Genomic DNA, 57161 nt, shown 5'->3' with positions numbered 1-57161 from the left:
AGGACGAATATCGACGGCTGCTTTATGTAGCCATGACGCGTGCTGCAGATCACCTTGTCGTGTGCGGCTACCGTGGTCAGAAAGACAATCCGGAATGCTGGCATGCTATTGTCAAGGCGGCACTTGCCAACAATGATGACCATTGCAAGCCGGAGCTTTTCAGAGCCGACGGCGAGGAGTGGCAGGGGCTTGTCTGGCGGAAGTCTGAAGCACGCTCCGCGCCTGCGCCGCGCAAAGTGGTGGAAGCCGCGCAGCAGGAAGGTGATGCGCTTCCTGCCGGCCTTCTTGAACCGCTGCCTGCGCTGCCTTCCCTGCCAAGGCCGCTCAGCCCTTCCGGTGCCGGCACCATCATCGATGACGGTGCGGATGATCTTGCGGTGCGCTCGCCCCTGTTCGGCGAAAAGGCCGATGTCTCGTCACTTGCCCTGCAACGTGGACGGCTGGTCCATCGCATGTTGCAGGCGCTCCCGGATTTGCCGGAAGCCGAGCGGGAAGAGGCAGCGCGGCGTTACGCAGAAAGGGCGGCGCGGTTTTGGCCAACGAAGGAGCGCGAACGATTGGTGGCAGCCGTTCTGCGCGTCATAGCCGAACCGGCGGTGCAGCAGGCCTTCTCGGCCAATAGCCGCGCAGAAGTTTCGATCATGGGAACGATGATCCTCGGTCGCCAGCAATTTGCCGTTTCCGGTCGCATCGATCGTCTGGCCGTAGACGGTGAGAAGGTCATTCTGGTCGATTACAAGACAAACCGTGTCCCGCCGCGCAGCGCGAACGAAATACCCTTTGCCCATATCGCGCAGCTCGCAATCTACCGCGAAATCCTTGCGCCGCTTTACCCAGGCAAGGAATTTGTCTGTGCGCTGATTTATACGGAAAATGCTGCCTTTATAGAGGTTGGCAACGATGCGATGATAGATGCCCTTGCCGCAATAAAGACAAAGTGAGATACCGGGGCATTGAAATTTCGACGCTCCCGCATCACATCGATAGCGGAAAAGTTTATCTGAAAGGAGAGCCAGATATGGCTACCGTAAAAGTCGACGCCGCAAACTTCCAGTCCGAAGTGCTTGAATCCGCCGAACCCGTTGTGGTGGATTTCTGGGCAGAATGGTGCGGCCCGTGCAAAATGATCGCGCCGAGCCTTGAGGAAATCTCCTCTGAACTGGCCGGCAAGGTCAAGGTTGCAAAGCTTAACATCGACGAAAACCCAGAGCTCGCCGCCCAGTTCGGCGTCCGCTCCATTCCTACGCTTGCCATTTTCAAAAGTGGTGAAGTGGCTGACATCAAGGTCGGCGCCGCTCCCAAGACGGCGCTTTCTGCCTGGATTTCCAGCGCTGCATAAGCTGAAACGACCAAAATGAATAAAGCCCGGCATCGCTACCGGGCTTTTTCTTTATGGCGCCAAGCCGCCTAAGTGTTAGTCGGCCTTGCCAGTGAAGCGACCTTCGAAGGCGACGTCCGCCAGGGGCACGCGATTGCTCGGCACCTCCCGTTCCGCCAGATCCTCGGGGAGAACGGATTTATCCGTCAGCGTCCCGATCGCAACTCCGGCCTCAACCCTGAACCCGTCGGGGATGTTGAGCTTCTCGACGATCCGGTCTTTAAAGATGCCACCCATGCCATGCGCATGATACCCAAGCAGATGGGCCTGCATTGCCAGCGAGAACCAGGCGGCGCCGGCATCGAAGGAGTGGGTAGCGGATGGCTTCTTCTCGCCGTCTCGCGAGATGGTGTGATCGCGGGAGATAACGAAGAGAAGAACGGACGCGTTCTTAGCCCATTTCTGGTTCCCCTCCATCAACAACTCCACGAAGAGTGACCAGTCCTCGCTGCCCTTGTGGGCGTAGACGAAACGCCAGGGTTGCTGGTTCGACGCGGATGGCGCCCAGTGGGCGGCGTCCAGGATGGTCAAGAGATGCTCTTTCGGCATGGCGCTGCCATCGAAGGCACGTGGAGACCATCGATCCAGAAAGATGGGATCGACGGGATATTCGGATTGCCTGCTGTTGCTGTTCGTCACTGGACATGTCCTTTGTTTGACGGGGATGAAGGTATTTTTTGAGACTCGGTATCGTCAAGGGGTGACAAGTATGAATGCATCGTTCATATATGCATCATATTGTCTGACAAGCGGGAGAGAGTTCCATGAAATTGATGCGTGTTGGCCAACCCGGCCAGGAAAAACCGGCAATCCTCGATTCGGAAGGAAAAGTCCGCGACCTGTCCGCCCATGTAAAGGATATCGGTGGGGATGCCATTTCTCCCGAGGGACTGGCGAAGATCGCGGCGCTCGATCTCAATACGCTTCCTGTTCTAAGCGAAGATCGCATCGGTGCATGCGTTGCCGGAACCGGAAAGTTCATCTGCATCGGTCTCAATTTCTCCGATCATGCCGCCGAAACCGGCGCGACTGTGCCGCCGGAGCCGGTCATTTTCATGAAGGCCACCTCCGCCATCGTGGGTCCGAACGATAACGTGGTCATTCCGCGCGGCTCCGAAAAGACCGACTGGGAAGTCGAACTCGGCGTTGTCATCGGCAAAACCGCAAAATATGTCTCGGAAGCGGATGCTCTGGACTATGTTGCCGGCTATTGCGTTTCCCACGATGTCTCCGAGCGTGCTTTCCAGACCGAGCGGGCGGGACAGTGGACCAAAGGCAAGTCCTGCGATACCTTCGGCCCGATCGGCCCGTGGCTCGTGACGAAGGACGAGATCACCGATCCGCAAAACCTTGGCATGTGGCTGAAAGTCAACGGCCAGACCATGCAGGACGGCTCCAGCAAGACAATGGTTTACGGCGTCGCGCACGTCGTCTCCTACCTCAGCCAGTTCATGTCGTTGCACCCCGGCGATGTCATTTCCACCGGCACCCCGCCCGGCGTCGGCATGGGCCTTAAGCCGCCGCGTTACCTGAAGGCCGGCGATGTCGTGGAACTCGGGATCGAAGGCCTGGGTTCCCAGAAGCAGACTTTCGTCGCCGACATCTGATCGACGACGGCATTCAACCAAATGTGAGGCGCTGGCGGGAAACCGCTGGCGCCTTAAATTTTGTGCACCTGCGAAAAGCTGCTATGGTTGAAAAAAAGAGCGTGATCGCGAGGGAGGCGTCATCAGTGTTCTACCATCTCTATGAAATGAATCACGCGGCCATGGCGCCCCTGCGCGCGGGTGCCGACATGATGCGGCAGGCGTGCAATAACCCGCTCAACCCGCTTTCCAGCACGGCTTTTGGACGAAGCCTCGATGCCAGCTTCGAGGTGTTCGAACGCCTGACACGCCGTTACGTCAAACCGGAATTCGGGCTTGCAACGACGATCATCGATGGCGAGGCGGTGCCCGTTTTAGAAGAGATCATCTGGTCGCGGCCCTTCTGCAACCTCGTTCATTTCAAAAAGGAAGCCAATCCCGAGGGGACCCCGGAGCCGAAGGTGCTGCTGGTTGCGCCGATGTCCGGCCACTATGCCACATTGCTGCGCGGCACCGTCGAGGCCCTGCTGCCCTCGGCTGATATCTATATCACCGATTGGGTCGATGCCCGCATGGTGCCGGTGAGCGATGGGACCTTCGATCTCGACGATTACATCGGCTACGTCATCGAGATGCTGCGCGAAATCGGCCCAGGCACCCATATCGTCGCGGTTTGCCAACCCTCTGTGCCCGTGCTGGCGGCTGTCTCTCTCATGGAGGCCGACGGCGACCAATCCAAACCGGCGTCCATGACCTTGATGGGTGGTCCGATTGACACGCGCATCAATCCCACGGCCGTCAATGGTTTGGCCAAGGCGAAGCCAATCGAGTGGTTCCGGGACAATGTCGTCATGCAGGTGCCATGGCCGCAGCCGGCTTTTGGCCGCAATGTCTATCCGGGTTTCCTGCAACTGTCGGGCTTCATGTCCATGAACCTCGACAAACACATGACGGCCCACAAGGATTTTTACCTGAACCTGGTGAAGAATGACGGTGACTCGGCCGAAAAACACCGTGAATTTTACGATGAATATCTGGCCGTCATGGATCTGACGGCGGAATTCTATCTCCAGACCGTAGAAACCGTCTTCATCGATCATGCGCTTCCCAAAGGAAACATGACGCACCGTGGCAGGGCGGTCGATCCCGCCGCCATCCGCACTGTCGCGCTTTTCACGGTCGAAGGGGAGAATGACGATATTTCCGGCGTGGGCCAGACCAGGGCCGCTCATGCCCTCTGCCGCAACCTTCCTGACGATAAGCGGGCGCATTACATGCAGCCCGATGTCGGACACTACGGCGTCTTCAACGGCTCGCGTTTCCGCACCGAAATCGTGCCGCGCATGCGGGATTTCATCGGCAAACACCGGATAGTCTAGGGTTGGACGTTGGGCCACCTTAAGCATTTGCGTGGCCAAGGGACGGACGAATCGGTTATGAACGCTTCATGTTTTCGCTCCTCAGAAAATCGCTGAAGTCCCCGCCAGCGAAGAAGGCCGCGCCGAGCCAGCGCACCGTTGCGGTGGCGGGGCGGCAGGTGCCGATAACGGTGAGGGAAAATCCGCGCGCGACACGCATCACGTTACGCATCGAACCCGGTGGTCGCGCCTTGAAGCTGACGATCCCGATCGGCTTGCACCATCGGCATGTGGACGATTTTCTGGAACGGCATCAGGGCTGGCTGGAGGCCAAGCTTGCGAAAACAACTGAAACCGGTGTGCTTCTCCCGGGCGCGACCATCGACATCAGGGGAATTTCCCATCGGATTGAACACAGCGGCAGCCTGCGTGGCGTGACCCATGTTGCGAGAGACGGTGACGGCGCTGCCATCTTGAAAGTCAGCGGTGCGCCGGAACATCTGAAACGGCGGATAGCCACTTTTCTGAAAAAGGAAGCCAAGGCCGATCTGGAACGGCTCGTCGCCTTTCATGCCGATATCGCCGGCCGGCCGGTCAGGTCCATCACTCTCAAGGATACACGCAGCCGCTGGGGCTCCTGTTCCCATGACGGCAATCTCAGTTTTTCGTGGCGCATCGTCATGGCCCCTGAGGCTGTCATCGATTATCTGGCCGCCCATGAGGTTGCGCATCTGCGCGAAATGAACCACGGGCCGAAATTCTGGGCGTTGTGCGAAAAACTATGCCCACACACGAATGAGGCCAAGGACTGGTTAAAACGCCACGGTTCCAGACTTCACGCCATCGATTTCGATTGAAAACAGTCTTCGGCATCGCCATCTGGATTGACGTGAAACATTCCATCAAATGTGGGTGCGATTTGGCTCGACTCTTGTCGCATTTCATGTCAGGTCGCGGATATGAAACCGGATATCAAGATTTGCGGATTGAAGACACCGGAAGCGCTTGAACGCGCCGTCAGGCGTGGAGCGTCGCATGTTGGTTTTATTTTCTTCGAGAAAAGCCCGCGACATATCGAACCTGACCTCGCCGGTGAGTTGGCGAAGGGGGCCAGAGGTGCTGCAAAAGTTGTCGCCGTGACCGTCAACGCCGATAACGATTATCTCGATGAGATCGTCGATCTCGTCAGGCCGGATATCCTGCAACTTCACGGTGATGAAAGCCCTGAGCGCCTTCTGAACGTCAAGGTGCTTTATGGCCTGCCGGTCATGAAAGCGATTTCTATTCGCGATGCCGCTGATCTTGCCAAAATCGACCCTTATATTGGTATTGCGGATCGAATTTTGCTGGACGCCAAAGCGCCCGCGGGTTCCGATCTGCCGGGCGGCAATGGCGTGTCCTTCGACTGGACGATCCTGCGATCCCTCGACGGAAGTGTTGATTACATGCTTTCCGGCGGCTTAAATAAGGACAACGTCGTCGAGGCTCTGTCCGAAACCAGCGCAGGCGGATTAGACTTGTCGTCCGGGGTGGAAAGTGCGCCCGGCGTCAAGGATTTGTCAAAGATAGATGCATTTTTCGATGTGGTGAATGATTGGTCGAAAGGCCCAAAGGGAGCTTGAAGTGAACGACGCGCCAACACCCAATTCTTTTCGCGCCGGTCCCGATGAGGACGGCCGTTTTGGCATTTTCGGAGGACGCTTTGTCGCCGAAACGCTGATGCCGCTTATTCTCGATTTGCAGGCGGAATGGGACAAGGCCAAGACCGATCCCGAGTTTCAGGCCGAACTAAAGCATCTCGGCGCCCATTATACCGGCCGCCCGAGCCCTCTCTATTTCGCAGAGCGTCTGACGGCGGAACTCGGCGGTGCGAAGATTTACTTCAAACGTGAAGAACTGAACCACACGGGTTCGCACAAGATCAACAATTGCCTTGGCCAGATCCTGCTTGCCAAGCGCATGGGCAAGACCCGCATCATCGCAGAAACCGGTGCCGGACAGCACGGCGTTGCGTCGGCGACGGTCGCAGCGCGCTTCGGCCTGCCTTGTGTCGTCTACATGGGCGCTACCGACGTCGCGCGCCAGGCCCCGAACGTTTTCCGCATGAAGTTGCTTGGCGCCGAGGTAAAGCCGGTCACGGCCGGCCACGGCACGCTCAAGGATGCCATGAACGAGGCGCTGCGTGACTGGGTTACCAATGTCGAGGATACCTACTACCTGATCGGCACCGCTGCCGGTCCGCATCCCTACCCGGAGATGGTTCGTGACTTCCAGGCGGTCATCGGCGAGGAAGCCAAGGCGCAGATGCTCGAGGCGGAAGGCCGCCTGCCGGATATGGTCATCGCAGCCGTCGGTGGCGGATCGAATGCCATCGGCATCTTCCATCCCTTCCTTGACGACAAGAGCGTCCGTATCGTCGGCGTTGAAGCCGGCGGTAAAGGCCTTTCCGGAGAAGAACACTGTGCCTCCATTACGGCCGGCTCCCCCGGCGTTCTGCATGGCAACCGCACCTACCTGCTGCAGGATCAGGACGGCCAGATCAAGGAAGGTCACTCCATTTCCGCCGGTCTCGATTATCCCGGCATCGGCCCGGAGCATTCATGGTTGAGTGATATTGGACGCGTGGAATATGTGCCGGTCATGGACCATGAGGCACTGGACGCCTTCCAGATGCTGACCCGGCTTGAGGGCATTATTCCTGCGCTGGAGCCAAGCCATGCTCTGGCCGAGGTCATCAAGCGCGCGCCGAAGATGGGCAAGGATGAGATCATCCTGATGAACCTTTCCGGCCGTGGCGACAAGGATGTCCACACCGTCAGCAAGTTCCTTGGAATGGATATATAAGACCATGACTGCACGTATGGACAAGCGCTTTGCCGATTTGCGCGCTGAAAATCGCCCGGCCCTGATCACCTATTTCATGGGCGGCGACCCGGATTTTGAAACATCGCTGGGCATCATGAAAGCCCTGCCGGAAGCCGGTGCCGACGTCATCGAACTCGGCATGCCATTTTCCGACCCTATGGCGGATGGCCCCGCGATCCAGCTGGCCGGCCAGCGCGCGCTGAAAGGCGGCCAGACGCTGAAGACCACGCTCGATCTCGCGCGCGAGTTCCGCAAGCAGGACGATGCGACGCCGATCGTGATGATGGGCTATTACAACCCGATCTATATCTATGGCGTCGAAACGTTTCTCGACGATGCGCTTGCTGCCGGCATCGATGGCCTGATCGTCGTCGATCTTCCGCCGGAAATGGACGATGAACTCTGCATCCCCGCGCTCGCGCGCGGCATCAACTTCATCCGGCTTGCCACGCCGACCACCGATGGCAAGCGTCTGCCAGCCGTCCTTAAAAATACCTCCGGTTTCGTTTATTACGTGTCGATGAACGGTATTACCGGTTCGGCGCTTCCCGATCCATCGTTGATCTCGGGCGCTGTCGGTCGTATCAAGGCGCATACGGAACTGCCCGTCTGTGTCGGTTTCGGTGTCAAGACGGCCGATCATGCCAAGGCGATCGGCGCCGTCGCAGATGGTGTGGTGGTGGGTTCCGCCATCGTCAACCAGATTGCCGGTAGCCTGACCAAGGACGGACAGGCGACCGCAGACACCGTGCCGGCCGTTACGACGCTGGTAAAAGGACTTTCAACGGGCGTGCGTGCATCGCGCCTCGCCGCTGCGGAATAAGCGCGCGGCCCAGTCAGGAGTAGACAGTTGAACTGGATCACCAATTACGTTCGGCCGCGGATCAATTCCATGCTCGGCCGCCGCCCCGAGGTTCCGGAGAACCTTTGGATCAAGTGCCCCGAAACGGGCGAGATGGTCTTTCATAAGGACCTTGAGGACAACAAGTGGGTTATCCCGGCGTCCGGCTATCATATGAAGATGCCGGCAAAGGCGCGCCTTGCCGATCTTTTCGATGGTGGCGTCTATGAGGCTCTGCCGCAGCCGAAGGTGGCGCAGGACCCGCTGAAATTCCGCGATTCCAAGAAATATACCGATCGCCTGCGCGACAGCCGTGCAAAGACCGAGCAGGACGATACGATCCTTGCCGGTGTTGGGCTGCTGAAGGGGCTGAAGATCGTCGCCGTCGTGCATGAATTCCAGTTCATGGGCGGCTCGCTCGGCATCGCCGCGGGGGAAGCCATCGTGAAGGCATTCGAGCGCGCTATTTCCGAGCGCTGCCCGCTTGTGATGTTCCCGGCCTCCGGTGGCGCGCGCATGCAGGAAGGCATTCTGTCGCTGATGCAGCTGCCCCGCACCACGGTTGCAGTGAATATGCTGAAAGAAGCTGGCATGCCCTATATCGTGGTTTTGACCAACCCGACGACGGGCGGCGTCACCGCCTCCTACGCGATGCTGGGCGATGTGCACATCGCCGAGCCAGGTGCAGAAATCTGCTTCGCCGGCAAGCGCGTCATCGAGCAGACCATTCGCGAAAAGCTTCCGGAAGGTTTCCAGACCTCGGAATACCTGCTGGAGCACGGCATGGTGGACATGGTGGTCGATCGCCGGGAAATCCCGGACACGCTGGCCAACATGCTAAAGATCATGACCAAGGCGCCAGCCGACAACGCAAACGCCGTCGTGCCGCTGGCTGCTTCGGCCTGAGGCAAAAAAATATGTCGCCCGGAGGCATAACTTGCCTCCGGGATGATGCTATATGTTGCCTGATTTCATTTCTTGAGGCGGCAGCAAATGGCAAGCGAAACGCCTGAAAGGCGAACAGAAGACATGACCAAGCCCGCGATTGGTGAGGCCGAAAAGATCATTGAAGAGCTGATGCAGCTCCACCCCAAGGGATTTGATCTTTCACTCGACAGAATTTCCCGTCTTCTCGAAAAACTCGGCAATCCGCAAAACAGAATGCCGCCGGTGATCCATGTCGCCGGCACCAACGGCAAAGGCTCAGTGACGGCTTTCTGCCGCGCCTTGCTTGAAGCAGCGGGCCTCGCTGTTCATGTCCATACGTCGCCGCATCTGGTGAATTGGCACGAGAGATATCGCCTCGGCGTTGCTGGAGAAAAGGGCCGCTATGTCAGGGACGAGGTGTTCGCGGATGCCTTGCGTCGTATCCGTGCTGCCAATGCCGGGCAGACAATAACTGTCTTCGAAATCCTGACGGCTGCGATGTTCGTGCTGTTTGCCGAGCATCCCGCCGATGCGGCCGTCGTCGAGGTTGGACTTGGCGGTCGCTTCGATGCAACCAATGTTATCAACCATCCAGCGGTGTCGGTCATCATGCCGATATCCCTCGATCATCAGGCTTATCTCGGTGACCGTGTCGAATTGATCGCCGCGGAAAAGGCGGGCATCATGAAGAAGGGGTCGCCCGTCGTCATCGGCCATCAGGAATATGATGCGGCACTCGAGACGCTGGTAACCACGGCCGAGCGGCTGGGATGCCCATTCACAGTCTACGGGCAAGATTTCTCCGCTCACGAAGAATTTGGACGGATGGTCTACCAGGATGAGTTCGGTCTGGTCGATGCGCCTCTGCCACGGCTTCCCGGCCGCCATCAGCTTGCCAATGCCGCAGCAGCGATCCGCGCGGTGAAGGCAGCGGGCTTCGAGGTGACTGAACGGATGATCGAGAAGGCCATGACATCGGTAGAGTGGCCCGGCCGGTTGCAGCGTATTCTGACCGGAAAAATCCACGATATCGCGCCGAGAGGCTCGGAAATCTGGATCGACGGCGGTCACAATCCCGGTGCGGGCGAAGTTATCGCTGAAGCGATGGCAGGGTTTGAAGAAAAGACGCCCCGTCCGCTGTTTATCATCGCAGGCATGATCAACACCAAGGATCCGGTCGGCTATTTCAAGGCCTTCGCAGATATTGCCGAATATGTGTTTACCGTTCCGATCAGCGGCACTGAAGCAGCCATCGATCCCGTCGTTCTCGCCCACGCAGCCTTTGATGCCGGTCTTGTGGCGGCACCCACATCCTCGCTAACGCATGCGCTGGAGGAACTGGCAGGACGCGTCGACCCGGAAGGCCCGCCGCCCCGCATCCTGATCGGCGGATCGCTTTATCTTGCCGGAAACGCGCTCTCCTTCAACGGAACGGTTCCTGAATAAAAAGACAAAAAAGGCCGGAACATTATAATGATGTTCCGGCCTTTAATGTATAAACCCGGCGGAAATTCACCGCTGGGCTTTTTTGCTAAGATTTCGTTTCACGTGAATCGCCCAGGCGGGCTTTCCACTGGGGATCAAATATCCAGGTTGGCAACGCTCAACGCGTTTTCCTGAATAAAGTCACGGCGTGGCTCAACTTCATCGCCCATCAAACGCGCAAACAGGCCATCGGCATCCGTCGCATCGCTGACACGGACCTGCAAGAGCGATCTGACATTCGCGTCCAGCGTGGTTTCCCAGAGCTGCTCGGCATTCATTTCGCCAAGGCCCTTATAACGCTGCATGGAAAGACCCTTGCGGCCTGCGGCGAATATCGCATCCAGAAGCGCGCGCGGGCCGGCCAGTTCCATGGTGCCGTCTTTGCGCTGCAGGACGGGCGGTGTCGCGTAAATCTCACGCGTGCGCGCGGCAAGCTGGTCGATATGACGGGCATCAGCAGAGCCGAGCAGACCCATATCGAGGGTAGAGACTTCCTTGACGCCGCGGACCATGCGCTCAAATCGCAAGCCGCCATCCTCAAGGACAGTACCAGCCCAGCCGCGCTCGGTTTCTTCCGCGATCATATCGAGCCGGCGTGCAACTTCGGCAACGGTCTCTTCCGCACGGGTCGGATCGGCCGAAAGCTCGGGGTTGAGCGCGCCGGCGATGGCGGCCTGTTCAACGATCGAGCGGCTGTAACGGGAATGCAGCCCGTCGATCAGCGAGCGCATCCGCACCGCGTCCAGAATGACTTCTCGAAGGTCGGCACCCACCCGCACCTCTCCGGTGCCAAGCGTCAACGATGCTTCCTCGATACCCATGGAAATCAGGTACTCTTCCAGAGCTTTTTCGTCCTTCAGGTACTGAACGGATTTACCGCGCGTCACCTTATAGAGCGGCGGCTGGGCGATATAGAGATGGCCGCGTTCGATCAGTTCCGGCATCTGGCGGAAGAAGAAGGTCAACAGCAGTGTACGAATGTGGGCGCCATCGACGTCAGCATCCGTCATGATGATGATCTTGTGATAGCGAAGCTTGTCGGCGTTGAACTCGTCCTTGCCGATGGAGGTGCCAAGCGCCGTAATCAGCGTGCCGATTTCCTGGCTGGAGAGCATCTTGTCGAAGCGGGCGCGTTCGACATTCAGGATCTTTCCGCGCAGCGGCAGGATGGCCTGCGTTTCACGCGAACGGCCCTGCTTGGCCGAGCCACCGGCAGAATCACCCTCAACGAGGAACAGTTCGGATTTCGCCGGGTCGCGCTCCGAGCAATCAGCAAGCTTGCCGGGCAAAGAGGCAATATCGAGCGCGCCCTTGCGCCTGGTCAGTTCGCGCGCCTTGCGGGCAGCTTCGCGGGCAACGGCCGCTTCAACCACCTTGCCGACAAGGATCCTTGCATCGGTAGGATGTTCTTCCAGCCAGGTGGAAAGCGCCTCGTTGACAAGGCTTTCGACGACAGGACGCACTTCAGAAGACACAAGCTTGTCTTTTGTCTGCGAGGAAAACTTGGGGTCCGGGACCTTAACGGAAAGAATGGCCGTCAGGCCTTCACGGCAGTCTTCGCCCTGCAGGCTGACCTTTTCCTTCTTCAGGATTCCCGAGGTTTCGGCATAGGACGTCACCTGGCGCGTCAGGGCGGCGCGGAAACCCGCCATATGGGTGCCACCATCGCGCTGCGGAATGTTGTTGGTGAAGCAAAGCACGTTCTCGTGGTAGCTGTCGTTCCACCAGAGGGCGACCTCAACCGTAATGCCATCCTTTTCACCTTTGATGGCGACTGGCTTATCAACCAGAGGCTTCTTGGCGCGGTCGAGATAACGGACGAAGGCTTCGAGACCGCCATCGTAAAGCAGTTCTTCCTGCTTGACATCCGAATGGCGTTTGTCGGTGAGCAGAATGCGGACGCCGGAATTCAGGAACGCGAGTTCGCGCAGACGATGCTCCAGCGTGCCATAATCATAATCGGTCATGGTGAAGGTTTCAGGGCTGGCAAGGAAGGTCACTTCCGTGCCGGAGCGGCCCTCATATTCGCCAATAACCGAAAGAGGCGCGTCGGCAACACCGTGCGTAAAGCCGATCTCGTGGACTTTGCCGTTTCGGCGGATGCGGAGTTTCAGCCAGACCGAAAGCGCGTTGACCACCGATACGCCCACGCCATGCAGGCCGCCAGACACCTTATAGGAGTTCTGATCGAACTTACCGCCCGCGTGCAGCTGCGTCATGATGACTTCGGCAGCCGAGACGCCTTCTGACGAGTGAATATCTGTCGGAATGCCGCGACCATTATCCGTGACGGTGACCGAACCATCGGCATTCAGCGTCACTGTCACCAGGTCCGCATGGCCCGCCAGCGCTTCATCGATCGCGTTGTCGACGACTTCGTAAACCATGTGATGCAGGCCGGAACCGTCATCGGTATCGCCGATATACATGCCGGGCCGCTTGCGCACGGCATCAAGGCCTTTCAGGACCTTGATCGAATCGGCTCCATATTCCGCGTTCGCGCCGACTTCGCTTGACGATGTTTCGGTCATAAGTACTCTTTCCAAAGTTTCCTGGCCAGGTTTCCAGTGAGTGGGCCTGAAGCCAGCGAATCACTCAAATCCGACATGCGAGTATAGAAATTCTACTCCCAAACCCAAAGGCCGCATGCTTCAGGATGCTCATAAAGCAGGGGATAGAGGGGGGTTTCAATCGCAAGAACGGCTTTTTTGCAGCACGGCTGATAGTTCCTCTACCACACTCGGCGGCAGCTTGCGAATATCCCGCGCCAGACGGTTCGCAAAAGCCGTATATTGTGGTGGCAATCCGATGGTGTCGATCGTTACTTTCGGGTCCGATGATCCGGCGAGGAAGAACAGTTCCTCCGCCTCGTCCCAGATAATGTTGAAATAGCCTGCGATGCGCTGAAGCAGATCGAAACTGGGCCGTCCGCGCTTGCCATGTTCCAGCGCCGAGAGATAGGCGGGGGATACACCGATGGCGGCGGCCATCTGCTTCTGCGTTACGCCTTTTCGCTCCCGCAATTGTCGCACGGCTTCCGCGAAAGGCGTCATGATTTTTCGCTCCTCCGGCGCGATAACCGAACGTAAAGCGCGCCATCACCGCCATGATTGGCGGACGCGTCTTCATAAGACGAAATAAGATGGCGGTATTCCGGCTTGGAGAACCACATCGGGACCGCCCGCTTCAAGGCCCCGTCGCTGCCGATGGAACGACCCTTGCCGGTGATGACGAGCACATGTCTTAAGCCCCGTTCGTGCGCCCGCAGCAGAAAATCCAGGAGAACCGCATGCGCCTCACTCTGGAACATCCCGTGCAGATCGATGCGTCCTTCCAGAGGCAGCCGGCCGCGCGTCAGTTTCCGTTTGACCGGCTTTTCCATCGGATGATGGATTTTGCCCTTTTTATCTTTTGTCAATGGCGGTGGTTCGGCCGGTTCAACCAGCATGCGCGGAAAGCTGTCTTTCGCCGCCTGCAGCGGGGAAGGTTCAACAGCCGCTTCTTCTAAGTCATCGAAAGCCAGCAGATCTTCCAGTCTGCCGGAGATGGGCCGCGTGGTTTTGGCGACCTTTCCCCACAGTACTCTTTCTTCCCTGCCGAGCTTGCGACTGCCTTTCATGACCGGTATCTCCCCGCAACGGCGCGTGGAAGCAATATATAAAAATCCGCCTCGTTGCGCACCGTGCCGGCAAGCTCGCCCGCCTCGAAACCGGAGCCCGTGAAAATGTCGCCGCGCGCGGGGCCAACGATTGCAGAACCCGTATCCAGCGCCAGCATCAGCCGCGCGAAAGGCTTGCCCCCATCCAGATGGGTCAGCGTTGGTGCATGGATGAAGAATGGCAGCCCAAACGTATGGATCAGCCTGTCCACCGCCAACGCCCGCCCCGCAACGAGCGGCACTTTCGCCGCCGCGATTGGCCCCATATCCAGGCCCGTGACATCCGCTTCCCTGAAGAAAATGTAGGATCGGTTGTGCCACAGCACGCTGTCGACCTGATCTGGGTGATCGGCAAGCCATTTGCGGATTGTCTGCATTGAGATCGTTTTCGGGTCCAGTTCACCCCGATCAAGCAGCAGGCGGCCTATCGGTGAGAACGGGTGGCCAGCCTTTGCCGCGTAGGTGACGCGCTTGACCGTACCATCTGGAAAAACGAGCCGCGCCGCCCCCTGTACATGCACGAAAAACAAATCGACCTTGGATTTCGCCCAGGCAACCTCAAGCCCCCTACCCGCGAGATAGCCTTCATCAATCGCGCGACGATCGGGAAAATAGGAGATGCCAGTGTCATCCCGCTTTCCGAAGGCATAATAGGGGTTGAAATCTGCGGGACGATTGGTGTCATCGACATCCACCAATTCCGGTGGCCTGCGATAGATCGGATAGCGCCAAAGGTCATCCGCTTCAGCCGAGACCTCAAGTTCGGGTTCGTAAAAGGCGGTTACAAATCCGCGTTTTCCCTCTGCCGGCGAAATTCTGAAAGGGACGCAATTGGTCTCGAAGAAGGCCCGCGCCTGTTCGGGTGTCTGGATTTCCACGGACGCTGCGGCTTCCAGCAGCGTTACCAGCTCGGCGGCAGTTATGCCGAGTTCGCCTGTCTTGTATGGCTTGCCCTTACGAAGATGCGACAGTATGGCGGCCATGGGCGGAAAAAGTCTGGCGGGGTCGTCTTCCCGCCATCCTGGCAGATCGCCGAACGACACTTCCTCGATGGAAAAGGGCGTGCTCATTGCTCGGATTCAGTGGCGATCAGCTTCCAGTTCGGATCGCGTGAACGTATGTCGCGCGAGAAGGTCCAGATGTCGTCGACCTCCGCCACCGCATCCGGATCACCATCCACCAGCTTGCCATCCTTATCGTAGGTCGCCGAAATGAGCTGGCTGACGATCCTGAGCGTAATCTGCACTTCGGAATCGCGGACGCTCGCCTGTGTGATATCCGCCTTCTCGATGCCGACGAAGGTGGACTTCACCACCTCGCCACGGCTCTCGCGCTCTGCGATCGCTGCCTCGAAACCGTCGAACACTTCCTTGGACAGGAGGTTTTTGAGCGTCTTTCGGTCCCCGTCTGCAAAACCCATGACGATCATCTCGTAGGCCATGCGGGCACCGTTGAGGAACTCCTTCGGGCGGAAGGTCGGGTCCTTGGTCATCACGTCCCGCAGCGCGGCATTCAAAGGTGTATCGACAGGTGCGAGCGCATCGGCCTCGGCATACCGGTTCTCTTCCTCGCTTTCGCCGCGCTTCGGTAGCGTCACGACCTTGTTATCGTCCGCAACGGGTCCCTTAGCCACGTCTCGCGGACTGTAGGGGTCGAATGGCGGCTTTTCATTGCCCGTGCGGCGGCCGAGGACACTGCGCAGCTGAAAGAAGATCAGCACCGCTGCAACTAGAAAAAACAATGTGATAAAGTCGCTAAAGCCCATGTTTTACCATTACCGCCATTTAAATTCGAATGTCACACCATCATATAGTCTGCATCTGATCATCATTCAAATATGCAGATTCAATCATCGGTGTCCCCGGGAACCGGCAATCTGCCAGAGATGCACACGCAAGGCTAGAAGATGCGTTTTTCCTTTCTCCCCATCGTCATCCTGATGATGCCAATCCTCGAAATTGCCGGCTTCATTGTCGTCGGCAAGGCTATCGGACTGTGGCTGACACTCGCGCTCGTTCTGTTCACATCCTTCCTCGGCCTGCTGATCCTTCGACTTGGCGGCATCGGGATGGTGAGAAATCTCCAGGATGCCGGTCGCACGGGCGCGCAGCCGGCGGATGAGCTGGTGAACGGCGCCATGCGTGTCGTTGCAGGCATCCTGCTATTTATTCCTGGCTTCATCACCGATATTCTTGGCCTGCTGCTTCTCTCGCCGGCCATTCGCCGTTTCATGTGGAAGGCTTTCGGGCCGCGCGTCGTTGTTGGGGGCTCATTCCGCCAGTCGGGAAATTATTCAGGATATCAAACCAGCCCCGGCGCCCGCAGCGGTTCGAAAGTCGTTGATCTCGACGAAGAGGAATTTCACCGCGACGGCCCGAAGGACTCGCCTTGGTCAAGCCGACCCGATGATCGGGACCTCCCCAAACCCTGACCCAGCTGGACCGCGCGCGATCACGAAGGGTTGTAAGCCCGGGGTCGAAATGATAGACCGCCTTCCACGAAATCACGCCGCGAGGAACCGTAATGACCGCTGAAAATGGCGCACAGGGCGCAGCTAGCCCATCTCTGAATATTCTTGCCCAGTACATCAAGGATCTGTCCTTCGAAAATCCGGGCGCTCCCCGTTCGCTGCAGGCACGAGAAAATGCGCCGTCGATCAATATCAATGTGAACGTCAACGCCAATCCGATCTCCGGTTCGGACTTCGACGTCGTGCTGACGCTGAACGCTGAAGCAAAGGATGGCGACAAGGTTCTCTTCGCTGCCGAGCTGGTTTATGGCGGCGTGTTCCGCATTTCCGGTTTCCCGCAGGAGCACATGCTGCCGGTTCTCTTCATCGAGTGCCCGCGCCTGCTCTTCCCCTTTGCCCGCCAGATCATTGCCGACGTCACCCGCAATGGCGGCTTCCCGCCGCTGATGATCGACCCGATCGATTTCGCGCAGATGTTTGCCCAGCGCGTTGCCGAAGAACAGGCCAAGGCTCAGATTCAGGCTGTTCCAAACTGATCTGCAGCCAACGGCAAATTGCATGAAAAACAAAACCCGGGTTCTTCGCCCGGGTTTTTGTTTGGTCTTTGTTGGCGCTTCAGCCGAGCGATGATCAATTCTGATATCGGTTCCAGATCGCCTTGTCGCCCATGCCAAGGACGAGTTTACCGTGGGCCGCAATGGTTTCCGCATCCAGCCTTGGCGGCAGAGGCCGTGGCCTCTGCATCGGCTCAAACGCGACGTCCTCTTCGATGACGATCGTTTGCTCTTTGGCAGATGAGCCAAAACCGAGTGCGGTCTGACGACCGCCGATCATCTCAATATAAACTTCGGCGAGCAGTTCGGAGTCGAGGAGCGCGCCGTGCTTTGTGCGGTGTGAATTGTCGATGCCATACCGCCGGCAAAGTGCATCCAGCGAATTCGGTCCCATCGGGTGCTTGCGGCGGGCAAGCGACAGGGTGTCGGTCACCAACTCAGGTGAAACGGGCTCAATGCCCAGCCGCGCGAATTCCGCATTGATGAAACCCATATCGAAGGTCGCGTTATGGGCGACCCAGCGCGCGCCCTCAAAGAAGTCACGTATCTGGTCAACAACCTCGGCGAATTTCGGTTTGTCTTTCAGGAACTCGTCAGTGATGCCATGAACCGCAAGCGCATCTGGATGAACCTTGCGTTCTTCCGGATTGATATAGAGGTGCAGCGTACGCCCGGTCGGGAAGTGGTTGATCAGTTCAATCCCGCCGATTTCAATGACACGGTCCAGCTTGGATTCTAGGCCCGTGGTTTCCGTATCGAAAATGATCTCACGCATTCGTCTCTCCGCGGCGCGACTGAGCGGCCAATGTCTGCAATATCTCTCTTACCTGATCCCGCGCATTTTCGACACCACTTCCCGATTCCACGATGAAATCGGCGCGTCGCCGCTTTTCCTCATCGGGCATCTGGCGGGCGAGGATCATTGCGAATTTCTCTTCCGTCATGCCCGGGCGGGATAACACCCGCTCCCGCTGTACTTCAGGCGAACAGCTTACCACAACGACTTTATCGACCCTATTTTCCGCACCGGTCTCGAAGAGCAGTGGAATGTCGAGCAGCGCGAATTCTCGCCCTTCATTTTGTGCCGCAGCCAGAAAAGCTTGCTGCCTTTTTCGCACCAGCGGATGCACGATCTCCTCCAACCTCGTAAAATTAGCCGGATTCTCTCGTAAGACTTCCCCGAGTTTCCCTCTGTCAACGACACCGGAAACAGTGGTTCCCGGAAAGGCCTCTTCGATCAGCGGGGCCGCTTCTTTACGGTAGAGCTCATGAACGACCGCATCGGAGTCAAGAACAGCCACACCCTCGGCAGCAAACAGGCGGGCGGTGGTGGTTTTTCCCATACCGATCGAGCCGGTGAGACCGATGACGATCATCAATGTCTCTCCATATCCGCAATGATCAGCGATCGCAGTGTCTCATCAACCTCAGGCATTTGGCCGAACCACGTCTTGAAACCGGGCTTTGCCTGGTGCAGCAACATGCCCAGACCGTCGACCGTTGCGATCCCCTGCTCCTGCGCCATTTTCAGGATCGGCGTGACGAGCGGAACATAGACGATATCGGTGACCACCGCGCCAGCGGCGAGCGGCGAAAAATCAAGACCTGGGACCTCCGTTCCGTCCATCCCCAGGGATGTCGTGTTTACAAACAGCCCTGCTCCTTGCATGACCTCGTGAAGCGCGGCCTGCGGGTGGGAGTGAACCCTCGGGCCGAAACGGTCGGCAAGTTCATGGGCTCTTTCGACAGTTCGGTTGAGGACGTGAATTTCAACGATTCCCCGGTCACGCAGTGACTGGATAACCGCTCGGCTCGCACCACCGGCACCAAGAACGACCGCGCGCTCCGTCTTGTCCCAGCCGGGATGACGTTCATCGAGATTGGCGACAAAACCGTAACCATCCGTATTGGTGGCACACAGCCTGCCCTCCTCCATCCAGACCGTGTTGGCCGCGCCGAGTTCCCGCGCCAGTTCATCTGGCCTGTCGGCGAGCTGGCACACTGCTTCCTTATGCGGAATGGTGACGTTTCCACCGACCGGTGCGCCGGGTCCGCCGTGCTTCAGGGACATGATGAAGTTTCCGAGGTCGGCTGGCGCGACTTCGACGGCCTTATAGGAGCCAGCAATACCGAATGTTTTCAACCAGTGGGAATGGATGATAGGCGATCGGGAATGCTTAATCGGGTATCCGACGACGAAGGCATTTACGGTTAATGTTTCACGTGAATCAACCATCGATGACACCCAGATCGCGCAATTTTGTTAACAGTGGTAAAAGCGGAAGGCCGAGGATCGTAAAGTAATCACCATCGATTGAGGTGAATAGCTGGATTCCTTCTCCCTCCAGCTGGTATGCGCCCACGCTGCTCAAAGCGCGTTCACCCACCCGTTTCAGGTGTCGGGAGACAAATTCAGCGCTCAACTCGCGCACCTTCAACTCTGCGCTCGACACGGTCTCCCAGATCACTTCGCCATGCTGAACAAGAACGGCCGCGCTGTTAAGACGGTGAACCTGACCGGAGAGGGATAGTAGGTGCGCTTCAGCTTCCTTCATGGTTGCTGGCTTGTGATAAACGCGAGCGCCAAGGGACATGGTCTGATCGCACCCAAGCACCAGAGCCTGCGGATGAAGCGTACTTACGGACAGCGCCTTGGCCCTAGCAAGTTCAAGGGCTACCGTCTCAGGTCTCGCGCCCTCTCGCTCCAGCTTCTCATCCAAGGCGCGTTCATCAATATTCGCGGGGATCGCTGAAAATATCAGTCCGGCATTTCGCATCAACATCTGGCGCGATGCGCTGGATGAGGCGAGGATCAACTCTTGTGGCATGACTTCCGCTCCCGATAATGGGATTCGGATTATCGCGTCCTTGGGCGAAGGGCAAGGATTGCGGCCGCCGTTTCCTCTATCGAACGGCGCGTGACATCGATGAGCGGCCAATTGTTGCGTGCGCACAGCGCGCGTGCGTATTTGAGTTCTTCCATGATCGTGGCGCGATCGGTATAGCGACCGCTGTCGAACCCGCCAGTTGTGCCCAGCTCCCGATTTCCACGCACCTGAGAAATACGGTCCGACGTCGCTACTAGTCCCACGATCAGCGGTCGGGTGGCGGCATAAAGACTTTCTGGCAATGGCACATCGGGCACGACGGGAATGTTGGCTGTCTTAATACCCCTGTTGGCGAGATAGATACTCGTTGGCGTCTTCGACGTGCGGCTGATGCCGATAATGATGACATCGGCTTCATCGTAATTTTCCGGCATCTGTCCGTCATCATGGTCCATCGCGAAATTGAGCGCTTCGATACGGGCAAAATAATCGGCGTTCAGCGCGTGCTGTGCGCCCACCCGGCGCCTAGATGGTGCCCCAAGATAACTCTGGAAGATGCCGATAATGGGTTCCAGTACGTTGACGCAGGGCACGCCGATCGCGTGGCACCGCAAATCCAGAAACTCCGCCAGTTGCTGATCAACAATGGTGTAGAGAACGATGCCGGGTTCCTTGTCGATCAGATCAACCACCTGCGCGAGCTGTTTCTGATTGCGGATCATCGGGTAGACATGTTCCACCGGCATGGAAGCATGGAACTGGGCGGATACGGCGCGACCCGCCGACATCAGAGTCTCTCCTGTTGAGTCCGAAATCAAGTGCAGATGGAAGAAGCTTTTTTTGTTCTCCACGCTGTTTTTCTCCCGCTGTTGATAAACCGGGACAAATCCCTGAATCGTCCTGCGGGCCGAACCGCGACGTGAATAAGGTGGTGTTTTTCCACAATCCGCAAGTGGCTGCAATCGTTCTTGCCAAGCCTGTGAATTGTTGGAAGAACCGAAAACTGTCGGAAACTTTCCACAGGTCATTCACAGGCAGCGTCGGCAAAAGGATTTGATCAACTGACTGAAAATATTATGTTAAATCGCTTTTCACCATTAAGCCTTGAAAGCGTGGCCGGATGTTCCTTGCACTTCTCTCATCAAATGGCGTCCTGCGGCATTTCAGCTGGAACGATTTTAATCCTTGCTACTCACAGACTCTAAGAAATAGAAAATCTTTTAAATCTCTTTGATTTTATTTTTTGGAAGCTTGGTGCCATGAGTGAACGTAAGGTAATGACGGTGTTGAACGGTGAGACGGTCACGCCGCCACCCATATGGCTGATGCGCCAGGCCGGGCGGTATCTCCCAGAGTATCGTGAAACGCGCAAGACAGCGGGAAGTTTCCTCGACCTCTGTTATAACCCCGAACTGGCGACGGAAGTCACTCTTCAGCCGATACGCCGGTTCGGGTTGGATGCAGCCATTCTCTTCTCCGATATTCTTGTCATCCCCGACGCGCTGCATCGCAACGTTTCCTTCACTGAAGGGAAAGGGCCAGCGATGGACCCGATCGATGTCACCGGGATAGCCAGTCTCGATGCATCTGGCGTCATGACGCATCTGTCACCTGTCTTCGAAACGGTTTCGCGATTACGCAAAAGCTTGCCGGATGAAACCACTCTTCTCGGCTTCTGTGGCGCTCCCTGGACGGTCGCGACCTATATGATCGCTGGCCATGGCACGCCGGATCAGGCACCGGCGCGGCTCTTCGGTTATCAGGAACGTGCCGCCATGGAAAAGCTGCTGGCGTTTCTGGCTGAGGTGTCTGCCGACTATCTCGTGGCGCAGATCGATGCGGGCGCTGATGCCGTGCAGATTTTCGATTCCTGGGCGGGCGTTCTCGGCGAAAAGGAATTTGAGGACTACGCGGTAAAGCCGGTTGCCCGGATTATCGGGTCCGTGCGTGCCCGCCGGCCCAATGCGCGGATCATCGCTTTCGCCAAGGGCGCCGGTTACCTGCTGAAGGACTATCGCTCCAAGACAGGCGCTGATGCAATTGGGCTCGACTGGTCAGTTCCATTAAGCTTTGCAGCCGAGTTGCAGAAGGAAGGTCCTGTCCAGGGCAATCTGGACCCGATGCTGATGGTGGCGGGCGGAAAGGCTTTGCAGGATGGTATTGACGCCGTGCTGCAGGCGCTGGGACAGGGCCCGCTGATTTTCAATCTCGGCCATGGCATTACGCCGCAGGCGGACCCGGAAAACGTGACGCGGCTGGTGCAGCGGGTGCGTGGCAATGGAGCTTCGGCATGAGCGCCGAAAAACAGACATCCACCCGTTCCGGCAACAGGGCGGCCTTGCGTGCCGGCATCGCGCTTGGCGTCTTCCTGGCGTTCATAGTGTTGTTATTATACGCAGATCCGGCCGATCTTTATCTCTGGATCAAGGCGCTTCACATCATCGCCGTGATTTCCTGGATGGCAGCGATTTTTTATCTGCCGCGGCTTTTCATTTATCACACGGATGCGCCCGCCGGTTCGCAACAGTCCGAAACCTTCAAGGTGATGGAGCAGCGGCTGATCAGGGTCATCATGAACCCTGCGATGATGATATCCTGGGTTCTCGGCCTCTACCTCGCGTGGTCGGTCTACGGATTTTCCGGTGGCTGGCTGCATGCCAAGATTGGATTGGTCGTTCTATTGACCGGGGCGCATGTGTATTTCACGCGGAGTGCGAAACGGTTTGCGCGGGATGAAAACACGAGACCTGCCCGTCACTGGCGGTTGATGAATGAAGTTCCAACCCTGCTGATGATCCTGATTGTCATACTTGTGGTTGTGAAACCTTTTGGTTAGGCCGGTCAGACGATAAATTTCGCGGAATTCGTGCTTTCCTCTTGCGGGGAACGTGTTCAATCGCTATTTTCAGCCCACTCATCTTCGTGGCATGTGAATTATTCAGTCATCTGCGGTCTTTCCCACAGCATCTGATTCGCGAACACGCCCTCCCCCGACATTACATTATCAAACGGTCTTCTCTTCATGGCTGAAATGAAGCTTCAGGAACTTAAGAGCAAATCGCCTACCGACTTGCTGACTTTTGCTGAATCCCTGGAAGTTGAAAATGCGAGCACTATGCGTAAGCAGGAGCTCATGTTCGCAATCCTTAAGGTTCTCGCGAGCCAGGACATCGAAATCATCGGCGAAGGCGTCGTTGAAGTTCTGCAGGACGGATTTGGCTTCCTGCGTTCCGCGAATGCAAACTATCTTCCTGGCCCGGACGATATTTATATCTCGCCCTCGCAGATTCGCCGCTTTTCGCTGAAAACCGGTGATACAGTCGAAGGGCCGATCCGTGGCCCGAAGGAAGGCGAGCGCTATTTCGCGCTTCTGAAGGTCAACACGATCAATTTCGATGACCCGGAAAAGATTCGCCACAAGGTTCACTTCGATAATCTGACACCGCTTTACCCTAATGAGCGCTTCAAGATGGAACTCGATGTTCCGACCTCGAAGGACCTGTCATCGCGTGTCATCGATCTCGTTGCACCGCTCGGCAAGGGTCAGCGCGGACTGATCGTGGCGCCGCCGCGCACCGGTAAGACGGTCCTGTTGCAGAACATCGCCCATTCGATCACTGCAAATCATCCTGAATGTTATCTGATCGTTCTCCTGATCGATGAGCGCCCGGAAGAAGTGACCGACATGCAGCGCTCGGTGAAGGGTGAGGTTGTGTCCTCCACCTTTGACGAACCGGCAGTTCGGCACGTGCAGGTCGCTGAAATGGTCATCGAAAAGGCAAAGCGCCTCGTTGAACATGGCCGTGACGTCGTCATTCTGCTCGATTCCATCACGCGCCTTGGTCGCGCCTATAACACCGTCGTTCCCTCCTCTGGTAAGGTTCTGACCGGCGGTGTCGACGCCAACGCGCTGCAACGTCCCAAGCGCTTCTTCGGTGCTGCGCGTAATATCGAAGAAGGTGGCTCGCTGACGATTATTGCGACGGCGTTGATCGATACCGGCAGCCGCATGGACGAAGTCATCTTCGAAGAATTCAAGGGAACGGGTAACTCCGAAATCGTGCTCGACCGCAAGGTCGCCGACAAACGTATCTTCCCGGCGCTGGATATCCTGAAGTCCGGTACGCGTAAGGAAGACCTTCTTGTGCCGCGACAGGATCTTCAAAAGATTTTCGTTCTGCGTCGTATTCTCGCGCCGATGGGCACGATGGATGCCATCGAGTTCCTGATCGACAAGCTGAAGCAAACCAAGAACAATTCCGATTTCTTCGAGTCAATGAACACCTGATCCGGAGTTTAGCCGGATTCTCCATGTCAGTTCTGAAAGCCGCATTCGTTCATTCGGATGCGGCTTGACTGTTTTAGACCGAGGTGATGATGCCCGCTTCTGCCGATACGATCTATGCTCTTTCAAGCGGCGCATTGCCGTCGGGTGTTGCTGTCCTTCGCCTCAGCGGGCCAAGGGCATTTGATGCGTTGGTAATTCTGATTGACGGAGAGCTGCCACCGCCGCGGAAGGCGGCGCTCCGTTCGATTCGGGATCGAAATGGTGGGGTCATCGATCAGGCTCTGGTAATCACGTTCCCCGCACCCAACTCGTTTACGGGCGAAGACTGCGTCGAGATCCATAGTCACGGCAGCCGTGCCGTCATCGCGGCCATTTCGAACGAGCTAGGACGCCTTGACGCGCTGCGCCCGGCCGACGCTGGCGAGTTTTCACTTCGCGCGTTTGAAAATGGGAAGATGGATCTACTGGAAGTCGAAGGTCTGGCTGACCTCCTCCAGGCCGAAACGGAAATGCAGCGGCGGCTGGCCGTGGAGCAAAGCACCGGTCGATTGTCGGCGCTCTATGACGGTTGGGCCGAGCGCCTGACCCGCGCTCGCGCTTTTATTGAAGCAGAACTCGATTTTGCCGATGAAGAAGATGTTCCCGATTCTGTAGCGTCGCAGGTGTGGGACTCGGTGGCTGCACTAAAGGACGAGATGCAGAGGCATTTGACGGCCGGTAACACAGGCGAGATCATACGAGACGGTTTTAAGGTTGCCCTTGTCGGTGCGCCGAATGCCGGAAAATCGACGCTTCTGAACGCGCTCAGTGGGCGCGACATTGCCATTGTCACGGATATTGCTGGCACAACTCGCGACGTGTTGACTGTCGATATCAATCTCGATGGCTACCTCGTCCGCCTGTTCGATACGGCCGGAATTCGCGAAACCCAGGATGTTGTCGAGCAGGAAGGGGTGCGGCGCGCTATTTTCACGGCGGAAACCGCCGATCTTATCCTGATCCTTTCGGACAACGATTCGCCTCCGAAACAACTCTTCAACGTCCCTCATGAGCAAACCTTGCTTTTAAGAACGAAGACCGCCCTCCGCTCTGGGACTCATTGTGGAACGTTCGATCTTTTTGTGTCTGCAATGGAAGGGATAGGACTGGATGAATTGCGTGGGAGGCTGCGCGCGGAGATCGAAAACAGTCTTGGCGCTGGCCAGACGCTGGTTCCTACCCGAGCACGCCACAAAAAACGACTTGAAGAGACGCTCATTTATGTTAGTGATGCGCTCGATTCCGAAGGTTCCGATCTTGCAATAAGGTCTGAATATTTAAGGCTTGCCGCCACCTCCCTGGGCCGGATTACAGGCCGTGTCGACGTTGAAGATTTGCTTGGCGTTATTTTCTCGGAATTCTGCATAGGAAAATGATTCACGTGAAACATTGTACCTCATGGTTGGTGAACACGGCAGACCAGGACGTAAGAACATGCACCAGTCATTCGATGTTGTGGTAATTGGCGGCGGCCACGCCGGTAGCGAAGCGGCTGCAGCGGCAGCAAGACATGGCGCAAAGACTGCGCTGATCACTCATAAACGCGATACAATTGGCGTCATGTCCTGCAATCCCGCCATCGGCGGTCTAGGCAAAGGACATCTCGTGCGCGAGATAGATGCGCTCGACGGGCTGATGGGCCGGGTCGCTGACGCTGCTGGAATTCAGTTTCGTATGCTCAACCGCAAGAAGGGACCAGCTGTCCGCGGACCGCGCACGCAAGCTGACCGCCGCCTCTACCGCGAGGCAATGCAGCATGAGATCGTCCTGACCGAAAACCTGACGATTATTGAAGGTGATGCCTTCGATATCGAAATGGTCGAAGGCCGCGCGTCCGCCGTTATGATGAAGAATGGTAGCCGGATTCGATGTGGCGCGGTTGTTCTGACGAGCGGAACTTTCTTGCGGGGCCTCATCCATATCGGCGCCGAAAAGATCCCTGCGGGTCGCGCTGGCGAGCTACCGTCTCTCGGTCTATCTGATACCTTGGCGCGCCTGGGACTGACCATGGGCCGTCTGAAGACCGGCACTCCCGCACGCCTCGATGGGCTGACAATCGACTGGGAAGCCGTGGACCGGCAGGGTGCCGATGAACACCCCGTGCCCTTTTCGTTCATGACAGACCGTATTCTCAATCCGCAGATCGAGTGTGGTGTGACGCGGACGACACCGGCGGGCCACAAGGTCATACAGGACAATATTCATTTGTCCGCGATGTATTCGGGCCAGATCGAAGGTGTCGGTCCCCGCTATTGTCCCTCCATCGAGGATAAGATTACCCGTTTCGGCGAACGCGATGGCCACCAGATTTTTCTGGAGCCCGAAGGATTGGACGATCATACAATTTATCCGAACGGCATATCGACGTCCCTCCCCGCGTCTGTCCAGGAAGAGTTTATCCGAACGATACCCGGCCTTGAGCGTGTTTCCATTCTTCAGCCGGGTTATGCGATTGAATATGATTATGTCGATCCTCGGGAATTAAAGCCGTCCCTGGAATGCAGGAAGATCCCGGGGCTGTTCCTGGCCGGGCAGATTAACGGCACGACCGGCTACGAAGAGGCAGGGGCGCAGGGGCTTGTTGCCGGCCTCAATGCCTCACTTTGTGCCGGCGGCGGTGATCCGATCTACTTTAGCCGCACCGAATCTTACATCGGTGTCATGATCGACGACCTGACATCCAAGGGCGTTAGTGAGCCCTACCGAATGTTCACGTCAAGAGCCGAGTATCGTCTCTCGCTGCGTGTGGATAATGCAGACATGAGACTGACTCCGCTCGGCCTGCGTGCTGGAATTGTCGGCGAAGCAAGGAGAAGGCGATTTGCTGATTTCATCGCCGACCTCGACCATGGCCGCGAGGTAATGAAGGGATTGACGATCAGCCCTTCGCAGGCGGCTAAACAGGGATTGAAGCTCAACCAGGATGGTCAACGTCGTTCGGCTTACGAGCTGCTCGCCTATCCTGACATGACGGTCGATACGCTTTCCGCTCTCTGGCCTGAATTGGCGGCGCTGGACAAGAAGCTGGCAGAGGTCCTTGAAATCGAAGCTAGCTACGCAGTTTATATGCAACGACAGAACGCGGATATTATCGATATCAGGCGCGATGAAGACCGTAAGATTCCGTCTGATTTCGACTTCAAGAACCTTTCGGGTCTTTCCAACGAATTGAAACAAAAGCTGGAAAAAGCGCGTCCAGAGAATATCGCCCAGGCTGCTCGTGTTGACGGCATGACTCCCGCTGCTATATCGCTTCTGCTCGCACTGCTTCGGAAGAACTCAGAAGCAGCCGATATGAAGTTGCGCATGCACCCATAACGAGTCAAATTATGAATATAAACGGCCAGAGTGTTTCACGTGAAACACAAGAGAGACTCGAGCATTTTGTCGAACTTTTCAAGAAGTGGAACAAAACCACAAATCTGGTTGCGCCCTCAACGCTCACAGAGCTCTGGAGTCGTCATGTGGCGGACAGCGCGCAAATATTTCAGCTCTGTTCTGTACCTCAAAGATGGATTGATCTCGGCAGTGGCGGTGGATTCCCCGGTGTGATAACGGCAATTTTCTTTGCGGAACTGGGCGATGGCTGGGTTGATCTGGTTGAGAGCAACAATAAAAAAGCCGCGTTCTTGCGTATCGCTCTGAAAGAAACGGGTGCCCGCGGCGCCGTCCACCCCGTAAGAATTGAAACGGCGCCTCAGACGATCGAAAGTTGCGACGCGGTCTCGGCACGGGCGCTGGCCGAACTGGACCTACTTTTAGAGTATATTCATCCCTGGGCAGAGAAAAATTCTGATCTCAAAGCCTTTTTCAATAAAGGACGGGATTATGAATCCGAAGTGCAGAAAGCGCATGGTCGTTGGCAGTTCGATCTGATAAAACACCAGAGTGCCATTGAGGCAGATTCTGTTGTTCTTGAAATCAGCAACCTCGCTTTGAGGCGCTGACGAGCTGGCCAGGTGCGGCATGACTTTTGAAAAAAATCGAATTATCGCAGTCGCAAATCAAAAAGGCGGCGTTGGTAAAACAACCACAGCCATTAATCTCGCGACGGCGCTTGCTGCCATTGGCGAGCGAGTCCTGATTGTCGACCTTGATCCCCAGGGGAATGCGAGCACGGGTCTGGGCATCGATCGCAAAGAGCGTAAGCTTTCTTCCTATGATCTTCTGGTTGGGGACTATGGTGTTGCGGATGTGGCTGTCCCGACCGCCGTACCGAATCTCGACATTGTTCCGTCGACCATGGATTTGCTCGGGTTTGAAATGGAAGTCGCGAATGTTTCCAACCGCGTCTTTCTACTGCGCTCAGCGATGGAGACCCCCGAGGCTAGAGGATATTCCTATATTCTCGTTGACTGCCCGCCTTCTTTTAATCTCCTGACCATGAACGCGATGACGGCGGCTCATTCGGTTCTGGTGCCGCTTCAATGCGAGTTTTTCGCGCTTGAAGGGCTGAGTCAGTTGCTCGATACGGTTAGCCAAATCCGCTCATCGATAAATCCACAGCTCGACATCCAAGGCATCGTCCTTACGATGTTCGATGGTCGAAACAATCTGGCGCAGCAGGTTGTCTCAGATGTGCGCTCACATCTGGGTGAGAAGGTTTATCACACCCTCATTCCGCGAAATGTACGTGTCTCGGAAGCGCCATCTTATGGTAAACCGGCCATTCTCTATGATTTGAAATGCGCCGGTAGCCAGGCCTATCTGCAGCTGGCATCCGAAGTGATCCAAAGGGAGCGTCTGCGCAGAGCAGCGTGACCTTTGTTGGGAGTGTATGGAGTAATATTTTATGAGTGATGATCTCTCGAAGCGCCGTTTGGGACGTGGCCTCGCCGCACTGATCGGGGAAATGGACCAGCCAGTTCCGGTTGGGGAGCCGCCGCGCGCTGTCAGTCCAGACCGCACGATACCAATCGAGTTCATTGCCCGAAGCCAAAGAAACCCGCGGCGTCACTTTGATGAGAATGAGCTTCAGGATCTTGCGGCGTCAATCCGGCAGCACGGTATTGTTCAGCCTGTGGTTGTAAGAACAGTTGCAACCAACAGATACGAGATCATTGCAGGTGAAAGACGATGGCGCGCGGCCCAGCTCGCGGGCTTTACGGAGGTCCCCGTCATTGTTCGCGATGTCGATGATCGCACCGCGCTTGAACTGGCCATCGTCGAAAACGTCCAGCGGTCAGACCTCAATCCCCTCGAAGAAGCGATGGGATATGAGCAGCTGATTGCCGAGCACGGTTATACCCAGAACGACCTCGGAGAAATCATCGGCAAGAGCCGAAGCCATGTCGCCAATAGTCTTCGTCTTTTGAAGCTTCCCGACCCGGTCCGGGATATGCTGGCGGACGGCTCGCTCTCGGCCGGGCACGCCCGGGCACTTGTGTCGACCTCTGATCCGTCCACGCTCGCCAAGACAATCGTAGCCAAAGGGCTTTCTGTTCGCGACGCCGAACGCCTCGCGCAGAATGACATCAAATCCCAGGGCGATGGCGGCGAGAAACGTCCTGCCGTTGAAAAGGATTCGGATACGGTCGCCCTTGAGCGGAGCCTATCCGACGCGCTTGGACTCGATGTGAAGATCAACCACAAAGGCGGCTCGGGTCAGATTCGCATCAGCTATCGCACCTTGGAGCAACTCGAAGCGGTATGCAGGCTTCTCGAGCAAAAATGATAAGTATCTGATATTATTATAAAATACCCGCTTATGGCGGGTATTTCCATTTTAGTCAGTCAAAAATCGATTGCGCGACCTTTTATTTCATAATCGCCAAAGCGTACTGGTTCCGCGCCCCCACGGCCACCGGTCTCCGGGGGCAATTGAAGGTCAGCCTGTTGCCCGCGACGCTCCTCAGCTTCCTTCAGGGCTCTTTGCGCTGCCGGTGGAAGCTCTCTAGCGTCATCCGTATTCCGAGCCGAGGCATTGTCGTTATCTGCATTCTGCATGAAATCCTCCCAATGACGGGATATTGAAATATAGTTGCCGCATCCCAGATTATAGAAAATGTGGGGCCAATCAAACCCCGGATTATTCCAGCCATGGTGTCAGGGAGAAATTGACGGATGAACATGATGCGCACGGCGATGCTTCTGGCGTTCATGACCGCATTGTTCATGGGTGTCGGTTTTCTGATCGGCGGCAAGGGCGGCATGATGATCGCGCTTGTAATTGCGGCCGGCATGAACCTTTTCTCCTACTGGAATTCCGACAAGATGGTGCTTTCGGCCTATCGTGCTCGGGAAATTGACGAGGCGAATGCGCCCGAGTTTTTTCACATGATTCGTGATCTGTCACGGAACGCCAGCCTGCCAATGCCGAAGGTCTACATTTACGACAGCCCGCAGCCAAACGCCTTCGCGACAGGCAGGAATCCCCAGAACGCGGCGGTTGCGGCCTCCACCGGTCTCTTGGAGCGGCTGACGCCGGAGGAGGTGGCTGGCGTCATGGCGCATGAACTCGCCCATGTCCAGAACCGGGACACACTGACGATGACGATTACCGCCACGCTCGCGGGCGCGATTTCGATGCTGGGAAACTTTGCGTTCCTCTTCGGTGGAAACAGGGAAAACAGCAACAATCCCCTCGGCTTTATCGGCGTTCTGGTTGCAATGATTGTCGCGCCCTTGGCAGCTATGCTGGTGCAGATGGCGATCAGCCGCACGCGCGAATATTCCGCCGATCGCCGTGGCGCTGAAATTTGCGGGAACCCTCTTTGGCTTGCTTCGGCGCTGCAGAAGATCTCAGGCATGGCCCGACAGATTCACAATGACGACGCCGAGCGCAATCCGGCAACGGCACATATGTTCATCATTAACCCCCTCTCGGGCGAGCGCATGGACAATCTGTTTTCCACGCATCCAAATACAGAAAACCGCGTTGCGGCGCTGCATGCCATGGCCCAGGAGTTTTCGCCGCGAGGATCGACGCCGCCGGCAACGGATGGTAGACCTCTGCGCAAATCAGGCTCCGTCCCGAACACAGGCTGGGGACGTGGCAATGAAAACGAGCGCAAGGGACCGTGGTCTTGACATCCGATACGAAGAACAAGCAGGCGCGATCAAACAGGTCAAAGCCAGCGCATGGAAGGGGCCGTGAAGACGGCCCTTCGTCTTTCCAGGATAAGCCTGGTCTGTCCGCACGCGTTGCCGCCACCCGCATTCTGGCAGCCGTTCTGGAAAAGAAAACATCGCTGGACGGCATGCTCGATAGTGAAAATGGCAACCCCGTCTATCGCGCCCTCTCGATTGCCGACCGGGCCTTGGTCCGGGCAATCGTTAACAGCGCGCTTCGTCATCTCCCCCGCATCGAAACGGCGCTGTCGATGCTGCTTGATGGACCGCTACCGCAGGGCGCAAGGTCGCTTCACCATGTGCTCGTCGTTGGTGCGGCGCAGATGCTCTATCTTGATGTACCGGATCATTCCGCTGTCGATCTCGCCGTCGAACAGGCTCACCGCGATCCGCGCAACCGTCGCTTTGTGAAGCTGGTGAATGCCGTTCTCAGAAGGCTTGGTCGCGAGAAGGCGGAGATTGAAAAGGCCGTTGCGGATGTGCCCGTTCTGCCGCCGTGGTTCTATGCGCGGCTTGTTTCAGCCTATGGAGAGGAAACGGCGAAACTGATTTCGCACGCCCAGCTGACGCCTTCCTCCATTGATCTGACCGTTAAAGCTGATCCGGCTCTGTGGGCAGAGAAGCTTGGTGGAACGCTCATGCCGAACGGCAGCGTGCGGCTGGGCGCGTTTGAAGGGCAAATCCCTTCATTGGAAGGTTTTGCCGAGGGGGCATGGTGGGTGCAGGATCTCGCGGCCAGTCTGCCCATCAAGCTCATGGGCGATGTGTCCGGTAAGCGTGTCGCCGACCTCTGTGCGGCACCCGGTGGGAAGACTGCGCAGCTTGCATTGGCTGGCGCCAATGTGACGGCATTGGACCAGTCCGGCAATCGTCTCCGGCGTTTGAAGGAAAATCTCGACCGACTTGGCCTGCATGCCGAGACGGTTGAGGTCAACATGCTGAAGTATCAACCGGAAGAGCTTTTTGACGCGGTTCTCCTCGATGCCCCCTGCTCTTCCACCGGCACACTTCGCAAACATCCGGATGTCTGCTGGACGAAGGATGAAAACGATATCGCCAAACTCGCGGCGCTACAGGGTCAGATGCTGCGGCACGCGCTGACCTTTGTGGGTCCCGGCGGTCTTGTTGTCTTCTCCAACTGCTCGCTCGATCCCTCAGAGGGAGAAGAGGTGATCGACGCTGTCCTGGCTGAAAATCATGATTTCGAGCGGGTTGCCGTTCGCGCTGAGGATTGGCCGGGCATGGAGGCGGCCGTCAACAGAGATGGCGATCTTCGCACGACGCCGGACATGTTCGGCGGTGTAGACGGCTTTTTTAGCAGTGTCTTGCGTAAGAAGTAGAAAAAAGCGAAGCTCTCGCGAATCATTAGATATTTATCGAAAACGTTCCGGTCGTCGCGGTTCACTGATAAAAACAAAACATGTGAAACGGGAAACACAGCTTGTTAGGGTCCTTCGCAGGCAGCATGAATGCCGCCGGTCTTCTGTCGCGGATGGCGTATCGTCATCTGTGTGTCGGCCTCGCGCCATTGCGCCTGCATCTTTCTCGGTTCGCCAATCGAGTGCCGGCAGGGCTGGTGGCGGCGCCGACGGATCTGAGGGCGATCGACCCTTATTTCGCGGAGGAACTTTTAAGGGGCCGTATCGCGCTTGCGGGGCGAGTTGTCGAGACCGGCGGCGCATCGCCGTTTCAAATTGAGTACCCTTCAGCGGTTTTTGAAGAGAGGCTGCACGCGTTCAGTTGGTTGCGCCACATTCGCTCCGATAAATCCAGCGAAGCTTGCAAAGGTGCCCGGCGAATTGTTGCGGAATGGATGGGATTTCACGGCAAGCGGCTTACAGGTACCGCGTGGTCACCGGAAATTGCCGCGCAGAGGTTAATTGCCTGGCTCTCCCACTCGCCGGTGGTGTTATTCGAGGCCGACGCGGGCTTCTATCGCCGTTTCCTGAAAAGCCTTGGCCTTCATGTTCGTTACCTTGAAAGGATCGCCAAACACGCGCCGGATGGGGAAGCGCGACTGAAGATCAGGATTGCCCTCGCCATGGCCTCCATCGCCATGCCAACACGCCTATCCCGTATAAACCGCAATGGCGTGAAGCTGGCTCAGGAAATGGAACGCCAGATTCTCCCCGATGGGGGCCATGTCTCCCGCAATCCACGCGTCATACTGGATTTGCTGCTCGACCTCCTGCCGCTGCGCCAAAGCTACATCAATCTCGGACACGACCTTCCTTCTGGTCTTGTTCCCGCGATCGATCGTATGTTCCCGGCTATCCGGTTTTTCCGTCACCAGGGTGGTGATCTCGCGCTGTTCAATGGTGCCACGGCGACGCTTGCCAGCGAGCTCGTTTCCGTGCTGCGATATGACGAAACGGCCGGTCGGCCATCGAAAGTCCTGCCGGATGTGAATTACCATCGGCTTGCCACGGATGACACCGTCGTCATCATTGATACCGGTCATCCGGGCTCCGCGGAACTTTCCCGCCAGGCGCATTCGGGCTGTCTGTCGTTCGAGATGTCCTGCGGCAAGAACCGGTTCATCGTCAACTCAGGCTTTCCGCGAAACGCTGCGCCGGAATATCAACGGGCGAGCAGGTCAACGGCGGCGCACTCTACCGTCACGCTGGCGGACACGTCCTCCAGCAGGCTTTCGCGCTCGCGGCTCCTCGGCCCTATTATGGTATCTGGCGTCAGCCATGTCGATAGCCGGCGTAGCACAGACGCCAACGGTAACGATGTCCTCTGGGCCGCTCACGACGGCTATGTGCAGAACTTTGGCTGCTACCATGAACGTGAAATTGAATTGAACGCCGCTGGTACGAAGATCAAGGGACGCGACCTGCTCCGCGCCGACGGGGCCGCGGCAAAGGAGCAGTTGCAATCGGTGTCGGCCGTTTCACGCTTCCACATCCATCCACATATTCAGCTTCATCCGCGAGACGAGGAGTCGGTATATCTGGAGGCTGGCGACGGCACGACATGGCTGCTTTCAGCGCCCGGGCTGGAGCTCTTCATAACGGAGGATGTTTTCATGGCGGATGCGTCCGGCATGCGCCCGTCGCAGCAGATTGAATTACCCTTCAACCTTGTCAACACGCGCGAGATCCGCTGGCTTCTCGAAAGGAAGGCCTGAAGACGTTATTCCAAAGGGTAAAAACGGCATAGTTTTTGTCCTTCGTCATCCTCTCTGTTTATTAATCTGGTAAGCTATGTTAACGCGGCGGCAATTGCTGGATCATTTCCATTCCAGCCTGCCCTCCCTGCGAAACGGAGTATGCCTGATGGCCGTCGTGTCCAAAAAAATTCCCGCCCCTGATAAGGTTAAAATCCGTACGGCGCTTCTATCCGTGTCTGACAAGACGGACATTATCGAGCTGGCGACGGTGCTTTCCAAGCTTGGCGTCAAGCTGCTTTCGACCGGCGGTACGGCAAAGGCCATCGCTGAGGCTGGCCTTCCGGTGACGGATGTCTCGGACATTACGAATTTCCCTGAGATTATGGATGGTCGCGTCAAGACCCTGCATCCGAATGTTCATGGCGGGCTACTGGCGATCCGCGACGACGCTGATCATGTCGAGGCCATGAAGGCGCATGGTATCGAGGCGATCGATCTTTCAGTTATCAATCTCTACCCCTTCGAGGAAGTGCGCGCCAAGGGTGGCGATTATCCGACGACGGTCGAGAATATCGATATTGGCGGCCCGGCTATGATCCGCGCTTCCGCCAAGAATCATGCCTATGTCACCGTCGTTACCGATCCTTCCGACTACCCGGCGCTGGTCGAAGCCCTCCAGGCTGATGACGGACAGACCTCCTATGCGCTGCGCCAGCGTTTCGCCGCCAAGGCCTACGCCCGCACGGCTGCCTACGATGCAATGATTTCCAACTGGTTTGCAGAAGCACTGGCAATTGAGACGCCCGATTACCGCGCCATTGGCGGCGTACTGAAGGAAAAGATGCGTTACGGTGAAAACCCGCATCAAAGCGCCGGTTTCTACCTGACCGGTGAGAAGCGCCCCGGCGTTGCGACCGCAACGCTTCTGCAGGGCAAGCAGCTCTCCTACAACAACATCAATGATACGGATGCGGCTTACGAGTTGGTGGCGGAGTTCCTGCCGGAAAATTCGCCAGCCGTCGCCATCATCAAACACGCCAATCCCTGCGGCGTTGCGACCGGCCCGACCCTTGCCGAAGCCTATCGGCGGGCGCTGGCTTGCGATTCCGTTTCCGCCTTTGGTGGCGTCATTGCCCTGAACCGCACGCTCGATGCCGAAACGGCGGAAGAGATCGTCAAGCTATTCACCGAAGTCATCATCGCGCCTGACGTAACCGAGGAAGCCAAGTCGATCATCGCCCGCAAGCCGAACCTGCGCCTTCTGGCCGCCGGTGGCCTGCCAGATCCGCGCGCGGCTGGCCTGACCGCGAAGACCGTTTCCGGCGGCCTGCTGGTGCAGAGCCGTGACAATGGCATGGTCGAGGACCTCGAACTCAAGGTGGTGACCAAGCGTGCGCCGACCGCGCAGGAGCTTGAGGACATGAAGTTCGCCTTCAAGATCGCCAAGCATGTGAAATCCAATGCCGTGATCTACGCAAAGGACGGCCAGACGGCTGGTATCGGCGCCGGCCAGATGAGCCGCGTCGATTCGGCCCGTATCGCGGCTCAGAAGGCGGAAGATGCTGCGAAGGCGCTCGGCCTGACCGAACCCCTGACGCGTGGTTCCGCGGTCGCTTCCGAGGCGTTTTATCCCTTTGCGGATGGCTTGCTTGCTGCCATCGCTGCGGGCGCTACGGCGGTCATTCAACCGGGCGGCTCGATGCGCGATCAGGACGTGATTGACGCCGCCAACGAGCATAACGTGGCGATGGTCTTTACCGGCATGCGTCACTTCCGCCACTAAGCGCGGACCAGACAGGAATGACAATGGCCCGGAAAGCGATTTCCGGGCCATTCTTGTTTCACGTGGGACAGTACCTGGGCCGCCGTTTCAGGTAACGGCGCCCACCTGCCACGGCACAAATTCGTTGTCCCCGTAATCGTAAATCTCGCTCACCGTCTTGTCACCGGAAGCCACCGCGAGAATATGTTCAAAAATTCGTTTGCCGGATTCTTCGATCGTTTCATTGCCGGTAACGATTTCCCCGCAATTGATATCCATGTCTTCCTTCATGTGCTCATACATTTCGGAATTGGTGGCGATCTTGATGCAGGGTGACGGCTTGAAGCCCGACACCGAGCCACGGCCGGTGGTGAAACAAATGACGTTGCAGCCGCCCGCGACCTGGCCGGTGACGGCAACGGGGTCATAGCCTGGCGTATCCATGAAGACGAAACCCTGTTCCGTCACGGTTTCGGCAAACTCATAAACCGCCTTCAGCGGCATCGATCCCCCTTTGGCGACCGCGCCAAGTGACTTTTCCAGGATTGTGGTCAGGCCGCCAAGCTTGTTGCCATGGGAAGGGTTGTTGTTTAACTCGTCGCCGTTGCGGGCGGTATAATCGCGCCACCAATCGATGCGCTGCAGCAGCTTTTCGGCGACCGCGGGCGTGACGGCCCGTTTTGTCAGCAGGTGCTCGGCGCCATAGATTTCAGGCGTCTCGGAAAGCACGGTCGTGCCGCCATTGCGCACGATAAGATCTGATGCATAACCCAGAGCCGGATTGGCGGAGATACCGGAATAGCCGTCTGAGCCTCCGCATTCCAGCGCGACTTTCAGCTTGGAGAGCGGTTGCTCGGTACGACGGGCGGCATTGACCATCGGCAGCATGGCTTTGATCTCGGCAATCGCCGCATCGATCGTCTTTCGTGTGCCGCCATGTTGTTGAATTGTCATGGTCCGCAGCCGCTCACCCTCCTCCATCTTGTAGTGTTCGAGGATGGGGGCAATCTGGTTGGTCTCGCAACCCAAGCCGATCAACAGAATGCCGCCGAAATTCGGATGGCGGGCATAGCCTTGGATGGTGCGGATCAGCAGACGGTAGCCTTCCGATTTGGTGTTCAACGCGCAGCCGCCGCCATGGGTCAGTGCGACGACGCCATCGACATTGTCGAAGCCGTCAAGTCCGCCCTGTTTGTTGAAATAATCGGCGATGTAGCGCGACACCGTGGCGGAACAGTTCACCGATGCGATGACGCCGATGTAGTTGCGCGTTCCGACGCCGCCTATGCCGCGGTCGTAACCCATGAAGGTCCGACGCTCGCCTTCGGGCAACATGCCTTTTTCTTCGATATCGACACTGAACTGGTGCGCGTGTTCTGAAGGCACCATGGAAAGATTGTGCAGGTGCACGTGTCGGCCAGGCTCGATGTCCTGCGTGGCGATGCCGATGACCTGGCCGTATTTGAGCACTTCTTCGCCCGATCTGATCAGCTTGAGGGCCACCTTGTGCCCGCGACCGATCAGCTCGAGCGCCGCCAGATCGCCCCTGCCCGTCGCGCCACCGGCCGGGATTGACCGACGCGCCACCGCGACATTGTCGTTGGCGTTAAGCAAAATGGTTGCCTCGGAATTCTCACTCACGGGTTATCCTCCTCCCGAAATATTGTCTGCTATGTTTCCGGATCAGTTTTCGACCCAGCGCCTCTTCGAGCCTTCAAGATGGATATGCATGGCCGCCTGCGCGAGCAGCGGGTCCTTGAGTTCCAGTGCTGCCAGAATGGCTTCATGTTCCTGAAGGGCCTGCGTCCAAGTATCCCGGTCTTCAAACTTCACCCGGAACTGGGCCGAAATCGGGCTGTGGCGCTCATCGAAGAGGCTCGCCACCATCCGCGCCAGAACGCTGTTGCCGGATTGTTCGGCGATGGTGACGTGAAACGACCGGTCCTGATCCAGCGGTTTGCGACCGGACTCTATTTCTTTCTGCATCGTATTGAGTATCTGGCGAAGGGTGGCAATTGTCTCATCGGTCATGCGGCTGGCGGCCAACACGATCGTCGCACCTTCCAGCGCAGCGCGTGCCTGCATCAGTTCGGAAGGGCTGTCGCCGAGCGATTTCGTGTGATGGGCCGTCTGGAGCGCTTCCGCCGAGACATAGACGCCCGAGCCCATGCGGATTTCAACGGTGTTGTCGATTTCGAGTGCAATCAACGCCTCCCGCAGGGAAGGCCGCGAGACGCCGAGCTTCTGGGCCAGCTCCCTTTCCGCGGGAAGGCGCGTGCCGGGTACGAATTCACCGCCGTCGATGAGCTCCCGTATCTGGTCCGCAATCTGTTGATAAAGCCTGCGCGGCTCCGCTATTTTGGCCTGACCACTCATCTGCTTCTCGAAGCGTCCCGTCTGTAGTTCATATTTGGCCTTACCGTAACGCCAAGCGCCTCGATACGCAAGGAATTACATAAATACTTGAATATATGGGGTAAATATACGAGATTTGTGACTTGGTTAAGAGGATGCAAAACGGTGCTAGATCAAATCCGGAGAAATTGGCTTGACCATCGTAAAAAACCGGCCTAACCATTTGCCCTGTTCATGACCCCGGTGGAGCGGGGAACAGGGTGGAGGTTTCCAGATGTCGCAGGGCGCATCGACAATTCGTGGCGACTATTCGCCAGAGGAGATGGCGCGCGTGGAACGTTCGAGCCTCCTGCGTCTTGAAAATATCAGCAAGGAATTTCCCGGCGTCAAAGCACTGTCCAATGTGCATTTCGACCTGCGCAGTGGCGAAGTGCATGCCGTATGTGGTGAGAATGGAGCCGGGAAATCGACGCTGATGAAGATCATCAGCGGGGTTTATCAGCCAAGTGACGGGACGATTCTGCACAAGGGCGTGAAGGTGCAATACGCATCTCCGCTGGAATCCGAAGCCGCCGGCATCGCCATTATCCATCAGGAACTCAACCTCGTTCCGCATCTCTCCGTTGCCGAAAATATCTACCTTGCGCGTGAACCACGTCGCGGTTTTCTCGTCGACCGCAAGAAGCTTCGGCTGGATGCCAAACGCTGTCTCGACCGGCTGGGTGTCGATATCGACCCCGACCAGATCGTCCGCGGCCTATCGGTCGCTCAGTGTCAGATGGTGGAAATCGCCAAGGCGCTCTCTCTCGATGCCGAAGTGCTCATCATGGATGAGCCGACCTCTTCGCTGACCGAGCAGGAAACCCGACTTCTGTTCAAGGTCATCAGAGACCTCAAGGCGTCGGGAGTCGGCATCGTCTATATCTCCCACCGTCTGGATGAAATGGCAGAGATCGTCGATCGTGTGACGGTGCTGCGCGACGGACGTTATATTTCGACCGATGAATTCGCCTCGATCACTGTTGATGACATCGTCACGCGAATGGTGGGGCGTTCGCTGGAGGACAAATTCCCCGAGCGAACCTCGCGCCCGACGGACGATATTCTCTTTTCCGTCGAAGGGCTGACCCGTAATGGCGTGTTCAGTGACGTCAGTTTTTCGCTACGGCGCGGCGAAATCCTCGGTTTCGCCGGCCTTATGGGTGCGGGTCGAACGGAAGTTGCTCGCGCCATTTTCGGTGCCGATCCTCTGGATGCCGGCAAGATCGTTTTCAATGGGCTCGAGCTGTCGATCAATTCACCGCAGGATGCGATTGAAGAGGGCATTGCCTATCTCTCGGAAGACCGCAAAAGCGACGGCCTTGCCATCAAGATGTCGGTGGCGGCCAATACGACGCTTGCCAATCTCGGCCAACTTTCCAACCGTTTTGGGCTGATCGACTTCAAGAAGCACGATGAGGTCACCAAGCGCTACGTCGACCTTCTGAATATCCGCACCCCCTCGATCGAGCAGACGGTGCGGCTGCTTTCGGGCGGCAACCAGCAGAAAATCATCATCGGCAAATGGCTGTTCCGTCAGTCGCGCATCCTGTTCTTCGACGAGCCGACGCGCGGCATCGATGTCGGCGCGAAGTTTGCGATCTACAAGATCATGGACGAACTGGCCGCACAGGGCATCGGCGTCATTCTCATCAGCTCGGAGCTGCCGGAAATTCTGGGGCTGACAGATCGTATCGCGGTGTTCCATCAGGGCCGTATCACCGGCGTGCTCGAAACCGCCAAAACCAATCAAGAAGAAATCATGCGGTATGCGTCCGGTTACGGCCGGGCCGCGCAGTGAGGAACGACATGGCCAATATTGCAGAACCCAAGAAGGGCTTCGCCGTCAGCGATCGCCAGAAGGACATCATCCAGAAATTTGCCGCGCTCGGCAGCCTGTTTGCGCTGGTTGCGGTCTTCTCCGCGACCAGCAACGCCTTCTTTACCGTCAACAACGGTATGACGATTGCGCTGCAGGTGACTTCCATTGCGCTGCTCGGCATTGGTGCCACCTGTGTTATCATCACCGGCGGCATCGATCTTTCCGTCGGTTCGGTTCTAGCGCTTGCCGGTGTGGTTGCCGCTCTGGCGGTGAAGGAACTCGGCATGCCGGTGCCGGTCGGCATGCTGCTCGGCATTCTGACAGGCTCTCTCTGCGGGCTCATCAATGGCCTTCTCGTCACGCGCTTCAAGCTGCCGCCCTTCATCGCAACGCTCGGCATGATGCTGATTGCGCGTGGTGTGGCGTTGCAGATTACCGGTGCGCGCGCCGTATCCGGCCTTGGCGAATCCTTCGGTGAACTCGGCAACGGCGCCCTGTTCCGAATCGTCACTATCGGTGATGACGGCTTTCCGAATGTCGTATTTCCCGGCATTCCCTATCCGGTCATCCTGATGGTGGTGATTGCGCTTGCAGTGTCCTTCATGCTCAACCGCTCCATCCTCGGTCGCCATATCTATGCCGTGGGCTCCAATGCGGACGCGGCGCGCCTGTCCGGCGTCAATGTCGCCCGTGTTACCAACTTTACCTACATTCTGTCGGGCACGCTTGCCGGTCTAACGGGCTGCGTCTTGATGTCCCGCCTCGTCACCGCCCAACCGAACGAAGGTGTGATGTATGAGCTGGATGCCATTGCCAGTGCGGTCATCGGCGGCACGTCGCTGATTGGCGGCGTGGGCACGATTTCCGGCACGGCCATCGGCGCCTTTGTCATCGGCATTTTGCGTAACGGCCTCAATATGAACGGCGTTTCCGCCTTCACGCAACAGATCATCATCGGCCTCGTCATTCTGGTCACCGTCTGGATCGACCAGCTGCGCAACCGCCGCTGATCAAAAGGGCTGCGGACCCTTTCCGCAAACAAGATCGGCAGGGGAGGCCCGGATGCCGACATCACGGAGGAAGAAATGAAGAAAATTACGACTGCCCTTCTGACATCCGCAATCGCGCTGTGGAGCGTTTCCACCGTGCAGGCCGGTGAAATCGCCGTCATCGTCAAGACCGTCAACTCCACCTTCTGGCAGAACGTCCAGAAGGGTGCTGACGCGGCGATGAAGAATTCCTCCGGCAACACCATGACCTTCCAGGGCCCGGCCGCCGAATCGGCGATTGCCGACCAGGTCAACATGGTCGAAAATGCCATCAACCGTAAGGTTGCGGGCATCGTTCTGGCGCCTTCCGATCCGGATGCGCTGGTGCCTGCCGTCAAGAAGGCCTGGGAAGCCCGTATCCCGGTGGTTCTGATCGACTCGCAGCTCGCCAAGGGTTCGGAGCAATATTATCAGTCGTTCCTGGCGACCGATAACAAGAAAGCCGGCGAACTGGCCGCGCAGGCGCTGATCGACAAGGTCGGCACGGAAGGCAAGATTGCCGTCATGTCCTATGTCGCCGGTGCCGGTTCCGAAATCGGCCGCGTTGGCGGTTTCACCGATTACATCCAGATGCATTCGAAGCTTCAGATCGTTGGGCCGTTCTATTCGCAGTCGCAGATGGCGACGGCGCTGAACCAGACCACCGACGTTCTGGCCGCCAATTCCGACCTGAAGGGCATCTTCGGCGCCAATGAGCCGACTGCCATCGGTGTTGGCCGCGCGCTTGCCCAGTCCGGCAAGGCCGGTAAGGTCGTTGCAATCGGCTTTGACGGTAACCAGGACCTCCAGAACTTCGTCAAGGACGGCACGCTGGCCGGCATCGTCGTTCAGGGTTCGTACCAGATGGGCGAAAAGGGCGTGGAAACCGTGACGAAGCTCATCAACAAGGAGAAGGTCGAGAAGTTCGTCGACACCGGCGTCGTTGTTGTCACCAAGGACAACATCGAAAAGCCGGAAGCCAAGAACGTTCTCTACTGATTGCGTGATGGCGCGCCGCTTTGCGGCGGCGCGTCCTTCCAAAAACTGGAAAGTCCCTGCGATGAAAGTCTCCGATACACGTAAATTGCCGCGCCGCGCTGTTGACGTCACCGTCATGGGCCTCGGTTGCGCCCAGATGGGCAATCTCTACCGCGTCACGCCCTATGAAGAGTCCAAGGGCGCTTTCGATAAGGCGTGGGAGAGCGGCATGCGTTATTTCGATACCGCGCCGTTTTACGGTTATACGCGGTCGGAGCGTCGCCTGGGCACGATGGTGACCGAGCATGATCGCGGCGACTATACGCTCAGCACCAAGGTCGGCCGTGTCATGGTGCCGGATGAAACAGTGGGTCCGGAGGAGGATGCCTATATCGCGCCCCTGCCGTTCCGCCCGGTCTATGATTATTCCTATGACGGTATTCTGCGCTCCTTCGAGGCAAGCCAGCAGCGGCTGGGTATCCTGAAGCCGGATATTCTTTATGTGCACGATATCGGTTCTCATACCCATGGCGAAAAACATCGGCACTACTGGGAACAGCTGACCAACGGCGGCGGTTTCCGTGCGCTTGGTAAGTTGCGCGAGGAAGGGTCGACCGGGGCTGTCGGCCTCGGCGTCAACGAATGGGAAATCATCAATGACGCCATGGATGTTTTCGATATCGATGTCGCCATGCTGGCAGGCCGTTATACGCTGCTCGAACAGCAAAGCCTTGCTTTCATGAACCGCTGCGCTGAAAGCGGCGTCGCCATCGTTGTCGCCGGCGCTTTCAATTCCGGCATTCTCGCTGGCAACCGCAAATTCAATTATGCCGATGCGCCTGCCGATATCCTCAAGCGCGTGGACGCGCTGCACAACGTCTGCGAGGAGCTGGGTGTCTCGCTTCAGGCCGCCGCACTTCAGTTTCCGCTCGCCCATCCGGCGTCGGTCACGGTTGTTTCAGGAGCGCGCAATGCACAGCAGCTCGCTTCCAATATCGAATGGTTCGAGCAGTCCATCCCGGATGAATTCTGGTCCGAGCTGCACAAGCGCGGCCTGATTGCCGACGGTGCGCCCGTGCCCGGCGGAAAGGCCTGAGGCAATGCTAATCGACGCCCACCAGCATTTCTGGCTGATGAAGGATCGCGCCGGGCAATGGCCGCCGCCATCGCTCGCCGCCATCTACCGGGATTTTCTTCCGCCCGATCTGTCGCCATTGCTTGATGCCGCCGGGGTTTCCGGCACGGTGCTGGTGCAGACGATGGAGACTGCGGCCGACACGGATTTCATGCTGGCGCTGGCGGAAAAGACCGATTTTATCAAGGGTGTGGTCGGCTGGGTGGATATGAAGTCTGCCGGAGTGACCGCGGAGATCGCCCGCCGGGCGAAACACCCTGCCTTCAAGGGCGTGCGCCCCATGCTGCAGGGCATGGAAGACGTCGCCTGGATTGACGATCCCGCGTTGGATGCTGCCGTTGAAGCGCTTGTGAAGCACGGTCTGGTGTTTGACGCGCTGGTCCTGCCGCCCAATCTGCCGCATCTCCTCTCCTTCGCGCGCAGACATCCAGAATTGCCTGTTATTATCGATCATGGCGCGAAGCCTCTGATTGCCACTGGTCACTATAGTGACTGGCGGCGCGATATGGCGGCTCTCTCTGCCCTTCGCAATGTCCATTGCAAGCTGTCTGGCCTGCTCACCGAGCGTGGTGAGCAGCGCCCGGAAGCGGTGCGGCCCTATGCCGAGACCATCATGGACCTATTCGGTGGCGATCGCGTGATCTTCGGCAGTGACTGGCCCGTGCTGCGCCTTGCGGGTGACTATCAGGGCTGGCTGGATTTCTGCCGTGATGTCGTGCCGGCCAAGGACCATGCGGCAGTTTTCGGCGGCAACGCCATTCGTTTTTACTCCCTTACTGACAGGTGATGCATGCTGGCGATTTTCTGTGACACTCCCGGTCAACTAACCGCCAAGGATTTGCCGAAACCCGTGCGTGGCGAAGGTGAAGTGCTGGTGCGTATTCGCCGGATTGGCGTTTGCGGTACGGATCTGCATATCTTCACCGGCAACCAGCCCTATCTCTCCTATCCACGTATCATGGGCCATGAACTTTCCGGCACGGTTGATGAGGCGCCCGAAGGCAGCTATCTTTCCGCCGGCGATGTGGTGACCATCATCCCCTATATGTCCTGCGAGAAATGTAATGCCTGCCTGAAAGGCAAGAGCAATTGCTGCCGCAATATCGGTGTGCTCGGCGTCCATCGCGATGGCGGCATGGTGGAATATCTGAGCGTACCGCAGCAATTCGTGCTGAAGGCGGAGGGGCTGAGCCTCGACCAGGCGGCCATGACGGAATTTCTGGCGATCGGCGCGCATGCGGTGCGGCGCGGCGCCGTCGAAAAAGGGCAGAAGGTCCTGATCGTCGGTGCCGGCCCGATCGGTATGGCGGTTGCTGTTTTCGCCGTTCTCGATGGCGCGGAAGTGACGATGATCGACGGTCGCACCGACCGGCTCAATTTCTGCAAGGAACACCTCGGTGTCGCTCATATTGTTGCCCTCGGCGAGGGTGACAAGGATCGTCTGTCCGACATCACCGACGGTGATTTCTTCGATGCGGTCTTTGATGCGACCGGCAATCCGAAAGCCATGGAACGCGGGTTTTCCTTTGTCGGCCACGGTGGCTCCTATGTCCTCGTGTCCATTGTTGCCAGCGATATCAGCTTTAACGATCCGGAGTTTCACAAGCGTGAGACGACGTTGCTCGGCAGCCGCAACGCGACGCCTGATGATTTCGAGCGCGTGCTTCGCGCCTTGCGCGAAGGGAAAGTGCCTGACGCGCTGATCACCCATCGAATGACACTTGCCGATGTGCCGTCGAAGTTCGCCGGCCTGACCGATCCGAAAGCCGGAGTCATCAAGGGCATGGTGGAGGTCGCATGACCTATACGCCCATCCTGCAATTTGGCACCAGCCGCTTTCTCCTCGCCCATGCGGACTTGTTCGTTTCGCAGGCCCTGGACAAGGGAGAGGCGCTGGGGCGCATTACAATCGTTCAGACGACCGGCAATGCGGAGAGCCTGAAACGTGTGGCGGCGCTGAACAGCGGCGCACCTTATCCCGTGCGCATTCGTGGTATCAGCGACGGGCAGGAAGTGGACGAGGAAGTTCAGGGTGAGGCCGTTGCACGGGCATTGACAGCTGCGACCGACTGGGCGGAAGTCCGCCGCCTTGCCTGTGAAGCGCAGGTCATTCTGTCCAATACGGGCGACCGCGGTTATGAGCTGGATTCGACCGACAATGCTGCGCTCGCTGACGATTTCACAATCGTGCCGAAAAGCTTTCCGGCCAAGCTCTGCATGCTGTTGCTGGAGCGTTTTCAGCGGAACCCTGAAGCGCCTTTATCGATCTTTCCCTGCGAGCTGGTGCCGCGCAACGGCGAAAAGCTGAGCCAAGTCATTCGCCGGCTTGCAGACGAATGGCAATTGCCGGCGGGTTTTGCCTTCTATCTGAATGAGAAGTGCCGTTTCGCCAATAGTCTGGTGGATCGCATCGTGTCTGAACCCATCGATCCCGTCGGCGCAGTCGCGGAACCCTATGCCCTCTGGGCGATCGAGAAACAGGAAGGTCTCGTTCTTCCCTGCGTCCACCCCGCCGTGGTGCTGACCGACGAGCTCGACCACTATGAAAAGCTCAAGCTGTTCCTGCTCAATCTCGGCCATTCCTATCTGGCGGAGCGCTGGGTGCAGGATGCACGCCCGAAGGACGAGACGGTGCGGCAGGCCATGGGCGATGAGGCTTTGGTGGCGGATCTGGAAGCACTCTGGCGGGACGAGGTTCTGCCGGTCTTTGCGGCAGGAGGCATGGGAGATGAGGCAAAGGCCTATATCGGTCAGTTGAGGGAGCGCTTGCGCAATCCCTTTCTCGCGCATCGCATCGCCGATATCGCCGGCAATCACGACGAAAAGAAGCGCCGCCGCTTCGCCCCGGTCATTGCCGCGGCAGAACGGCTGGAATTGAACGTGCCGCAGGAAAAGCTGCGCGCGGCGCTTGCCACCATCAACCAATAACGGGGTTTTTCATGCAGCGAATGGGCATGGTCATCGGCGTCAAGCCTGAGATGATCGCGGAATATAAAAGGCTGCACGCCGCTGTCTGGCCGGAGGTTCTGGCATTGATCAGCGACTGCAATATCCGCAATTACACGATCTTCCTGCGTGAGCCGGAAAATCTGCTTTTCGGCTATTGGGAATATCACGGCAAAGATTTCAGCGCCGATATGGCGAAGATAGCCGCGAGCCCGAAGAACCAGAAGTGGTGGTCTTTCACCATTCCCTGCCAGCAACCGCTCGAAAGCCGAAAGGAAGGCGAGTGGTGGGCGATGATGGAAGAGACCTTCCACCTCGATTGAACGATTTTCTTTGACACTGACCGCGAGTAACCGGCCATGACCAAAATTACAGATCTGCGTGTTTTCGACCTGCGTTTCCCGACCTCCCAGAGCCTTGATGGTTCTGACGCGATGAACCCCGACCCGGATTATTCGGCGGCTTACGTCATTCTGGATACGGACGAGCCGGGCCTGAAGGGCCATGGCCTGACCTTCACCATCGGCCGTGGCAATGACATTTGCTGTATGGCCATCGAAGCGATGCGGCACCTGGTCGTCGGCACCGATCTTGCCACCGTCACCGAAAACCCCGGCAAATACTGGCGGCATTTGACGGGTGATAGCCAGCTGCGCTGGATCGGTCCGGACAAGGGCGCGATGCATCTCGCCACCGGTGCCGTGGTCAATGCCGTGTGGGACCTGCTGGCCAAGAAGGCTGGCAAGCCGGTGTGGCAGCTCGTGGCCGACATGAGCCCGGAAGAAATCGCCGATATTGTCGATTATCGTTACCTCACCGACGTGCTGACCCGCGATGATGCACTGGCGATCCTCAGAAAGGCCGAGGCGGGCAAGAAGGAACGTATCGAGACGCTGAAGAACGAAGGTTATGCCTGCTATACGACGTCGGCTGGCTGGCTGGGTTACGACGACGCCAAGCTGCGCCGTCTTTGCCAGGAAGCGATCGATGCCGGATTCAACCATGTGAAGATGAAGGTCGGCCGCGATCTGGAGGACGATATTCGCCGCCTCACCATTGCCCGTGAGGTGATCGGTCCCGACCGTTACCTGATGATCGATGCCAATCAGGTATGGGAAGTAGATCAGGCGATCGAATGGGTCAACAAGCTCGCCTTTTCCAAGCCCTTCTTCATCGAAGAGCCTACCAGCCCGGATGATGTCGCCGGCCATCGCAAAATCCGCGCCGCTATTGGCTCGGTGAAGGTGGCAACCGGTGAAATGTGCCAGAACCGCATCATGTTCAAGCAGTTCATCGCCGAGGGCGCGATTGATGTCGTGCAGATCGACAGCTGCCGCATGGGGGGGCTGAACGAGGTGCTGGCGGTTCTCTTGATCGCCGCCAAATACAATTTGCCGGTCTGGCCGCATGCTGGCGGCGTCGGCCTCTGCGAATATGTGCAGCACCTGTCGATGATCGACTATCTGGTGGTGTCGGGCACCAAGGAGGGCCGCGTGATCGAATATGTCGATCATCTCCACGAGCACTTCATCGAGCCCTGCGACATCAAAAACGCCGCTTACATGCCGCCGAAACTGCCGGGCTTCTCCATCGAAATGAAGCCGGAGTCGATCGAGACCTACACTTTCGAAGGATGACTGAAGGCGAGCAGCGCTTCTTCGAGGCGCTGCCATTTCGCTTCGCTACCGGGAAGGCCGAGACGCATGTCATCAGGTCTTTCATCGAAGATACGCACCAGAATGCCGCGACGGCCAAGATGGTTGAACAGTGCCTTGGCACGCTCATCCCGCACCAGTGTGAAGAGGGACGTGCCACCAGCGATTTTTAACCCCGCCTTTTTCAGCATTTCGTTGAGGCGTCGTGCCTCCTGCGCAAGCCGCAGACGCATGGATGATTGCCACGCCTTGTCCGCCAGCGCTTCGGTCGCAATATGCAGCGCCGGGCCGGAAACCGCCCATGGGCCAAGCCTTGCCTCGAGTTCGGCCGCGATGTCGGGATGCGCAATGGCAAAACCCAGGCGCACGCCCGCCATGCCGTAAAATTTGCCGAAAGATCGCAGGACTACCAGCGCGTCGTCACTGGTCGCATCCGCGAGACTGTCGGCGACGCCCGTTTCGATAAAGGCTTCATCAACGACAAGAAAGCCGCCTTTGCGACCTCTCGCCCGGGCGAGCGTGAGTAAAGCGTCGCGATTGGTGACGCGACCGTCGGGGTTGTTTGGATTGACCACCACGATATAGCCGTAGGTCGACAGCTCGCTGAGGTTTTCCACTTCCGTGACGGTAAGCCCCGCCATCCGCGCGGTCCGGGCATGTTCCGCATAAGCGGGCGAAAGCACGGCACCGTTATGGGCTCCACGATCGATGGCGATCTGCGCGAGCAGAGGCATCAGCATCTGGGTGCCGGGAGAGAGCGTTACATGCCGCGCGGATGGCGCGCCGAAATGGGCTGCTACCAGCTGTTTCAGTTCCTCTGCGGCACTCGGTTCCGGAAGGCGGGCGAATGCGCTGGCGGGAATGGGCGAATGCGGGTAGGAGTGCGGGTTGATCCCTGTCGAAAGGTCGATCCACGGTTCAGGCGCTTCCGGAAACATCAGACGCGCCTTGCCGAGATTGCCGCCGTGACGGATCGCAGCTTTCGCCTTATCTGGTACTGTCTCGCCCATGTTCTTTGCTCTCGCTTTCCTGTCGCTCTTGATCGAACGCGTCACCGGCTATCCGAACTGGCTGTTCCGGCGCATCGGGCACCCCGTGACCTGGATCGGTTCGCTTATCGCGCTCATGGACAGAAAATGGAACCGGGAGAGTGCGTCATTTTCACAGCGCAAAACTGCAGGTGTGGCGGCGCTCGCGGTTTTTGTCGGGCTGACGCTCCTCATCGCCTGGTCTGCTCAGTCCGTTCTGCTTTTTCTGCCCTTGGGTTTTTTGCTGCTTGCCGTTTTCGGCGCCTCGCTTCCGGCGCAGAAGAGTCTGGAACAGCATGTAGAGGCCGTCGCCACGGCTCTGGAACAAGAGGGTGTTGAAGGTGGCCGTAAGGCGGTGTCGATGATTGTCGGCCGCGATCCGCAACGGCTGGATGAGGCTGCAATCTGCCGCGCAGCGATCGAAAGTCTGGCGGAGAATTTCTCCGACGGTATCGTTGCGCCGGCCCTCTGGCTTGGTCTGCTGGGACTGCCGGGCGGGGCTGCTTACAAGGCAATCAACACGGCCGACAGCATGATTGGCCATCGGTCCCCGCGTCACGAGGCCTTCGGCTGGGCCTCCGCCCGTCTTGATGATCTCGTCAATCTGCCGGCCTCGAGACTGAGCGGCTTTCTGTTCGTTGCCGCGGCATTTTTCGTGGAGGGCGCATCCCCTCGCGATGCCATTGCCGCGATACGCCGCGACGCGCGCCATCATCGCTCCCCCAATGCCGGCTGGCCGGAAGCGGCTATGGCCGGTGCGCTCGGCTTTGCGCTGGCAGGTCCCCGCTCTTATGGTGGGCAGATGATCGAAGCGCGTTTCATGGGCGAAGGCGGAAGGTCGGAGCTGGTTGCCGGTGATATTCGCAAAGCATTGCGGCTGGCGCGGATTGCGGATCTGTTGCTGATCGGCCTGTTCGGACTTCTGGCGATCCTTATCGCGCTATAGCAAGCAGCCTGTCGAGATCGAGGTGCTGCTCCATATGAGCAGCCAGGCGGTCGAGAACCGCATCCACCTGCGCATCATAATTCAGGTCGGTGCCCTGCCCGCCGAGACGCTCCAGCCACGCGCTGCGCTGGCTGTCATCCGCAAAAAGACCGTGAATATAGGTGCCGAAGACACGGCCATCGGGTGAGATCGCGCCATCGTCATGTCCATTGATCGTCGAAAACGGCAGTTCGCCCGCTATTCCCGTGGTTTCCCCGACATGCATTTCATAGCCGGATAAACTAACGCCATCAAAACTTGCGCCGTGAACGGAAACGAGCCGCTTGTCACCCGTCAAAACCGTGTCGACATCAAGCAGGCCGAGCCCCTCGACAGTCGCCGGCGGTCCCTCGATGCCGTCAGGATCGGCAACGGTTTTTCCAAGCATCTGGTATCCACCGCAAAGGCCGAGAACGTAGCCGCCGCGCCTCACATGCGCCTTTATATCAATGTCCAGGCCCGCATCTTTCAGCACGGCAAGATCGGCAATTGTGGATTTCGAGCCGCAAAGCAGAACCAACTGGCAATCGGCGGGGATCGTCTCACCGGGCCGTATACGGATGAGTTCTACATCCGCTTCCATGTCGAGGGGATCGAGATCGTCGAAATTGGAAATATGCGGTAGGATCGGCACGGCGATGCGGATTTTTGCGTCCTGTTTTAGCTCTGTGGGGCCGGAAAGTCCAAGCGCATCTTCCGCTGGCAGCTTTCTCGCGTCGGCAAAGTGCGGCAGAAGGCCGATGGAGGCCCAGCCGGTCTTTTCCGAAATTATTTGCATCCCGTCCGCAAACAGCTCCGGATCGCCGCGAAAACGGTTGACGATGAAACCTTCGATCATCGCCACGTCATCGACGTCGAGCACCGCCCTGGTCCCGACGAGGCTGGCGATGACACCGCCGCGGTCGATATCGCCGATCAGGATCACCGGCGCATCGGCCGCGCGGGCAAAACCCATGTTGGCGATGTCGTTGGCGCGCAGGTTGATTTCGGACGCGCTGCCAGCCCCTTCCACCAGCACCAGATCGGCCTGTTGTTTCAGGTGCTCGAAACTATCAAGCACGCGCGGCATCAGCCCGGCCTTCATATGCTGATAATCGGCCGCCTTGGCATTACCGATGATCTTGCCCTGCACGACCACCTGTGCGCCGGTTTCGCTTTGCGGCTTCAGCAGCACCGGGTTCATGTGCACGGAAAGCGGCACGCCCGCCGCCCGCGCCTGTAGCGCCTGCGCACGGCCGATCTCGCCACCATCCGCGGTGACAGCGGCATTGTTCGACATGTTCTGCGGCTTGAACGGCACGACGGAGAGGCCGCGTCGGGTGAATGCGCGGGCAAGGCCGGCCACCATCAGCGATTTGCCGACATCCGAGCCCGTTCCCTGAAACATCAGCACCCGTGCAACCATGTCAGAATTCAATCCCCGCCTGCGCCTTCACGCCCGCCTTGAAGTGGTGTTTAACGAGGGTCATTTCCGTCACCATATCCGCCGCGTCGATCAGCGGCTGCTTGGCATTGCGGCCGGTGACGATGACGTGCAAATCCGGCCGGCGGCTGGACAGTGTCTCAACAACCTCCGCCAACGGCAGGTAGTCGTAACGCAAGGCGATGTTCAGTTCGTCCAGAACCAGAAGGCCGATCGTTTCATCGGCCATCAGAGCCTTGGCCTCCTCCCATGCCTTCGTAGCCGCTGCGACATCACGTTTCAGATCCTGCGTGTCCCAGGTGAACCCTTCGCCCATGGTGCGCCACACGATCCTGTCGCCGAACAAGCTCAGGGCCTGCTGTTCGCCTGTCGACCAGGCACCCTTGATGAACTGAACGATGCCGACCCTTCGCCCGGTGCCGAGCATTCGCAGGGCGAGGCCGAAGGCCGCTGTGGACTTGCCCTTGCCGGGACCCGTATTGATCATCAGCAGACCTTTTTCGATCGTCTTTTCAGCAACCTCGGCGTCCTGCACCGTCTTGCGATTGACCATTTTCTGCCGGTGGCGCTCGGCTTCGTTGGCGCTGATGTCGCGTGTCATTCAATTTCCTCTTCTTCCACCTGTGCGGAGTCGCCCGCCACAGGAGCGGCGACTATACCCAATTTGCCGCACCCGGCAATCTGCCGTGCCGATGGCTCGCGGCATTGACCCATGCTTCCGTTCAGCCTAAGGGTAAGGGACTGACGGTCTTTTCCCGGCAACGGGAAAAGCTAAGAGGGAACACGGTTCCACCCCAACGATGGGTCATTCCGTGGCTGCCCCCGCAACTGTAAGCGGTAAGCCCGCACCGTAAAGCCACTGGACCCGCAATGGGTTCGGGAAGGCGGTGCCAAGGCGTCAAGCCGCGAGCCAGGAGACCTGCCGTTTCAGGAAAAACGTCTGCCGGGCGGGGTGCTCCGGTCAGTCGGTTCGTTCGAAGGTTCGGCTTGCGGCCACCCGCGTGCCGTCTTTGAAATCCGCACCCCAAGATTTTTGCAAGGCGCGGGAAACGATACGGCTTGGATATTTCAGCGACATCTTCTTCCACCAGCGGAAATACGCAGGACGAAACGGCGCCCGGCGTGACCGTTTTCATTTGCAGAAGCTGCCGTGATGAAGCCGATGCCAATGTGGAACCGCGCCCGGGTTCGCGCCTCGTCGAAGCCGTCATGGCAAAGGCTGAGGAAGCGGGTGTCACGGTTCGTTCCGTCAACTGCCTTGCCAATTGCAAGCGCGGCCTCAGCGCCGTGCTGCGCAGCGCCAACGGCTGGTCCTACGTCTTTGGCGGGCTGACAACCGACGGCGCTGATGATTTGCTGGCCGGGGCGAAACTGCTTGCTGCCGCCTCCGATGGCCTGATGCCGTGGCGCGGCCGCCCCGAATCCTTAAAGCGCGGCATGGTCGCGCGCATTCCGCCTTTCGATTTTACCGAGGAGAGATCATGAGCACCCTTCTGGACCGCGTTCCCTGCACCATCGTTACCGGCTTTCTGGGGGCTGGCAAGACCACGCTGCTGCGCGGCCTTCTCGAAAAACTTGACGGCAAGCGGCTCGCCATCATCGTCAACGAGTTCGGCGACATCGGCATTGACGGCGAAATCCTCAAAGGCTGCGGCATTGAAAGCTGCCCCGAGGAAAACATCGTCGAGCTGGCCAATGGCTGCATCTGCTGCACGGTGGCGGATGATTTCCAGCCTGCGATCGAACAAATCCTCAGCCGCCAGCCGAAGGTGGAGCACATTCTCATCGAGACCTCGGGTCTCGCCCTGCCCAAGCCGCTGGTACAGGCCTTCCAGTGGCCGGCCATCAAGAGCCGGGTTACTGTCGATGCCGTGGTGGCCGTGGTGGATGGGGCTGCGCTTGCCGAGGGCCAGGTGGCTCACGACATGGAGGCGCTCGCCGCCCAGCGCGCCAATGACGAAGCGCTCGACCACGACGACCCTGTCGAAGAGGTTTTCGAGGATCAGGTCGCCTGCGCCGATCTCATCGTGCTCACAAAGGCTGATCTTCTTGACGTTGCTGGCTTGGAAAAGGCCAAGGCGCATATTCTCGACCATCTGCCGAAGGCGGCAAAGATCGTCGTGGCCTCCAATGGCGCCATCGACCCTGCCGTGCTGATCGGCCTTGGCCTTGCCGTCGAAGACGATATTGAAAACCGCCGCACCCATCATGACGGCGAACTTGACCACGAGCATGATGATTTCGACAGCTTCGTCATTGATCTGCCGGCTGTTGCCGATCCGGAAGCCCTTGCGATCCGCATTGCCGAAACGGCAGCGGCTGAGAATGTCCTGCGTATCAAGGGCTTCATCGAGGTATCCACCAAGCCGATGCGGTTGCAGGTGCAAGCCGTCGGTAGCCGCGTGAACCACTATTACGATCGGCCGTGGGCCGCAGGTGAAGAGCGCCGCAGCCGCCTTGTCGTCATCGGCGAAAAGGGCATCAACCGTGAGAAGATCGAGCAGATGCTGGCTGCCTGACACACGCATTTATCCGGGCGCAAGCAGCGACAGACGTCTGATGGACATGCTTTAGATGCATATTCTTGCCACCACATCATCGTCCCTGGACGACCTGATCGAGCCGGTTGACCTCAACCAGCCTCGCTCAGATGTGGTGATGCTGTCTTTTTCAGCAAGCGATCTGGCAGGGCTGGAACAGGCTTGGCGACAGGCGGAGGACGCGTCGACCACCCTTTCCTGCGCCAACTTGTCAGAGCTTCGGCATCCCATGTCGGTCGATCTTTGGATCGAAAAGACGGCGGAGCACGCGCGCGCGATCCTTATCCGGATTCTCGGCGGCGCGGAGCGCTGGCGTTACGGCGTCGACCAGCTTTCCATGCTCGCGCGGCGACGTGGCATCAGGCTTCTGCTCCTGCCGGGCGAATGCAGCGAGCGGGACGAAAAACTGGAGGCTGCTTCTAGCGTCGGTCAAGACATTTTAGTGTCCGCTCTTTCGTTCTTCCGCGAGGGCGGGCAGGAAAATATGCGCCGCCTCGCCGCTGGTCTTGCTGCCCTAGCAAGGGGTGGGGTTTGGCCCGAGATCATGGCCGAACCGTTGCCAAAAGTCGGTTTTTACCGCCCGGGTTCAGGCGTGGTGGACAGGTTGCAAGCCTGTGCCGGCTTTGCCGTCGGCGCTCCGGTTCTGCCCATTCTCTTTTATCGCTCCATGCTTTTGGCGAATGATGTCGCGCCCGTGGATGCCCTGTACGAGGCGCTGTCGCGCCGCGGCTTTGCGCCCGTTCCGATTTTTGTCAGCGGCCTGAAGGATCGCGAGGCGATCCGTTTTCTCGCGACCGTGTTGCCCGATATCGCGCCCGCCGCCATCGTTGCTGGGACCGCTTTTGCCAGTCAGACGGATGATGAAGGGGAAACCTTGTTCGACCGGATGGGCGTTCCGGTGTTTCAAGTGGTGATGGCAACGACGCGACGGGATGGCTGGGCGGAAAACGCCCGCGGTCTCAACCCTTCCGATCTTGCGATGCATGTGGTCCTGCCGGAATTGGATGGCCGGATTCTCGCCGGTGCGATCTCATTCAAACAGCCGCGCATGGTCGGTGGCACGAGCCTGATCAATGTCCCCGAGCTTGACCGTGTCGAACAGGTGGCAAACCGTATTGCCGCTTTGCTGCGCTTGCGGAGTGCTGCTGCTCGGGATCGCCGGATCATTGTCCTGATGCCTGACTATCCCGGTGCCGCGCCGGGGCGAACCGGCTACGCCGTCGGTCTCGATGTGCCGCAAAGCGTTCTCGAAATATTGCGTGATCTGAAGCAGGCGGGCTATACGGTGGAGGACATTCCCGAAACGGCTCGAACACTGCTCGAACGGGTCGACGCCCAGGAAGCTACGGTCGATCTGTCCATTTATGAGGAGTTTCTTTCCGGACTACCGCTGGCAGCTGCCGCTTCAATTACTGCAACGTGGGGCGCTGCAGGCGATGACGAGGGGTTGACGGAAGGCGCTTTTCGGTTTCGGGCCGCCCGCTTCGGCAATGTGATTGTGGCGCTTGCGCCAGACCGCGGGCGCAATGAGGATAGACGGGTGGATTATCATGACCCGGCGCTCCCGCCTCGGCATGCCCTTGTTGCTTTCGGTGTATGGATGCAGCGGGTGGCCGATGCCCATGCGATCGTCCATGTGGGTGCGCACGGCACGCTGGAATGGTTGCCTGGCAAGACGGTGGCGCTTTCGCGAGATTGTTTCCCCGAAATCGTCACCGGTTCATTGCCCGTCGTCTACCCTTTCATCGTGTCAAATCCTGGTGAAGCGGCGGTGGCAAAGCGGCGGATCGCGGCCGTGACGATCGGGCATGTTCCTCCCGTGCTGGTCAATGCCGGGCTTTCACCGGAGCAGTCGGCGCTGGAGCAACTGGTGGATGAGTATGCGCAGGCTGACGGGCTGGATCGACGTCGTCGTGACCGGCTGGCAAAACTGATTGTTGAAAAGGCGCTGGAGACCGGGCTTGCGGCCGATGCGGGTGTGGCCGCGAAGGATGATCCGGATGCGGCGCTGTCGCGCATCGATGCCTTTCTCTGCGACCTCAAGGACTTCGCGATCAAGGACGGCCAGCATGTGTTCGGACGTTGTGACGAGGATGAGACCGATCCTTTGAGGCGGCAGAGCGCCGAATCGGAAAAAGCCGCCCTGCTTGCCGCGCTCGACGGCCGCCATATCGTGCCCGGGCCTTCCGGTGCACCCGCGCGCGGAAGGCTTGATGTGCTTCCTACCGGTCGCAATCTTTATGCCGCTGATCCCCGCACCATGCCGACGCCGACGGCATATGAACTCGGTAGAATGGCAGCGGAAGAGATATTGCGTCATCATCTGCAAACCCATGGTGAGTGGCCGAAAAGCCTCGTCTTCGATCTCTGGGGCAGCGCCAGTCTTCGCAACGGCGGCGAAGATGTGGCGCAGGCGTTGCATCTGATGGGGGCACGTCCGATGCATGATCCCGCGACCGGCCGCGTGACCGGTATCGAGGTTCTGCCGCCTGCCAGCCTCGGGCGACCGCGCGTTGATGTGACGTTCCGCATTTCCGGCCTGTTCCGCGATATGTTTCCAGCGCTGATCGCGCTTCTCGACGCCGCTGCCAAAACAGTCGCGCGCCGGGATGAAGCGCCGGGCGATAATCCTCTGGCGGAAGAGGCCGCGGCACTCGGGCGTATTCCCCCGCGCATCTTCGGTTCCGCGCCCGGCACCTATGGCGCCGGTATTGAGGAAAAATTGGCGAGCGGTACCTGGGATGAACGCGAGGAGCTGGGGCGGGCATATCTCGAGGCTGCGAACCATGCTTTTGGCGGCGCCGATGGGCTCGATATCGTTGAAGATGCCGGCTTTACCGAGCTGGTGCGCCGGGCCGATCTTCTTGTTCACACCGGCGATGATCCCGGTCGGGATCTGCTCGACGGTTCTTCCGATGTCGCCTTCATCGGCGGTTTTTCCGCGGCGAAGGCTGCCCTCGGAGATATTGCCGATATCGTCGCGTTGGATACGACCGATCCGG

54 protein-coding genes and 1 riboswitch (1 of these 55 running past the window's edge) are annotated in these 57161 nt (G+C 58.1%); of the genes, 37 read left to right on the top strand and 17 right to left on the bottom strand.

All coding sequences use genetic code 11. The features are described from left to right. A protein-coding gene (addA, locus tag ACUTJJ_RS03625) for a double-strand break repair helicase AddA (RefSeq protein WP_296069552.1) crosses the window boundary here: on the top strand, positions 1–941 show its 3' end. Its footprint begins 2617 nt before the window's first position; 941 of the gene's 3558 nt are visible here — the last part of the coding sequence; its start codon lies beyond the left edge, outside the window; it ends in the stop codon at positions 939–941. Between the two features lie 77 nt (positions 942–1018). Further along, on the top strand, positions 1019–1339 hold the full coding sequence (gene trxA / locus ACUTJJ_RS03620; RefSeq protein ID WP_063951578.1) for a thioredoxin: 321 nt from the start codon (positions 1019–1021) through the stop codon (positions 1337–1339). A gap of 75 nt (positions 1340–1414) precedes the next feature. Here trxA and ACUTJJ_RS03615 read toward each other — a convergent pair whose 3' ends face one another. Beyond that, positions 1415–2017, bottom strand: coding sequence for a nitroreductase family protein (locus tag ACUTJJ_RS03615; RefSeq protein ID WP_296069555.1), 603 nt, complete (start codon positions 2015–2017; stop codon positions 1415–1417). A 125-nt stretch (positions 2018–2142) separates the two neighbouring features. Here ACUTJJ_RS03615 and ACUTJJ_RS03610 point away from each other — a divergent pair, with 125 nt between their 5' ends. The 8 genes from ACUTJJ_RS03610 (at position 2143) to ACUTJJ_RS03575 (ending at position 10401) form a co-directional block, all read left to right on the top strand. After that, positions 2143–2985, top strand: a complete 843-nt coding sequence (locus tag ACUTJJ_RS03610; protein WP_445541324.1) for a fumarylacetoacetate hydrolase family protein — start codon at positions 2143–2145, stop codon at positions 2983–2985. Positions 2986–3110: 125 nt separating this feature from the next. Further along, on the top strand, positions 3111–4343 hold the full coding sequence (locus tag ACUTJJ_RS03605) for a polyhydroxyalkanoate depolymerase (RefSeq protein ID WP_445541339.1): 1233 nt from the start codon (positions 3111–3113) through the stop codon (positions 4341–4343). A 68-nt stretch (positions 4344–4411) separates the two neighbouring features. Then, complete coding sequence (locus tag ACUTJJ_RS03600; protein ID WP_144578409.1) at positions 4412–5179, top strand: M48 family metallopeptidase; 768 nt, start codon at positions 4412–4414, stop codon at positions 5177–5179. 102 nt (positions 5180–5281) lie between these two features. Beyond that, positions 5282–5944, top strand: coding sequence for a phosphoribosylanthranilate isomerase (locus ACUTJJ_RS03595; protein ID WP_445541338.1), 663 nt, complete (start codon positions 5282–5284; stop codon positions 5942–5944). A 1-nt stretch (position 5945) separates the two neighbouring features. Continuing rightward, positions 5946–7166 carry a tryptophan synthase subunit beta gene (gene trpB, locus ACUTJJ_RS03590; RefSeq protein WP_404495847.1) on the top strand — a complete coding sequence of 407 codons (1221 nt, stop codon included), beginning with the start codon at positions 5946–5948 and terminating at the stop codon, positions 7164–7166. Positions 7167–7170: 4 nt separating this feature from the next. Then, on the top strand, positions 7171–8010 hold the full coding sequence (gene trpA, locus ACUTJJ_RS03585; RefSeq protein WP_144578406.1) for a tryptophan synthase subunit alpha: 840 nt from the start codon (positions 7171–7173) through the stop codon (positions 8008–8010). 27 nt (positions 8011–8037) lie between these two features. Then, the gene (gene accD / locus ACUTJJ_RS03580; protein WP_063951571.1) at positions 8038–8934 is read left to right on the top strand and encodes an acetyl-CoA carboxylase, carboxyltransferase subunit beta; all 897 of its coding nucleotides are present in this window, start codon (positions 8038–8040) and stop codon (positions 8932–8934) included. Between the two features lie 87 nt (positions 8935–9021). Then, the gene (locus ACUTJJ_RS03575) at positions 9022–10401 is read left to right on the top strand and encodes a bifunctional folylpolyglutamate synthase/dihydrofolate synthase (protein WP_445541323.1); all 1380 of its coding nucleotides are present in this window, start codon (positions 9022–9024) and stop codon (positions 10399–10401) included. Positions 10402–10535: 134 nt separating this feature from the next. Here the strand turns inward: ACUTJJ_RS03575 and gyrB are convergent, their stop codons facing one another. The 5 genes from gyrB to ACUTJJ_RS03550 all read right to left on the bottom strand — a co-directional run bounded on the left by gyrB (position 10536) and on the right by ACUTJJ_RS03550 (position 15863). Beyond that, positions 10536–12971 carry a DNA topoisomerase (ATP-hydrolyzing) subunit B gene (gene gyrB / locus ACUTJJ_RS03570; protein ID WP_063951570.1) on the bottom strand — a complete coding sequence of 812 codons (2436 nt, stop codon included), beginning with the start codon at positions 12969–12971 and terminating at the stop codon, positions 10536–10538. A gap of 156 nt (positions 12972–13127) precedes the next feature. Beyond that, complete coding sequence (locus ACUTJJ_RS03565; protein WP_063951569.1) at positions 13128–13493, bottom strand: helix-turn-helix domain-containing protein; 366 nt, start codon at positions 13491–13493, stop codon at positions 13128–13130. Then, positions 13490–14059 carry a Smr/MutS family protein gene (locus ACUTJJ_RS03560; protein WP_063951568.1) on the bottom strand — a complete coding sequence of 190 codons (570 nt, stop codon included), beginning with the start codon at positions 14057–14059 and terminating at the stop codon, positions 13490–13492. Before ACUTJJ_RS03560 ends, ACUTJJ_RS03565 begins: the two co-directional genes overlap by 4 nt. Then, entirely contained in the window at positions 14056–15168 is a 1113-nt protein-coding gene (gene mltA / locus ACUTJJ_RS03555) for a murein transglycosylase A (RefSeq protein ID WP_445541322.1), read from the bottom strand. The genes ACUTJJ_RS03560 and mltA overlap by 4 nt, the downstream gene beginning before the upstream one ends. Further along, positions 15165–15863 carry a Tim44/TimA family putative adaptor protein gene (locus ACUTJJ_RS03550; RefSeq protein WP_445541321.1) on the bottom strand — a complete coding sequence of 233 codons (699 nt, stop codon included), beginning with the start codon at positions 15861–15863 and terminating at the stop codon, positions 15165–15167. Before ACUTJJ_RS03550 ends, mltA begins: the two co-directional genes overlap by 4 nt. Before the next feature lie 141 nt (positions 15864–16004). Between ACUTJJ_RS03550 and ACUTJJ_RS03545 the strand changes: the two genes are divergently transcribed. Continuing rightward, positions 16005–16529, top strand: coding sequence for an FxsA family protein (locus ACUTJJ_RS03545; RefSeq protein ID WP_063951565.1), 525 nt, complete (start codon positions 16005–16007; stop codon positions 16527–16529). A gap of 92 nt (positions 16530–16621) precedes the next feature. Beyond that, positions 16622–17104: a protein-export chaperone SecB gene (secB, locus tag ACUTJJ_RS03540; protein WP_209086431.1), complete on the top strand. Its 483-nt coding sequence runs from the start codon at positions 16622–16624 to the stop codon at positions 17102–17104. A gap of 94 nt (positions 17105–17198) precedes the next feature. Here secB and dnaQ read toward each other — a convergent pair whose 3' ends face one another. The 5 genes from dnaQ to ACUTJJ_RS03515 are packed head-to-tail and all read right to left on the bottom strand — an operon-like array spanning position 17199 to position 20801. Then, the gene (dnaQ, locus tag ACUTJJ_RS03535; protein WP_144578396.1) at positions 17199–17897 is read right to left on the bottom strand and encodes a DNA polymerase III subunit epsilon; all 699 of its coding nucleotides are present in this window, start codon (positions 17895–17897) and stop codon (positions 17199–17201) included. Beyond that, a complete protein-coding gene (coaE, locus tag ACUTJJ_RS03530; RefSeq protein WP_445541320.1) occupies positions 17890–18498 on the bottom strand; it encodes a dephospho-CoA kinase in 609 nt (202 codons plus the stop codon). The genes dnaQ and coaE overlap by 8 nt, the downstream gene beginning before the upstream one ends. Further along, entirely contained in the window at positions 18498–19358 is an 861-nt protein-coding gene (locus ACUTJJ_RS03525; protein ID WP_445541319.1) for a shikimate dehydrogenase, read from the bottom strand. Before ACUTJJ_RS03525 ends, coaE begins: the two co-directional genes overlap by 1 nt. Beyond that, the gene (locus ACUTJJ_RS03520; RefSeq protein ID WP_445541318.1) at positions 19351–19950 is read right to left on the bottom strand and encodes a Maf-like protein; all 600 of its coding nucleotides are present in this window, start codon (positions 19948–19950) and stop codon (positions 19351–19353) included. Before ACUTJJ_RS03520 ends, ACUTJJ_RS03525 begins: the two co-directional genes overlap by 8 nt. A gap of 29 nt (positions 19951–19979) precedes the next feature. Continuing rightward, positions 19980–20801, bottom strand: a complete 822-nt coding sequence (locus tag ACUTJJ_RS03515; RefSeq protein WP_063951559.1) for a pyruvate, water dikinase regulatory protein — start codon at positions 20799–20801, stop codon at positions 19980–19982. 408 nt (positions 20802–21209) lie between these two features. Here ACUTJJ_RS03515 and hemE point away from each other — a divergent pair, with 408 nt between their 5' ends. The 8 genes from hemE (at position 21210) to ACUTJJ_RS03475 (ending at position 29951) form a co-directional block, all read left to right on the top strand. After that, positions 21210–22244, top strand: coding sequence for a uroporphyrinogen decarboxylase (gene hemE / locus ACUTJJ_RS03510; protein ID WP_445541317.1), 1035 nt, complete (start codon positions 21210–21212; stop codon positions 22242–22244). Next, positions 22241–22786 carry a protoporphyrinogen oxidase HemJ gene (gene hemJ, locus ACUTJJ_RS03505; RefSeq protein WP_296069590.1) on the top strand — a complete coding sequence of 182 codons (546 nt, stop codon included), beginning with the start codon at positions 22241–22243 and terminating at the stop codon, positions 22784–22786. Before hemE ends, hemJ begins: the two co-directional genes overlap by 4 nt. A gap of 186 nt (positions 22787–22972) precedes the next feature. Continuing rightward, a complete protein-coding gene (gene rho / locus ACUTJJ_RS03500) occupies positions 22973–24238 on the top strand; it encodes a transcription termination factor Rho (RefSeq protein WP_004444236.1) in 1266 nt (421 codons plus the stop codon). Positions 24239–24324: 86 nt separating this feature from the next. Then, positions 24325–25653, top strand: coding sequence for a tRNA uridine-5-carboxymethylaminomethyl(34) synthesis GTPase MnmE (mnmE, locus tag ACUTJJ_RS03495; RefSeq protein WP_445541316.1), 1329 nt, complete (start codon positions 24325–24327; stop codon positions 25651–25653). A 58-nt stretch (positions 25654–25711) separates the two neighbouring features. Next, positions 25712–27595 carry a tRNA uridine-5-carboxymethylaminomethyl(34) synthesis enzyme MnmG gene (gene mnmG, locus ACUTJJ_RS03490; RefSeq protein ID WP_445541315.1) on the top strand — a complete coding sequence of 628 codons (1884 nt, stop codon included), beginning with the start codon at positions 25712–25714 and terminating at the stop codon, positions 27593–27595. A gap of 11 nt (positions 27596–27606) precedes the next feature. Then, the gene (gene rsmG, locus ACUTJJ_RS03485; RefSeq protein WP_445541314.1) at positions 27607–28224 is read left to right on the top strand and encodes a 16S rRNA (guanine(527)-N(7))-methyltransferase RsmG; all 618 of its coding nucleotides are present in this window, start codon (positions 27607–27609) and stop codon (positions 28222–28224) included. A gap of 19 nt (positions 28225–28243) precedes the next feature. Beyond that, on the top strand, positions 28244–29038 hold the full coding sequence (locus ACUTJJ_RS03480) for a ParA family protein (protein WP_445541313.1): 795 nt from the start codon (positions 28244–28246) through the stop codon (positions 29036–29038). Between the two features lie 31 nt (positions 29039–29069). Further along, positions 29070–29951, top strand: a complete 882-nt coding sequence (locus ACUTJJ_RS03475) for a ParB/RepB/Spo0J family partition protein (RefSeq protein ID WP_063951553.1) — start codon at positions 29070–29072, stop codon at positions 29949–29951. 59 nt (positions 29952–30010) lie between these two features. Here the strand turns inward: ACUTJJ_RS03475 and ACUTJJ_RS03470 are convergent, their stop codons facing one another. Beyond that, a complete protein-coding gene (locus ACUTJJ_RS03470) occupies positions 30011–30223 on the bottom strand; it encodes a DUF1674 domain-containing protein (RefSeq protein WP_445541312.1) in 213 nt (70 codons plus the stop codon). A gap of 117 nt (positions 30224–30340) precedes the next feature. Between ACUTJJ_RS03470 and htpX the strand changes: the two genes are divergently transcribed. The 4 genes from htpX (at position 30341) to purH (ending at position 36246) form a co-directional block, all read left to right on the top strand. Beyond that, positions 30341–31306: a zinc metalloprotease HtpX gene (gene htpX / locus ACUTJJ_RS03465; RefSeq protein WP_445541311.1), complete on the top strand. Its 966-nt coding sequence runs from the start codon at positions 30341–30343 to the stop codon at positions 31304–31306. Continuing rightward, a complete protein-coding gene (locus ACUTJJ_RS03460) occupies positions 31303–32688 on the top strand; it encodes an RsmB/NOP family class I SAM-dependent RNA methyltransferase (protein ID WP_445541310.1) in 1386 nt (461 codons plus the stop codon). Before htpX ends, ACUTJJ_RS03460 begins: the two co-directional genes overlap by 4 nt. A gap of 125 nt (positions 32689–32813) precedes the next feature. Continuing rightward, positions 32814–34481 carry a heparinase II/III family protein gene (locus tag ACUTJJ_RS03455; RefSeq protein ID WP_445541337.1) on the top strand — a complete coding sequence of 556 codons (1668 nt, stop codon included), beginning with the start codon at positions 32814–32816 and terminating at the stop codon, positions 34479–34481. 148 nt (positions 34482–34629) lie between these two features. Next, positions 34630–36246, top strand: coding sequence for a bifunctional phosphoribosylaminoimidazolecarboxamide formyltransferase/IMP cyclohydrolase (gene purH / locus ACUTJJ_RS03450; RefSeq protein WP_445541309.1), 1617 nt, complete (start codon positions 34630–34632; stop codon positions 36244–36246). An 87-nt stretch (positions 36247–36333) separates the two neighbouring features. Here the strand turns inward: purH and ACUTJJ_RS03445 are convergent, their stop codons facing one another. Together ACUTJJ_RS03445 and ACUTJJ_RS03440 are read right to left on the bottom strand one after the other, a co-directional pair. Continuing rightward, on the bottom strand, positions 36334–37866 hold the full coding sequence (locus tag ACUTJJ_RS03445; protein ID WP_445541308.1) for a UxaA family hydrolase: 1533 nt from the start codon (positions 37864–37866) through the stop codon (positions 36334–36336). Between the two features lie 42 nt (positions 37867–37908). Beyond that, positions 37909–38601, bottom strand: coding sequence for a FadR/GntR family transcriptional regulator (locus tag ACUTJJ_RS03440; protein ID WP_445541307.1), 693 nt, complete (start codon positions 38599–38601; stop codon positions 37909–37911). A 253-nt stretch (positions 38602–38854) separates the two neighbouring features. Here ACUTJJ_RS03440 and ACUTJJ_RS03435 point away from each other — a divergent pair, with 253 nt between their 5' ends. From ACUTJJ_RS03435 to ACUTJJ_RS03395, 9 genes are all read left to right on the top strand, one after another. After that, on the top strand, positions 38855–40420 hold the full coding sequence (locus tag ACUTJJ_RS03435; RefSeq protein ID WP_445541306.1) for a sugar ABC transporter ATP-binding protein: 1566 nt from the start codon (positions 38855–38857) through the stop codon (positions 40418–40420). A gap of 8 nt (positions 40421–40428) precedes the next feature. Continuing rightward, positions 40429–41451, top strand: a complete 1023-nt coding sequence (locus ACUTJJ_RS03430; RefSeq protein ID WP_063951545.1) for an ABC transporter permease — start codon at positions 40429–40431, stop codon at positions 41449–41451. 75 nt (positions 41452–41526) lie between these two features. Next, positions 41527–42468, top strand: coding sequence for an ABC transporter substrate-binding protein (locus ACUTJJ_RS03425; RefSeq protein ID WP_063951544.1), 942 nt, complete (start codon positions 41527–41529; stop codon positions 42466–42468). A gap of 61 nt (positions 42469–42529) precedes the next feature. After that, a complete protein-coding gene (locus ACUTJJ_RS03420; protein ID WP_445541305.1) occupies positions 42530–43543 on the top strand; it encodes an aldo/keto reductase in 1014 nt (337 codons plus the stop codon). Positions 43544–43547: 4 nt separating this feature from the next. After that, positions 43548–44369 carry an amidohydrolase family protein gene (locus ACUTJJ_RS03415; protein ID WP_445541304.1) on the top strand — a complete coding sequence of 274 codons (822 nt, stop codon included), beginning with the start codon at positions 43548–43550 and terminating at the stop codon, positions 44367–44369. Between the two features lie 3 nt (positions 44370–44372). Continuing rightward, a complete protein-coding gene (locus tag ACUTJJ_RS03410; RefSeq protein WP_445541303.1) occupies positions 44373–45383 on the top strand; it encodes a zinc-binding alcohol dehydrogenase family protein in 1011 nt (336 codons plus the stop codon). Beyond that, positions 45380–46510, top strand: coding sequence for a mannitol dehydrogenase family protein (locus ACUTJJ_RS03405; RefSeq protein WP_445541302.1), 1131 nt, complete (start codon positions 45380–45382; stop codon positions 46508–46510). The genes ACUTJJ_RS03410 and ACUTJJ_RS03405 overlap by 4 nt, the downstream gene beginning before the upstream one ends. Before the next feature lie 11 nt (positions 46511–46521). Beyond that, on the top strand, positions 46522–46851 hold the full coding sequence (locus ACUTJJ_RS03400; protein WP_445541301.1) for an L-rhamnose mutarotase: 330 nt from the start codon (positions 46522–46524) through the stop codon (positions 46849–46851). A gap of 36 nt (positions 46852–46887) precedes the next feature. Further along, entirely contained in the window at positions 46888–48165 is a 1278-nt protein-coding gene (locus tag ACUTJJ_RS03395; protein WP_445541300.1) for an L-fuconate dehydratase, read from the top strand. On the opposite strand, the gene cobD is transcribed toward ACUTJJ_RS03395, so the two are convergent. Continuing rightward, positions 48147–49193 carry a threonine-phosphate decarboxylase CobD gene (gene cobD, locus ACUTJJ_RS03390; RefSeq protein ID WP_445541299.1) on the bottom strand — a complete coding sequence of 349 codons (1047 nt, stop codon included), beginning with the start codon at positions 49191–49193 and terminating at the stop codon, positions 48147–48149. The genes ACUTJJ_RS03395 and cobD overlap by 19 nt on opposite strands. Here cobD and cbiB point away from each other — a divergent pair. Next, entirely contained in the window at positions 49192–50157 is a 966-nt protein-coding gene (gene cbiB, locus ACUTJJ_RS03385; protein ID WP_445541298.1) for an adenosylcobinamide-phosphate synthase CbiB, read from the top strand. The two genes, cobD and cbiB, sit on opposite strands and share 2 nt — an antisense overlap. Here cbiB and ACUTJJ_RS03380 read toward each other — a convergent pair. Both ACUTJJ_RS03380 and cobO read right to left on the bottom strand, forming a co-directional pair. Further along, positions 50144–51601, bottom strand: coding sequence for a cobyric acid synthase (locus ACUTJJ_RS03380; protein WP_445541336.1), 1458 nt, complete (start codon positions 51599–51601; stop codon positions 50144–50146). The two genes, cbiB and ACUTJJ_RS03380, sit on opposite strands and share 14 nt — an antisense overlap. 1 nt (position 51602) lies before the next feature. Continuing rightward, complete coding sequence (cobO, locus tag ACUTJJ_RS03375; RefSeq protein WP_209086556.1) at positions 51603–52220, bottom strand: cob(I)yrinic acid a,c-diamide adenosyltransferase; 618 nt, start codon at positions 52218–52220, stop codon at positions 51603–51605. 127 nt (positions 52221–52347) lie between these two features. Further along, positions 52348–52560: riboswitch (cobalamin riboswitch) on the top strand. Between the two features lie 118 nt (positions 52561–52678). On the opposite strand from cobO, the gene ACUTJJ_RS03370 reads away from it, so the two are divergent. From ACUTJJ_RS03370 to cobN, 3 genes are all read left to right on the top strand, one after another. Next, positions 52679–53104, top strand: coding sequence for a DUF1636 family protein (locus tag ACUTJJ_RS03370; RefSeq protein WP_445541297.1), 426 nt, complete (start codon positions 52679–52681; stop codon positions 53102–53104). Further along, on the top strand, positions 53101–54138 hold the full coding sequence (gene cobW, locus ACUTJJ_RS03365) for a cobalamin biosynthesis protein CobW (RefSeq protein ID WP_445541296.1): 1038 nt from the start codon (positions 53101–53103) through the stop codon (positions 54136–54138). The genes ACUTJJ_RS03370 and cobW overlap by 4 nt, the downstream gene beginning before the upstream one ends. A 55-nt stretch (positions 54139–54193) precedes the next feature. Continuing rightward, a partial coding sequence (gene cobN / locus ACUTJJ_RS03360; RefSeq protein ID WP_445541295.1) for a cobaltochelatase subunit CobN occupies positions 54194–57161 on the top strand: 2968 nt, incomplete at its 3' end.

This window comes from Agrobacterium sp. DKPNP3 (assembly GCF_052686535.1).
The sequence above is the reverse complement of the archived record's forward strand: the minus strand, read 5'-3'. Positions and strand labels throughout refer to the sequence as shown.

Excerpts from the sequence above, each read along its gene's own strand:
- trxA (WP_063951578.1), top strand. The coding sequence starts at position 1,019 with ATGGCTACCGTAAAAGTCGACGCCGCAAACTTCCAGTCCGAAGTGCTT.
- ACUTJJ_RS03610 (WP_445541324.1), top strand. The coding sequence starts at position 2,143 with ATGAAATTGATGCGTGTTGGCCAACCCGGCCAGGAAAAACCGGCAATC.
- ACUTJJ_RS03600 (WP_144578409.1), top strand. The coding sequence starts at position 4,412 with ATGTTTTCGCTCCTCAGAAAATCGCTGAAGTCCCCGCCAGCGAAGAAG.
- ACUTJJ_RS03595 (WP_445541338.1), top strand. The coding sequence starts at position 5,282 with ATGAAACCGGATATCAAGATTTGCGGATTGAAGACACCGGAAGCGCTT.
- trpA (WP_144578406.1), top strand. The coding sequence starts at position 7,171 with ATGACTGCACGTATGGACAAGCGCTTTGCCGATTTGCGCGCTGAAAAT.
- ACUTJJ_RS03575 (WP_445541323.1), top strand. The coding sequence starts at position 9,022 with ATGGCAAGCGAAACGCCTGAAAGGCGAACAGAAGACATGACCAAGCCC.
- gyrB (WP_063951570.1), bottom strand. The coding sequence starts at position 12,971 with ATGACCGAAACATCGTCAAGCGAAGTCGGCGCGAACGCGGAATATGGA.
- ACUTJJ_RS03565 (WP_063951569.1), bottom strand. The coding sequence starts at position 13,493 with ATGACGCCTTTCGCGGAAGCCGTGCGACAATTGCGGGAGCGAAAAGGC.
- ACUTJJ_RS03560 (WP_063951568.1), bottom strand. The coding sequence starts at position 14,059 with ATGAAAGGCAGTCGCAAGCTCGGCAGGGAAGAAAGAGTACTGTGGGGA.
- mltA (WP_445541322.1), bottom strand. The coding sequence starts at position 15,168 with ATGAGCACGCCCTTTTCCATCGAGGAAGTGTCGTTCGGCGATCTGCCA.
- ACUTJJ_RS03550 (WP_445541321.1), bottom strand. The coding sequence starts at position 15,863 with ATGGGCTTTAGCGACTTTATCACATTGTTTTTTCTAGTTGCAGCGGTG.
- ACUTJJ_RS03545 (WP_063951565.1), top strand. The coding sequence starts at position 16,005 with ATGCGTTTTTCCTTTCTCCCCATCGTCATCCTGATGATGCCAATCCTC.
- secB (WP_209086431.1), top strand. The coding sequence starts at position 16,622 with ATGACCGCTGAAAATGGCGCACAGGGCGCAGCTAGCCCATCTCTGAAT.
- dnaQ (WP_144578396.1), bottom strand. The coding sequence starts at position 17,897 with ATGCGTGAGATCATTTTCGATACGGAAACCACGGGCCTAGAATCCAAG.
- coaE (WP_445541320.1), bottom strand. The coding sequence starts at position 18,498 with ATGATCGTCATCGGTCTCACCGGCTCGATCGGTATGGGAAAAACCACC.
- ACUTJJ_RS03525 (WP_445541319.1), bottom strand. The coding sequence starts at position 19,358 with ATGGTTGATTCACGTGAAACATTAACCGTAAATGCCTTCGTCGTCGGA.
- ACUTJJ_RS03520 (WP_445541318.1), bottom strand. The coding sequence starts at position 19,950 with ATGCCACAAGAGTTGATCCTCGCCTCATCCAGCGCATCGCGCCAGATG.
- hemE (WP_445541317.1), top strand. The coding sequence starts at position 21,210 with ATGAGTGAACGTAAGGTAATGACGGTGTTGAACGGTGAGACGGTCACG.
- hemJ (WP_296069590.1), top strand. The coding sequence starts at position 22,241 with ATGAGCGCCGAAAAACAGACATCCACCCGTTCCGGCAACAGGGCGGCC.
- rho (WP_004444236.1), top strand. The coding sequence starts at position 22,973 with ATGGCTGAAATGAAGCTTCAGGAACTTAAGAGCAAATCGCCTACCGAC.
- mnmE (WP_445541316.1), top strand. The coding sequence starts at position 24,325 with ATGATGCCCGCTTCTGCCGATACGATCTATGCTCTTTCAAGCGGCGCA.
- mnmG (WP_445541315.1), top strand. The coding sequence starts at position 25,712 with ATGCACCAGTCATTCGATGTTGTGGTAATTGGCGGCGGCCACGCCGGT.
- rsmG (WP_445541314.1), top strand. The coding sequence starts at position 27,607 with ATGAATATAAACGGCCAGAGTGTTTCACGTGAAACACAAGAGAGACTC.
- ACUTJJ_RS03480 (WP_445541313.1), top strand. The coding sequence starts at position 28,244 with ATGACTTTTGAAAAAAATCGAATTATCGCAGTCGCAAATCAAAAAGGC.
- ACUTJJ_RS03475 (WP_063951553.1), top strand. The coding sequence starts at position 29,070 with ATGAGTGATGATCTCTCGAAGCGCCGTTTGGGACGTGGCCTCGCCGCA.
- ACUTJJ_RS03470 (WP_445541312.1), bottom strand. The coding sequence starts at position 30,223 with ATGCAGAATGCAGATAACGACAATGCCTCGGCTCGGAATACGGATGAC.
- htpX (WP_445541311.1), top strand. The coding sequence starts at position 30,341 with ATGAACATGATGCGCACGGCGATGCTTCTGGCGTTCATGACCGCATTG.
- ACUTJJ_RS03455 (WP_445541337.1), top strand. The coding sequence starts at position 32,814 with ATGAATGCCGCCGGTCTTCTGTCGCGGATGGCGTATCGTCATCTGTGT.
- purH (WP_445541309.1), top strand. The coding sequence starts at position 34,630 with ATGGCCGTCGTGTCCAAAAAAATTCCCGCCCCTGATAAGGTTAAAATC.
- ACUTJJ_RS03440 (WP_445541307.1), bottom strand. The coding sequence starts at position 38,601 with ATGAGTGGTCAGGCCAAAATAGCGGAGCCGCGCAGGCTTTATCAACAG.
- ACUTJJ_RS03435 (WP_445541306.1), top strand. The coding sequence starts at position 38,855 with ATGTCGCAGGGCGCATCGACAATTCGTGGCGACTATTCGCCAGAGGAG.
- ACUTJJ_RS03430 (WP_063951545.1), top strand. The coding sequence starts at position 40,429 with ATGGCCAATATTGCAGAACCCAAGAAGGGCTTCGCCGTCAGCGATCGC.
- ACUTJJ_RS03425 (WP_063951544.1), top strand. The coding sequence starts at position 41,527 with ATGAAGAAAATTACGACTGCCCTTCTGACATCCGCAATCGCGCTGTGG.
- ACUTJJ_RS03420 (WP_445541305.1), top strand. The coding sequence starts at position 42,530 with ATGAAAGTCTCCGATACACGTAAATTGCCGCGCCGCGCTGTTGACGTC.
- ACUTJJ_RS03415 (WP_445541304.1), top strand. The coding sequence starts at position 43,548 with ATGCTAATCGACGCCCACCAGCATTTCTGGCTGATGAAGGATCGCGCC.
- ACUTJJ_RS03410 (WP_445541303.1), top strand. The coding sequence starts at position 44,373 with ATGCTGGCGATTTTCTGTGACACTCCCGGTCAACTAACCGCCAAGGAT.
- ACUTJJ_RS03405 (WP_445541302.1), top strand. The coding sequence starts at position 45,380 with ATGACCTATACGCCCATCCTGCAATTTGGCACCAGCCGCTTTCTCCTC.
- ACUTJJ_RS03400 (WP_445541301.1), top strand. The coding sequence starts at position 46,522 with ATGCAGCGAATGGGCATGGTCATCGGCGTCAAGCCTGAGATGATCGCG.
- ACUTJJ_RS03395 (WP_445541300.1), top strand. The coding sequence starts at position 46,888 with ATGACCAAAATTACAGATCTGCGTGTTTTCGACCTGCGTTTCCCGACC.
- cbiB (WP_445541298.1), top strand. The coding sequence starts at position 49,192 with ATGTTCTTTGCTCTCGCTTTCCTGTCGCTCTTGATCGAACGCGTCACC.
- cobD (WP_445541299.1), bottom strand. The coding sequence starts at position 49,193 with ATGGGCGAGACAGTACCAGATAAGGCGAAAGCTGCGATCCGTCACGGC.
- ACUTJJ_RS03380 (WP_445541336.1), bottom strand. The coding sequence starts at position 51,601 with ATGGTTGCACGGGTGCTGATGTTTCAGGGAACGGGCTCGGATGTCGGC.
- cobO (WP_209086556.1), bottom strand. The coding sequence starts at position 52,220 with ATGACACGCGACATCAGCGCCAACGAAGCCGAGCGCCACCGGCAGAAA.
- cobW (WP_445541296.1), top strand. The coding sequence starts at position 53,101 with ATGAGCACCCTTCTGGACCGCGTTCCCTGCACCATCGTTACCGGCTTT.